42 protein-coding genes and 2 tRNA genes are annotated in these 41,806 nt (G+C 39.1%); 21 read left to right on the forward strand and 23 right to left on the reverse strand.

Annotated features, from left to right (window positions below; genetic code table 11):
- Positions 1-113 precede the first annotated feature (113 nt).
- The 11 genes from QXF67_03725 to QXF67_03775 all read right to left on the reverse strand — a co-directional run bounded on the left by QXF67_03725 (position 114) and on the right by QXF67_03775 (position 13,354).
- Complete coding sequence (locus QXF67_03725; GenBank protein ID MEM3060613.1) at positions 114-998, reverse strand: DMT family transporter; 885 nt, start codon at positions 996-998, stop codon at positions 114-116.
- Positions 999-1,014: 16 nt separating this feature from the next.
- Entirely contained in the window at positions 1,015-1,428 is a 414-nt protein-coding gene (locus QXF67_03730) for a hypothetical protein (GenBank protein MEM3060614.1), read from the reverse strand.
- Positions 1,429-1,432: 4 nt separating this feature from the next.
- A complete protein-coding gene (locus tag QXF67_03735; protein MEM3060615.1) occupies positions 1,433-2,740 on the reverse strand; it encodes a DUF530 family protein in 1,308 nt (435 codons plus the stop codon).
- A 40-nt stretch (positions 2,741-2,780) separates the two neighbouring features.
- Positions 2,781-3,905: a DNA topoisomerase IV subunit A gene (locus tag QXF67_03740; GenBank protein ID MEM3060616.1), complete on the reverse strand. Its 1,125-nt coding sequence runs from the start codon at positions 3,903-3,905 to the stop codon at positions 2,781-2,783.
- Positions 3,906-3,916: 11 nt separating this feature from the next.
- A complete protein-coding gene (gene top6B / locus QXF67_03745; GenBank protein MEM3060617.1) occupies positions 3,917-5,548 on the reverse strand; it encodes a DNA topoisomerase VI subunit B in 1,632 nt (543 codons plus the stop codon).
- A gap of 8 nt (positions 5,549-5,556) precedes the next feature.
- Positions 5,557-6,096 (reverse strand): hypothetical protein, encoded by a 540-nt coding sequence (locus QXF67_03750; GenBank protein ID MEM3060618.1) that lies wholly within the window; start codon positions 6,094-6,096, stop codon positions 5,557-5,559.
- Between the two features lie 623 nt (positions 6,097-6,719).
- Entirely contained in the window at positions 6,720-7,367 is a 648-nt protein-coding gene (locus tag QXF67_03755) for a site-specific DNA-methyltransferase (protein ID MEM3060619.1), read from the reverse strand.
- Positions 7,368-7,939: 572 nt separating this feature from the next.
- Positions 7,940-11,383: a DNA polymerase II large subunit gene (locus tag QXF67_03760; protein MEM3060620.1), complete on the reverse strand. Its 3,444-nt coding sequence runs from the start codon at positions 11,381-11,383 to the stop codon at positions 7,940-7,942.
- 2 nt (positions 11,384-11,385) lie between these two features.
- Positions 11,386-12,840: a DNA-directed DNA polymerase II small subunit gene (locus tag QXF67_03765; protein ID MEM3060621.1), complete on the reverse strand. Its 1,455-nt coding sequence runs from the start codon at positions 12,838-12,840 to the stop codon at positions 11,386-11,388.
- A 90-nt stretch (positions 12,841-12,930) separates the two neighbouring features.
- Complete coding sequence (locus tag QXF67_03770; protein ID MEM3060622.1) at positions 12,931-13,185, reverse strand: UPF0147 family protein; 255 nt, start codon at positions 13,183-13,185, stop codon at positions 12,931-12,933.
- 96 nt (positions 13,186-13,281) lie between these two features.
- A tRNA-Pro gene (locus tag QXF67_03775) sits at positions 13,282-13,354 on the reverse strand.
- A 70-nt stretch (positions 13,355-13,424) separates the two neighbouring features.
- Between QXF67_03775 and QXF67_03780 the strand changes: the two genes are divergently transcribed.
- The 4 genes from QXF67_03780 to QXF67_03795 all read left to right on the forward strand — a co-directional run bounded on the left by QXF67_03780 (position 13,425) and on the right by QXF67_03795 (position 16,264).
- Positions 13,425-13,874, forward strand: a complete 450-nt coding sequence (locus QXF67_03780) for a hypothetical protein (protein ID MEM3060623.1) — start codon at positions 13,425-13,427, stop codon at positions 13,872-13,874.
- Between the two features lie 23 nt (positions 13,875-13,897).
- On the forward strand, positions 13,898-15,736 hold the full coding sequence (locus QXF67_03785) for an arginine--tRNA ligase (protein ID MEM3060624.1): 1,839 nt from the start codon (positions 13,898-13,900) through the stop codon (positions 15,734-15,736).
- A 71-nt stretch (positions 15,737-15,807) separates the two neighbouring features.
- Positions 15,808-15,882: transfer RNA gene (locus QXF67_03790), tRNA-Arg, on the forward strand.
- 58 nt (positions 15,883-15,940) lie between these two features.
- Complete coding sequence (locus QXF67_03795; GenBank protein MEM3060625.1) at positions 15,941-16,264, forward strand: potassium channel family protein; 324 nt, start codon at positions 15,941-15,943, stop codon at positions 16,262-16,264.
- 89 nt (positions 16,265-16,353) lie between these two features.
- Here QXF67_03795 and eno read toward each other — a convergent pair whose 3' ends face one another.
- From eno to QXF67_03810, 3 genes are all read right to left on the reverse strand, one after another.
- Positions 16,354-17,592, reverse strand: a complete 1,239-nt coding sequence (gene eno / locus QXF67_03800) for a phosphopyruvate hydratase (protein MEM3060626.1) — start codon at positions 17,590-17,592, stop codon at positions 16,354-16,356.
- Positions 17,593-17,659: 67 nt separating this feature from the next.
- Entirely contained in the window at positions 17,660-18,349 is a 690-nt protein-coding gene (locus tag QXF67_03805) for a hypothetical protein (protein MEM3060627.1), read from the reverse strand.
- Between the two features lie 25 nt (positions 18,350-18,374).
- Positions 18,375-18,764, reverse strand: a complete 390-nt coding sequence (locus QXF67_03810) for a hypothetical protein (GenBank protein MEM3060628.1) — start codon at positions 18,762-18,764, stop codon at positions 18,375-18,377.
- Positions 18,765-18,829: 65 nt separating this feature from the next.
- On the opposite strand from QXF67_03810, the gene QXF67_03815 reads away from it, so the two are divergent.
- The 7 genes from QXF67_03815 (at position 18,830) to QXF67_03845 (ending at position 24,637) form a co-directional block, all read left to right on the forward strand.
- Positions 18,830-19,018 carry a MoaD/ThiS family protein gene (locus QXF67_03815; GenBank protein MEM3060629.1) on the forward strand — a complete coding sequence of 63 codons (189 nt, stop codon included), beginning with the start codon at positions 18,830-18,832 and terminating at the stop codon, positions 19,016-19,018.
- The gene (locus QXF67_03820) at positions 19,019-19,942 is read left to right on the forward strand and encodes a TIGR00269 family protein (GenBank protein ID MEM3060630.1); all 924 of its coding nucleotides are present in this window, start codon (positions 19,019-19,021) and stop codon (positions 19,940-19,942) included.
- A 143-nt stretch (positions 19,943-20,085) separates the two neighbouring features.
- Positions 20,086-22,191 (forward strand): minichromosome maintenance protein MCM, encoded by a 2,106-nt coding sequence (locus tag QXF67_03825; protein ID MEM3060631.1) that lies wholly within the window; start codon positions 20,086-20,088, stop codon positions 22,189-22,191.
- A 25-nt stretch (positions 22,192-22,216) separates the two neighbouring features.
- Positions 22,217-23,119: a presenilin family intramembrane aspartyl protease gene (locus QXF67_03830; GenBank protein ID MEM3060632.1), complete on the forward strand. Its 903-nt coding sequence runs from the start codon at positions 22,217-22,219 to the stop codon at positions 23,117-23,119.
- Between the two features lie 46 nt (positions 23,120-23,165).
- On the forward strand, positions 23,166-23,567 hold the full coding sequence (locus QXF67_03835; protein ID MEM3060633.1) for a translation initiation factor IF-2 subunit beta: 402 nt from the start codon (positions 23,166-23,168) through the stop codon (positions 23,565-23,567).
- Between the two features lie 11 nt (positions 23,568-23,578).
- On the forward strand, positions 23,579-23,863 hold the full coding sequence (gene eif1A, locus QXF67_03840; GenBank protein ID MEM3060634.1) for a translation initiation factor eIF-1A: 285 nt from the start codon (positions 23,579-23,581) through the stop codon (positions 23,861-23,863).
- A 24-nt stretch (positions 23,864-23,887) separates the two neighbouring features.
- Positions 23,888-24,637, forward strand: a complete 750-nt coding sequence (locus tag QXF67_03845; protein MEM3060635.1) for a serine protein kinase RIO — start codon at positions 23,888-23,890, stop codon at positions 24,635-24,637.
- 20 nt (positions 24,638-24,657) lie between these two features.
- Here QXF67_03845 and QXF67_03850 read toward each other — a convergent pair whose 3' ends face one another.
- The 6 genes from QXF67_03850 to QXF67_03875 are packed head-to-tail and all read right to left on the reverse strand — an operon-like array spanning position 24,658 to position 29,859.
- Positions 24,658-24,993 (reverse strand): nascent polypeptide-associated complex protein, encoded by a 336-nt coding sequence (locus QXF67_03850; GenBank protein ID MEM3060636.1) that lies wholly within the window; start codon positions 24,991-24,993, stop codon positions 24,658-24,660.
- Positions 24,994-25,011: 18 nt separating this feature from the next.
- Positions 25,012-25,614 carry a hypothetical protein gene (locus QXF67_03855; protein ID MEM3060637.1) on the reverse strand — a complete coding sequence of 201 codons (603 nt, stop codon included), beginning with the start codon at positions 25,612-25,614 and terminating at the stop codon, positions 25,012-25,014.
- Positions 25,615-25,637: 23 nt separating this feature from the next.
- Positions 25,638-26,093 carry a 30S ribosomal protein S15 gene (locus QXF67_03860; protein MEM3060638.1) on the reverse strand — a complete coding sequence of 152 codons (456 nt, stop codon included), beginning with the start codon at positions 26,091-26,093 and terminating at the stop codon, positions 25,638-25,640.
- A gap of 1 nt (position 26,094) precedes the next feature.
- Positions 26,095-26,652 carry an XTP/dITP diphosphatase gene (locus tag QXF67_03865; protein MEM3060639.1) on the reverse strand — a complete coding sequence of 186 codons (558 nt, stop codon included), beginning with the start codon at positions 26,650-26,652 and terminating at the stop codon, positions 26,095-26,097.
- Positions 26,649-29,072 (reverse strand): valine--tRNA ligase, encoded by a 2,424-nt coding sequence (locus QXF67_03870; GenBank protein ID MEM3060640.1) that lies wholly within the window; start codon positions 29,070-29,072, stop codon positions 26,649-26,651. The genes QXF67_03865 and QXF67_03870 overlap by 4 nt, the downstream gene beginning before the upstream one ends.
- Positions 29,023-29,859 carry an MBL fold metallo-hydrolase gene (locus tag QXF67_03875; protein ID MEM3060641.1) on the reverse strand — a complete coding sequence of 279 codons (837 nt, stop codon included), beginning with the start codon at positions 29,857-29,859 and terminating at the stop codon, positions 29,023-29,025. The genes QXF67_03870 and QXF67_03875 overlap by 50 nt, the downstream gene beginning before the upstream one ends.
- A 101-nt stretch (positions 29,860-29,960) precedes the next feature.
- Between QXF67_03875 and metG the strand changes: the two genes are divergently transcribed.
- Positions 29,961-31,616: a methionine--tRNA ligase gene (metG, locus tag QXF67_03880; protein ID MEM3060642.1), complete on the forward strand. Its 1,656-nt coding sequence runs from the start codon at positions 29,961-29,963 to the stop codon at positions 31,614-31,616.
- 25 nt (positions 31,617-31,641) lie between these two features.
- Here the strand turns inward: metG and QXF67_03885 are convergent, their stop codons facing one another.
- Positions 31,642-32,970 (reverse strand): glutamine synthetase beta-grasp domain-containing protein, encoded by a 1,329-nt coding sequence (locus QXF67_03885; GenBank protein MEM3060643.1) that lies wholly within the window; start codon positions 32,968-32,970, stop codon positions 31,642-31,644.
- A gap of 163 nt (positions 32,971-33,133) precedes the next feature.
- On the opposite strand from QXF67_03885, the gene QXF67_03890 reads away from it, so the two are divergent.
- The 4 genes from QXF67_03890 to QXF67_03905 are packed head-to-tail and all read left to right on the forward strand — an operon-like array spanning position 33,134 to position 36,394.
- A complete protein-coding gene (locus tag QXF67_03890) occupies positions 33,134-33,613 on the forward strand; it encodes an Lrp/AsnC family transcriptional regulator (protein ID MEM3060644.1) in 480 nt (159 codons plus the stop codon).
- 45 nt (positions 33,614-33,658) lie between these two features.
- Positions 33,659-34,426 carry a 2-amino-3,7-dideoxy-D-threo-hept-6-ulosonate synthase gene (locus QXF67_03895; protein MEM3060645.1) on the forward strand — a complete coding sequence of 256 codons (768 nt, stop codon included), beginning with the start codon at positions 33,659-33,661 and terminating at the stop codon, positions 34,424-34,426.
- Positions 34,427-34,452: 26 nt separating this feature from the next.
- Positions 34,453-35,373, forward strand: coding sequence for a class 1 fructose-bisphosphatase (locus QXF67_03900; GenBank protein ID MEM3060646.1), 921 nt, complete (start codon positions 34,453-34,455; stop codon positions 35,371-35,373).
- Positions 35,354-36,394, forward strand: a complete 1,041-nt coding sequence (locus QXF67_03905) for a Xaa-Pro peptidase family protein (GenBank protein ID MEM3060647.1) — start codon at positions 35,354-35,356, stop codon at positions 36,392-36,394. The genes QXF67_03900 and QXF67_03905 overlap by 20 nt, the downstream gene beginning before the upstream one ends.
- 36 nt (positions 36,395-36,430) lie before the next feature.
- On the opposite strand, the gene QXF67_03910 is transcribed toward QXF67_03905, so the two are convergent.
- Positions 36,431-37,171 carry a hypothetical protein gene (locus tag QXF67_03910; GenBank protein MEM3060648.1) on the reverse strand — a complete coding sequence of 247 codons (741 nt, stop codon included), beginning with the start codon at positions 37,169-37,171 and terminating at the stop codon, positions 36,431-36,433.
- A 9-nt stretch (positions 37,172-37,180) separates the two neighbouring features.
- Entirely contained in the window at positions 37,181-37,777 is a 597-nt protein-coding gene (locus QXF67_03915; protein MEM3060649.1) for an FKBP-type peptidyl-prolyl cis-trans isomerase, read from the reverse strand.
- Positions 37,778-37,850: 73 nt separating this feature from the next.
- Here QXF67_03915 and QXF67_03920 point away from each other — a divergent pair, with 73 nt between their 5' ends.
- From QXF67_03920 to QXF67_03940, 5 genes are all read left to right on the forward strand, one after another.
- On the forward strand, positions 37,851-39,044 hold the full coding sequence (locus QXF67_03920) for a hypothetical protein (protein ID MEM3060650.1): 1,194 nt from the start codon (positions 37,851-37,853) through the stop codon (positions 39,042-39,044).
- Positions 39,045-39,218: 174 nt separating this feature from the next.
- Entirely contained in the window at positions 39,219-39,734 is a 516-nt protein-coding gene (locus tag QXF67_03925) for a winged helix-turn-helix domain-containing protein (protein ID MEM3060651.1), read from the forward strand.
- 163 nt (positions 39,735-39,897) lie between these two features.
- Positions 39,898-40,446 (forward strand): hypothetical protein, encoded by a 549-nt coding sequence (locus QXF67_03930; GenBank protein MEM3060652.1) that lies wholly within the window; start codon positions 39,898-39,900, stop codon positions 40,444-40,446.
- Positions 40,443-41,150 carry a hypothetical protein gene (locus tag QXF67_03935; protein MEM3060653.1) on the forward strand — a complete coding sequence of 236 codons (708 nt, stop codon included), beginning with the start codon at positions 40,443-40,445 and terminating at the stop codon, positions 41,148-41,150. Before QXF67_03930 ends, QXF67_03935 begins: the two co-directional genes overlap by 4 nt.
- 19 nt (positions 41,151-41,169) lie before the next feature.
- Positions 41,170-41,806 (forward strand): ERCC4 domain-containing protein (locus QXF67_03940; GenBank protein ID MEM3060654.1); only part of this gene is annotated, 637 nt, incomplete at its 3' end.

Consider the following 41,806-nt stretch of genomic DNA (forward strand, 5'->3'; position numbering starts at 1 on the left):
GAAAAAGTATGGAAAAGGTTGGAATAAAGATGGAGAGGTGGGATAGTATCCCACTTATTAAGAATGTAGAAGCATAAACGTGCGTTGCATACCGATACTTCTTTGTTGGATAATCATATCCGATGCAATTTGTGGCTAGTATGGGAGTAGCGGTTTATTATAATATTTGCAGTAATTATTAGTAGAGCACCTGCAATTTTTCCTAGGGAGATGTTCTCAAAAAGAACAAGTGTTGAAAGGAGAAACGACGTCAGAAACGCGCTTGAGTTATGGATTGCTGAGCTCACATGGGGCTCGTGGTATGCAAGGGAATAATCAAACAAAATAAAAGTTATAGCTGTAAGAAATCCTATAATTCCTATTGCATAAAGAGACAAAAGGTCAACTCGAGTAGCAGCGATGCCTTCTGCGTGCAATAGAGGCGCAAGGAACATAAAACCAAAAAAGAGAGACCACAGAGTTATTTTAAAAACCGAATGCCTTCTCTCTTCAAATTTTATTTGCTCATTTGCAAATGCAGAGCAAAGTGCCCCAACTAGGCCAAATACTATGCCTAATAAATCTGAAAGTGGCTCAAGTGTGTTTTCATAAAAGAAAATACCGACTCCTATAAAAAGAAGAGCCATCCCAATTATCACTTTCTTTCCAACATGTATCTTCTCCATCAAGCTTTCGAGTATGACAGAAAAAAATGGTGTTGTAAAGATGAGAGTGACTGCTACAAAAAATGGAAGACGCGAAATCGAAAGGAAGTAGAAGTAAAATGAGAGAGCTATAGCTATCCCAATGATGGCTAAAGGCACTATCTCTTCTCTGGTAATTCTTATTTCTTTTTTTCGGTGAGTCGCAAGTAGAATGATAAGGAGGAAAACTGAAGCAAGAAAAAGCCGTGATGTGGCGATGAATGTATCTGAGAAATGATTTTGCAAAATCCTTTTTAAGAAGGAGATTATACCCAAAAATATGCCAGAGACAACAACTAGTAGATAGGACTTCATGTTTGTCTCACTCCGCTTAAATTAATAAGTATTTCTTGCGAGCGTAATTTTTTCGTCTGTATTTTCTTAAACGAACACAGAGCCATGAAGAAGAGACACCTATGCTCTGGGATGCCTCCTTTAATGTTTTTCCCATCAAAATTAGGCGTAACGCTTCTCTGAGTTTTTCTTCATTAACTTTTTCTTTTCTTCCTCTTTTGAGGTCTATCTTAATTAATTTCACACCAACTGTCGGGAATGCCTTTAGGACCTTTGCTGGAATGGTTTTAAGGATTCCATTGGAAACAAATATTCGCTTGACTCTTGTCTTTGTAAGAAGAATTGAAAAGAGAATTTTACTTGGCTTCACTTTCAGGACAAACTCCTCGGATTCCGTATTGTTTTTAATTATATCTAAAATTTTTGTTCTATTTCCTGAAAGTTCAATCATAGCATTAGTCACTGCGTTTGATTTCACTTAAGAAAGCAGCACCGCGACCTTCAAATAAGGATGAAACTTTTTGGACCGAATTCTCTATTTCTTCTCTAGATGCAGAGAATAGTTTCATGGATTCCTCTGTTTCAAGACCATATTTTGAACATATAAACCCCATTCCAAATTCCCTTGAACTGATGCCAGCGCTTTTTTCTTCTGAAGCTATTTTTTCCAGTATTGCAAGAGATGGTTTTTTGATACTGCCAATTCCTCCGCTAATATCAAGAATAGCTAGCTGGCTTTCGTCTGGCACAGAAGAAAGGCTTGGAATCGGACTGCGTGATTTTCGCTCTGAGGCATTTGTTGTTGCATAGACTCTAAAAAGGCATTCACACAACTTTTCCTTGGACCGTTTATCAACGGCTTGGTCAGAGTAAAGTTTTATAGAATTTAGTTCTTTAATGATGTCTGGATTGAGCACAAAGGTATCGCTTATAAATGTTCCGAAGCCAAAAGCACTGAGTTCTTCTTTTGTTCTTCTAAATCCTTCAACAAGGTCGATGCGAACGTTTGGTGAGATGCCATATCTTCTTAGTATGGCATTATAAATCTTAAGCTTGTCACCAGCATACCCCTCTTTTCCTTTGATTTCTTCTACCACTGCAAGCGAAATTGCACAGGAAATGGCAACCTTACTGCTTCTATTTTTTATTATTGAGCTTTTGGCTCGCATTAGCTCTGTTTTTATTAGTTTGGCGTCAGGGCCGTATATCCTTCTGATGCGCTCGGAAAGGTGAGCTTGAGAATTCAACTTGAGAGTCTCGATCTTTTTCTGTCCGCCTTGAGTATATTCAATAGTAGCTATCGTCTGCATATATGGACTGTAATGTTCGGATAATAGCTCCATTAGAAGCTTGTAAGATTTTATTGCATATTCGCCACCTTTGACAAGCATGCTTATGTGATTCCCTCCCAACGGAAGGTAGGGAAGAAGATAGCTCTCTCCTAGGCGTAAAGCGATTATGTGAGCCGCATGCGCTACTCTAACTCGATTTAGAGTAAACTTCTTTAGGTTTGAGATGTATTTTATGTATGAAAGCTGCTTTTTTTGGTCATCCTTATCTGCTTCCGCAGAGTAGTCCATCTCCTTTTGCGTTATGGCAAGAAGCACAGAGAAAGGGGCAGAGAAACCTTGAGCAAGCATCTGCGAACGAAAGTTGGATAGAGTATTGAGATTTTCAACTGATACTGTCCTTGATTCGCTTATTTCATCTAGCAAACTGTTGGCTTCTGCAATTAGATGAAATGATGAGAAAAGAGTGTCCATCAGATAGATTTGGAATCTTGCGTATAAAAGCTTTCGTTTGCTATGGCAAAAATTTCTTTTTTTCTATTTTTTCTTTTAGGTACTCACCTACAAATGAAAGGCGAGGACCCTGAAGTGCGTCTTGCTCTATTTTTTGCTTGGTCCGTAAAACTTGTTTTAACTCCTCTATCCACTCTTTATGAGCTTTAATCCAAGGGTATTCGAGCATTTCTTCAGCTCGCTTTATGTCGACTTCCTTCGCCTTTATGGTGAGCTTGGATAGAAAATCATAATCTTTTATATCGCGCATAGTCACTCCGATGAATTTTGACTCTGGAACTGCAACATCATTTGCAATGTAAGCTAAGTTCATGCTCCCTGTTTTAATTGTCCAATATATATACCACCCCCACGCATCACAGTCTGTAAAACAATATACTGGAAGTTTTTTGCTTGCAAGCTTTCTGATTAATCTGCGACAACCCCGCGAGGCTTGGCCCTTAGGGCTGATAAGAATGCAGTTTTCTTTCTTCCAGAATTTGTCCTCATTAAGTCTCTGCCACATAGCATCTTTCTCAACGACAAGAACATAATCTGCGTCAATGCTCAAAAACTCCATTCCGTTATCTACATCCGATGGAATCATCCACCCGCTTCTCCCTTGTTTTGTACAGTCAATTTCTATTTCTTCCCCTCCAAACTTATCAAGAAGGACGAGAGGACCCGCTACAACTCCTTTCCTATCCGTGCTTAGATTGAGATCCTCTCGCTTTACGTTGAGTGAAACTTCCAAGTCTTCTATGAGGGGATTGGATTCTGATTGTTCTGAAAATAGCTCTTCATCTAAATCTTCACCAAGAGAAAATTTGAGTTGATAGAAGAGACCTCTTATTGAAGTATGGGAATTTTCTTTGAGGAATTTAGCACATTTGCTTGCTATTGCAACAGTTTGCATAAATTTGCGTGCTTGACCTACATTTACAAATGTACGTTTTTCTATTTTGTTTCCAAGTCTTAAGTAACCGACTCCTTCATCATAGATAACGTTACCTTTTGACCGTAGCACAGTCTGGAATGTTGGGCTCTTACCTTCTTTTATTTCAGAAACCATTTTCTGTCCTAATGAGATAAGTTTATTTAGTGGAGTTAGTGTTTCATTCTCATTTTCTACACTCCGCTTTCCCATTGTTGAACACCTCACAGATCTTCTTCTTTCGCTTCCTCCTCTTTCACCGGTTCATCATCGTATTCTTCGGAATCTTCTTCTATTGTCAGTGAAGAGAATTTCTCTTCTATCAGTTTAATCATTCTTTTTTCAAGTTCATTGGCACTTGCTTCTCCTGAGAGCTCTGCTAAATCAAGAGCCAATTGTGAAACATAACGCATTATGGCTTTCTTTCTTCCACTCTTTTCGCTTTCTCTTATTAAGCCATGGAGGTATTTTTGGAGTTGTCGGGCAGTTTCCATTACTGCATTTTTAATTTCTGAAACTATTTCCTCCTCTTCTGCTATTGCTTGCTTACCTGCTCCTGTATAAGGAACATGAACTGAAACGAGGTTTATAAAGACTGTAAGAGGTTCTTGGTCAAAATCACGGATGCCATATCTCCTCCAGTCTATTTCTTTTACGGCTTTTGTTATTGCACAACCGGCAGAATCAAAAACCAACGGAGCTCGATTTGCGTATCTTATTATATCTCCCTCCCGTATATCACCGCTTTGCCTACCTGCATCCCCACCATAAGCAAGCGCTATCTCTACAAGAAATGGCACTCCCCCCCGGTATATCTTTGGTGAGCGTTCTGAAACTACAAGAAATTGTGGGTTTAAGATATTTTTGAGCGATTTTTCTATCTGAGCCTTGCCTATTGGAATAAGGGAGTCAGTCGCTGGAGCTATCCACTTTACTGATTTGATGGCATTTACAAGTTCTTCTGCTTCTGCCCATTCCAGCTCTGTTGGCTTCTTTTTAAAATCGACTCCTTTTGCTATTGCCTCCAACTCTTTTACTTTCGATGATGAAACTCTGGAGAATCTTGACTGGAGAAATGAACTTATTCGAGTGCTTTGTGTATCTCTGTGCGCGTAATCGATAATATCATAAGTCGAGAGCCCAAGCGGATGAGGGAGGACTTCTTTTGGCTTTGGAGGTATTTCTTCGGAACTCCGTGGAAAAGTTACTGATTGACCATCCGGACCAACGAACAAAATGTTTGCATGTGGATTTGCGAGTGCTGTTCTCTTTATATATTCAAAGACGCCATAGCTACTCTTATCATATTTGCATTCCCCGAATTCTCCTTCGATTACTAAGCCGTGAGCCTCTTCTGATAAGTCTTCTTCTACCATGTTTTCCATATTTGGTCTGTTGGTCTTGAAGTCTATTGAGATATTGCACGTTATTTTCTTTTTATCATATCTTGAAACAGCAAGAATAGGTTTTCCGGTCGTAAGTTGTGCGTACATTGTGCAACCTGATGCACCTATCCCTTGCTGACCTCTTTGTTGAGCATATCTGTGGAACTTTGTTCCTGCAAGCATCATTCCAAGGGCTTTTCCTAGGTGCTGTTTTGGGATGCCTGGGCCGTTGTCTTCAACTCTCACTTTATAAACTCCTTCTTTGTCAGAGGAAGAAAAAATCTCAACTTTGATGTCTGGAAGAATGCGAGCTTCTTCGCAAGCGTCAAGTGAATTAGTGACGTATTCGTGAACAATAGTTGTTAGTGATCGAATTTTTCCAGAGAATCCTAGCATCTGTTTGTTTTTTTTGAAAAATTCGGCTACTGAATGCTCCTTAAATTCTGAGAATATTTTTTCTGTTGATACCATAGAAGTGCCTACACCTTTATTCCAAAGACTTCTTTGAGTCTCTGCTCCTTCATTCTCTTTTTTACCTTTTCAAGATAGGTAAAAACTCCTGAATGAGATGTTCCTTCCATTATTTTGAATATTGCATTTACAGCTACCTCTATCGTTTCAAAAGGGGCAATAATTGATACTGTGTTTCCATAGACGGCAAGATCGCACTCAGCATCATGTTCTATAATGCGCTTTACTTTTCCTTCAATCCCAATTATCCTTGCTTTTTTCCTTCTTCTTTCACGTTCGTTTCGTGAAAACTCCCTCAAGTCCACTATCTTTAGAGTGTAGCCTTCTTTTGTTAGTTTCAACGCTGTAATGGGTGAGAAGCCCCTACCTATTGCCATAATTACATCTCGCGATATGTACTCTGAAAGTGGTTCTCCTTCCCATTCAATCAAACCATCAGAATTTACTCGCAAAGTTACTCCTAACCTCTCCTGAAGCATCTTTTTGGTTTGGCCATTGCGACCAACGAGGACGCTAACCCTTTTGGAAGGAATTCTTAGAAGTTCCATAAGCTCGACCTTTATCTGGGCGCAAAGAAGTTTTGGGGAGACGGCTTTAAAGGATTTATGGCTAAGTCCTGCTCTTGCATTGCTTCTCTCTGGTCCAAGCTTAAGCTTGCCAAGTATTTTAGTTATAGGGAAAGTTTTAGGAACAAAGGAAACGGTAGTATATGTCTTAATTGTTATAATTTATTCTACAATTGCAGGTTTAATTTTTGGTTTATTATAAACAGAACCAGAAATATTCCCCCTCCCCCGCTGCTTCGCAACATATAGTCTGCCTTTGGCAGTTAATTTAAAGTCAGTAAGAAAAAACTACGGTGGCAAAAAATTTAGGCGGACTCGCGACTCGAAATTTTTGCCTTAGGTATCGTTGCACTAAAATTTCGTCTTCCCTTCGCTCAGAGAGCATAACGCGATTTAACGGTTACGCTCACCTGCAGTTCACTCCACCCAAATCATGCTTCGCAGGACTTCGTCAAATCGCATATGTTAGGCGTAATTCGGAATTCGGCTTCCCCTACCCACCCTCTCTTAATTTGAGAGAGTTTGTATAGACCAAATTAAACTTGTAATTAGCCACAAAGCTAAAAATATGATTGCTTGTCTTAAAAGATTTTGACATTTTTTATTCATTTTATTATTTCTACTTCTGACTCATTTAATGTTTTTTGTGTTGGTGATAGCCTCTTTTTTATTATTTCTAAATATTTTAATTCTTTTTCTATGCCTATTGAATTTCTACCTAATTTTTTAGCTACTACTGAAGTTGTCCCAGAACCTAGAAAAGGATCTAAAATTAAATCACCTGGTTTGGTACAAGATATAATAATTCTTCTTAATAATTCTTCGGGCTTTTGTGTTGGATGTTCTCCAGCCCATTTTTCTTTTTTAGGTGTTAATGGAATACACCAAACATTTCTCTTTTGTTTTCCTTTAGGATTAAGAGCGTCATAAATTAAATTTTTTGTATCTTCATAATTAAAAGTCCATTTCTGCCCATTTCCATTTTTGGATGCCCAAATTAAATGCTCTGTACTTTCTGTAAAAAATCGGCAAGTAATATTTGGTTGGGCGTTTGGCTTAAACCAAACTATACTATTGTTTATCTTTAGATCAGACATCTGTTGAATAATGTAACCTACCTGGTAGATATTGTGGAATGAACCACAGACCCATAAACTACCTCCGTGTTTCAAAATTCTAAAGCATTCTGTGAGCCATTCAACATTAAATTTAAAGAAATCATCTTTGTTGAAAATATCCCATTCCTCTTGCATTGTTACATGGCTGCTATATTTCCACCCCAAGATTAGAAAGCTATAAAAAAGACGAACTTACTCATGTAAAAATTACAAAGACTGGAACCGTCTATTCTAAAGAAGGCTTATTTTCCCAACAATTTACAAAACGTAAATTAAGAGAAATTTTTGATAAAGGTGGGTTAAAATCTGAAATTAGGGAATTGAATCCTATTTCTTATTTGTGTATCTGTAGAAAATGAGCGGACGCAGGAGGGGAACTCAAAAATTTTCCATTCGGACGTTGCACTAAACCTCGTTTCTAACTGAAGCGTATAACAGTTATTAAACAGTTTGCTTGGTTGCACCTCGTTCTCTCTAAATTATGCTACACATGACTTTATCTAAGCCAGATGTTAATCAAATATCGTCAAATTTCTTCGATTTATTCTCTTTTTGAAGTCTCTTTTTTATCTGTTCATTAGGTTCTTTGTCAGAAACGACAGATTCAGAGCTGTTGATTCTGCATAGATATCGGTGATAAAAATTAGGATTTTTGATGTTTAGGGCATCAACATTGAGTCAACGAAGCCTGTCTAGGAAAATCGCAGTTACATAAATTCTGACAAATCGGACTGCTTTGATTTTTCATCAACGAATATACTTTCTATTTCGTCTTCAAGAAGTTCTAATCTTTGTTTTAGATAGGATGGGAGCTCATAGAGCTTAATCATTCGTTTTGACACTTCGAGGTATTTTTCTATTCCTCCTCTATTAACAGTAAGAAGAAGTTTATCCCCACATTTTGTGCATTTTCCAACAAGAGGTATTCGCCTGTATTTTTCATTACACGAAACACACCTAAATTTTTGGCGCGAAAATGCTCTTAGGTTACCGTAGAGGTCAGGTAAAAAGTGAGAGAGGATTATGCGTTCGGCAACGTCTCTTACGTCTACTGATCGTAATCGCCTCTCCAACGACAGCTGGGCATCGACCTTTTCTTCCATATCTTTAAATTTTATATAAGTGGTAGTCAATGGGCCAGCATCTATGGAACTGGTTTGGTGAGTAAATAAAAGGCCTCTATATTGGTCTTGAGTGCCAAGTGTATCTTTAACAAGCTTTATAGTCAGCTCAGAAGGAGAAAGGTATTTTTCAGAAGCTTCGTAAAAAGCGAGAGGAAGCTCATTGCATATTTCCATAGAATGCGATTCGTCATCGACTTCTAAGGGGTCAATCACAGCAGTAAGCACGCGCGTAGCATCCATGGTTCCGCCTCTGGATTCTGGTACGTAATACAGAGAGAAGTTTAAAAGTGCGTCCAAAAGAAGAATGAGCGAGTCTTCATCTCCGTCTGCATTTCTTCTTTTAGCGGTATGAAAATAAGGATGGGCAAATCCTACGCGTGCTTTAGTAAAACCAATAAGCCGGCACAAGATACCTGCGGATGTGTGCGGGGATATTCCGATAAAAAGTTTTCCGACAAGGTCAGCTGGGGATTTTATTTTATAGTAAGGTTCTAATCCGTAAAGGGAGACTAGGAGATCGTCAATGAAGGCTGCCACATGCGTGAAGTATTCGCCACCTGCTTGCGATAGTATAATATCTTGAGGCTTGAGTTCAACAAGTTGGTCCTCGCTTTTTAGATCCTCGCCTTTGTAATCATGAGTATAGCCCAGCTCTTTTAGCCTTGAAACTGGGGTGCCGATTTCTCTTGGATAGAAGTGAGTTAGAGGGACATCAGTGGAATCAAATCTGCACGTTCCATCTCTGAATATTGATAATTTGTGTTTAGCGCGCAATATTCCTTTCTCAATTCGTTCAGGAATCTTGAATGTTGATATCAGGCCTTTTACTCCTTTGACTTCGTCCGGTAGACTATTGGGCTCAGTTATACCTAGTCTTCTCTTCGCTTCCTCAAACACCTCCTCAAAGTTGATTGGGCGTTCTTCATAAAATTTACAGTTTACATTGCAAAGGCTACACCATTCCTGGTATCTTTCTTTTCCACACTTTGGGCAAATATATACAAAATCGCACAAACCTCCACAGCTACAGAGTTTGGTTACGTTTATTTTACTGCATTGTGAACACTTTAGTCTTGCAATCTCCACACTGATACCGTGTCCTTCAGCAGTAGGGCGCTCGCGAAGGCTTTTGTATGTTTTGATAATGCTTCTGTGTTTTATTGTTCGGCCTAGGGGAAATAGAACGTGAACAGGCGGTTTCATCTCTCTTCTTTTGGCCTTCTCCGGCCTGCCCATTCGCGCACCGATATAGGTCGGGGCTTTCTCTTTGACAATAACACCTGAAGTTTTGTTTAGTATGCTCATAACCCCGCTACCGCGGTTTTCTGAAAATATTTTATCAAATCGCTCAAAGCTTAGGGAATTTTCAACAAGCAGACCCAACGATTTGAGAAGTGCCAATGCGTTTTCTTTCCCTATTATAACCTCTCCCTCTGAGACAGTATGAAGAACGCAAAGTTTTTCTAAAATTTCTTTGCCTTCTCCAAGCGGAAGAGCTATGTGTTTAATTCCACCAAGCCAGTCGCGGGATATTTTGGCAGACAAAAGGTATTTTGCAAGAAGAAGAAGTTCTTCTTCAGTTATATCATGCCAGAAGTAGGTGTATAACGGATGAAGAGGTATATTATGTTCTTCTGATAGTCTAAAAGCTTCGTCTGCACTAGGATTTGGCTTTGCTCGAATGCCTTTTGAGGCGCATATTTGGGAATACCACTCAAAACACCAAGCACTTGGAATTAATGGGTGGTTAGATTTGATAAAATCGCCGACAGAAACCAATAAATCTCCAAGAAATAGGATTTTATCTATTTTGCCTAGCACAGCTGTTGCTTCTTCTGTAGAATTTAACTTGACAACTGAACCATCCAAGAGTTTTACAACTGGCCCCTCTATCGAATCGCATGGAGAAACAACGCAACCCTTTCCCGGGCGCTCAACTTTCATCTGCGTTCCAACTGCAAGAAATGAGTCCAAAATTACCATCGTAGCAGGATGCACTGCCTTTGCCATTATGCCTGTTGCTCTTGTTCTACCATATCTAAGGCGAAACCCCCCTGCCTGCATGGGATAGGCAAATATTGGCCTACCCGCAACCAGCTCATCTAAGAATGTAGTATTTGGCTTTATTTTTATTATTCCCTCTTTTTTCCCAATGCGGATAACGGCTTCAAGCCAATCCCAGTCAAGACCAAATTTCTTTGCATATTTTAAAACTTTGCTTGCTTTTTGAGCTATTCCTTCGCACACGACAAGAGCTATTCCTCCACGTATCCTATTGGTAATATCCTCACTTATGGTTCTTCCGTGGGAATCCTTAACAAGCCTTTTCAGGTCGCGCTTAACAGCAACCTCTATTTTTTCTGTTGGTTCTCCCTCTATGCACACAGGACAATTTTTTATTATGTGCCGGATATGTTCATCTGGAGGTTTATATTGGAGTCTTGCGCAGCGAGCGTTGTATATTTCGCATTCCTCGACATATCTTTCTATTTCATCATCAGTAGCCCGAAAATCTCCAATGCCAAGCTGCCTTCTTGCAACATCCCCCAGTACCACTGAAAGCGCGGCTATTGTTCCGCCAGCCGACCGAATTGGGCCTGCAAAATAAAGAGCAAGACACTCTGAATCATCTTGATTTTTTATGATGCGGATTTTAGCTATTCCTTCTGTAGGAGCAACGAGTACGCCTTCTGTAAGGATACCAACACCGGTTCTGACTGCTTGGTCTATCAGCTTTTCTTTAGGTCCTGAGATGAACTCACCCGCACATATTCTCTTTACTATCTCATATGCAATAGTGGTTCTCTCCAAACCTACTGATTCCAGCTTACGGATTTCTTGGGCAATTCCTGGTGGTCCAACTATCCCTTCAACTCTTCCAGCAACGTCTTCAGCTATCTTTATTTCGACCCCACAAGCAGGGTCAAAACCTTTTTTCCTTGCCAGTGAAGCAATTTCGTAGGCACTTTCTAGTTCGTGCCTAAGAAGCGAAAAATATTTCTGCATTTCTTCATCTGCTACAAGCATAATCATCGCCAAGAGTTAAAGTCCAGGGCAGTTATCTTGCAAGTTTTAGACTCGCATATATAAACTATTCCTGGAGAAGGCACATGTCCCATACGCACCTGAAAATCTGTCCTAGACTGAAAGGTACCGGAGTTTAAAACCAATGTTCCTCTGTAGAAAGTATAGGCATTTTTGTGCAAGTGGCCCATATGCATAACATCAGGCTCATTTTGGATAACCATATAATCATGGCGTTCAGGGATTATAAGATTCTCTCCGTAGATTGGCGATAGGTGTCGTCTTTTAAGTAGCTCTACCATGGGCTTTTCTGGGTGCATATAATCAAGACCGGATGCGTTTGAGATTATCCCGTCAAGTGAGGTCCCATGGTAAACGAGGTGTCGTAATCCTTCTATATCCACCCACCCGGGACTTCCTATACGCTTGACATCTGCTTTTATTAGATCTTTGCTTATTAGAGGCTGTGGATCCGCCCTGCGAACTGCGTCGTGATTGCCCGGCGAAACTATTATTTCTATATAATCTGGAATGCGTGATATCAACTGGTCAAAGGCTTCGTATTGCTTAAATACATCTTTTATTGCAAGTTCTCTCTCTTGGAGAGGATATACCCCAATTCCGTCTATGATATCGCCGGCAATTACTATGTACTTGACCTTTCCTGCAAGTTCTTTTCTATCACTTCCTCCGCAAAGCCACTCTATAAACTTTGAAAACTCTCTTTCGAGAAAATTCTTGCTTCCTATATGTAAGTCTGATAAGTAAGCTATTGCAACATCTATGTCTGTTTTTTTCTGTTCTCGGATAGTGGGGAGGTCAAGATACATTATATCCGTTGCAAAGACAAAGGGGTCAGAAACTCTCCCATCAATTGCAACAATATCATCAAGAAGAACTGATTTTGCAAGAGCAAATATTCTATAGTCTGATTGTTTAACAAGCACCTTTGCAGTTCCCTTGAGGTCTTCGATTTCAAAAAGCAAGTTTCCTTGTTTAGTTATTCGCTTTTCATATACAAGTCCTATTAGCCTAACCTCTTTTCTTTCAAATTCCTTAAGGCGATTTGTCTCGACAATAGGTTTATCGGTGGTTCGGCTTCTCCTGATAAGCGCTTTCATTCTTTCGAATCTATCGGTGAAGTGGTAGATAAAGTCTTCCACGCTCCCTGTGCATCTTGACTTTCCAGAGACGTCATCTTCATGAAGAATTCTAATTTTAGATGGATATTCTTTGGCCGCAGGATAAAAGTCATCTGATCTTTTTATTTCGACAGGTGTTGGAATTTTGTTCTTCTCGGCGATTATTTCCTCTATGTCTTTTCTTTCAACGAACAAGAGATTGCGATGAAGTATTTCTTTTATAACATCTTGAGGCTTATCAATTTTTTCTAAAAGTTCTTCTGCACCCTCACTAATGCGAACTCCTGCTGATAATAGTTTTTCTAGAGCCTCCCCCATAATTCTTCATATTAAAAATCGGGATAAAAGAATAAATAACATTGGATTGCCCTTGATTGCGAAATTCAATCTCTGAGAGAAACGTGCCGATTATTCTTCCTTTAATGACTCTAATTCTGACAGAATGGTCCATATCTGGGTTCGAGCATGGATGGGCATGTTTATGTCTTCGGAGATAGAATCAAGCAGATAAATAGCTGAGCTTGCTCGTATTTTTATATCCCCCTCTTCGGCTACTTTCTCTTTCGCATCTGAAACTGCTTTCCTGATATTCTTTGGAATAGATGTATCTTCTATCAACTCTTCCATCAGTCGGAGAATATAAGATATTTTCTCTGCTTGCATAGACGTCACCGATTGTGAAGAAGAGTTTGCTTATCATGCCTAAAGAAACATTAGATAAAAAAAGAATAAAAAGCCATAGGAGAGCTTGCAAATGATTGGGGTCGCTGAGATTTGAACTCAGACCGTCGGGTCCCGAACCCGAAAGCATACCAGGTTAGCACACGACCCCTTGTATTGTGCTTTATTATTGTTACGGGTATGTAGTAAATATTAAAACGTATTTTTGCTTAAAATGCATTGTGATTTCGATAATCCTTGACAGGGAAAACTACAAGCCGGGCATGGAGATAACCGCGCAGATACACATTAAACTGAAGAAGGAGATTAGGGCAAGAGGTATTTTTGCAACCCTCATATGCACAGAAAAAAGATTGGAAGAGGTAAGGAGAGTAATGGACAGCTATGACTACCTTCAAGAGCGTGATCTTGGAGTACAGAGAAGAACACATATAAAAACCGAAGTAAGAGAAATTTCAAGGATTTGTTATAGCAAAGACGTGAAATTAGCTGGGGAGGGCATATATAAAGAGGAAGAGTTTGTTGCTAAATTCTTAATTCCACGAGATGCAAAAACCACAAGCTATGAGTTCGGGCACGATAACGCGATTTATGTTTGGAGAATAAAAGTAAAGATAGATATCCCTTTTGCGTTAGACAAAAATGCTCAAAAAGAGGTAATGGTAGTCTAATGTAATTGGGATTAGAGTAAAAAATGAGGACGATTTTCTTGAAAAAAGAAGTAGAAGACAAGATTTCAAAGCTTATTTCTGAGGCAACTGGGATTTCATCACAAGACGCACTGCGCACACTAGAGACTCCAAAAAACAATTTTGGAGATGTTGCTTCAACTGTCTCCTTTCAGGTTGCAAAGCGATATGGGGGGAAAAAGCCAAGCGAAGTAGCCAAGGAAATTGAAGGAAACATTGGAAAGGATGAGTGGATTTTGAAAGTAGAAGCGGTTGGTCCTTACCTTAATTTTTTTCTTTCAGATGAGTTCTATTCTTATGCATGTGCAAGAGTCATCGAGATGGGAGAAAGGTTTGGGAAAGAAAGAAAGGATGGAGGAAAGATTCTGCTTGAATTTCCTTCCGTAAACCCAAACAAACCTTGGCACGTTGGACACTTACGAAACGCAATTCTGGGAGATTGTGTTGGAAGATTACTGGAGTTTGTTGGAAGAAAGGTAGAAAGACAAGATTATATAGATGACTTAGGATTGCAAGTTGCAGAAAGTCTGTGGGGGTATCTAAACCTTGAAAGAGAATCTGTAGGAAAGTTTGACCATTGGATTGGGAAACAGTATGTAGAAGTGGAAAAGCGAATGGATAGTGAAAAAGTGAAAGAGGAGGTTAGAGCTCTGCTAAAAAAAATGGAAACGGGGGACAAAGAAATATCTGCTTTGCATCAGGAAATGGTTGAGACGTGTGTTAGAGCTCAGTACGAAACTGCTATTGGTATGGGAGTATATCACGATGTGCTTATAAAAGAGTCAGATATTGTGAGTACTATATACAAGGAGGGGATTGAGCTACTACTAAAAAGCAAAAGCGTCGTATACGAACGCGAAGGGCAAAATGCAGGTTGCATTGTTGCACGCATACGGGGGGAAGAATTTGAGGGGATGAAAAATCCAGATGTGGTTCTTGTTAGAAGCGACGGAACGGCTACTTACACTGCAAAAGATGTCATTTTTCATCTGTGGAAGTTTGGAAAGCTAAAAGGTCGACTTAAATACAGAAAGTTTATTTCGCAACCTAACGGAAAGGACTGTTTTATTAGTGCGCAAGATGGAATTGAGATGGAATTTGGGAAAGCAGACCAGTGCATAAACGTAATAGGAATGGAACAGACATATCAGCAGAAGGTAGTTAAAGAAATTTTAAGGTCTTTGGGTTATGAGAAAGAAGCAGAGGCTTTGCGCCACTTGTCTTATGAACACGCTTATCTTCCCAGTGGAAGATTCTCAGGAAGAGAAGGAACGTGGATAGGATATACGGCAGACGAACTTATCGAAGAAGGGATAAGGAGGGCTCGAGAGAAAGTAGTTAGAAAGATGAGTGAGGAGGAGAAGGAGAAAGTGGCACGAGAAGTAGCTATCGGGGCTATTAGGTTTTCTTTAGTTTCAAAATCCCCTGAAAAAAAGATTGTCTTTGATTGGGATAAGGCTCTCTCACTGGAAGGAGATTCTGCACCGTATTTGCAGTACGCCTATGCAAGGATTTGTGGTATAATTAGCAAGGGAGGCGGACTTAAAACTGAAGTAAAAAGGAAGATTGCATATAGGTATACGCCTGAAGAGAAAAACCTTTTGAAAGTAATTTTGAAGTTTCCAGAAATACTGGAGGAAGCTGCAAGAGAACTTTGGCCTCATAGAATCTGCGAGTATGCCCTTGATATAGCCTCTGCGTTCAATAAATTTTATACGACTTCTCCAGTAATCAAAGCTACTGGTGATGAGAAGGAAGCCAGAATCAGAATATTGATTGCCTCACGAAACTGCATAAAGAATACACTTTCTTTATTGGGGATAGCGGCACTTGAGGAAATGTAGATTGATTTGGATTCTCTGTTTTTATTATCAGCTTTATAAATTATCGAGTTAAAAATCTACATTGTTACAATGGGCCCGTAGCTCAGGCTGGATAGAGCGGCAGCCTTCTAAGCTGTAGGCCGTGGGTTCAAATCCCATCGGGCCCGCTTGTTTGAAAAGACAAACAGAATGGATTTTATATTTTGTGCATGTGAATTTATTTTTATGAGAGAAGACGTGGTGTACCCCCTTCTTGCGCTCGTTATCATGGTAGTTATAGCAATAATGGCATACCACTTTTTAGAAGGGTGGGATTTCTTAACGTCAAGTCTCTATGCAACGGCGACTGTGACGACAATTGGGTATAGTGAAGTTAGCCCAAAAACGCTCTATGGAAAGGTATTCACAATAGTTTTTATGATAGGGGGAGTTGCCACAGGATTCTATGCTCTTATACGGCTGTCTCATTTCTCCAAAGAGACGTTTGAAAAAAGATTTAGAAAAATAGCAGAAAAGTTAGAAGATATGGATGAGAGAAAGCGCGTATAAAAATCCTCACTCCATTCTTTGAGTAGTAATAGATAAGTAGTAATAGATAGAAGAGAAAGCAATAGATGATAAAGTTGCAAATGAATGTTTTATCTAAAAGCTGCAAATTGGGCTTTACTTCCAAGCTCCTCTTCTATTCTTATTAGGCGGTTGTATTTAGCTGTTCTCTCTCCTCTTGCAGGCGCACCTGCTTTTATTTGGCCACTGGTTGTTCCGACTGCAAAATCGGAAATGAAAGTATCTTCGGTTTCGCCTGAGCGGTGGGAGACCATAATTTTCCAACCGGCCGATTTTGCGAGTTTGTAGGAATTGAGAGCTTCGGTCACAGTTCCTATCTGATTTATCTTTAAGAGAAGGGCGTTACAAGATTTTTTGTTTATAGCTGTTTGGATTCTGGAAGGATTGCTTACAAGTAAATCGTCTCCTACTATTTGAACCTTTTTAGTTGCTGTTATCTCTGCAAACGAGTCAAAGTCGTTTTCATGGAAGGGGTCTTCAAGACTGATTATAGGGTAGGTTCCAAGAAGCTGTGAATAGTATTCAAACATCATCTGGGTGCTTAGCTTTTTACCATCTATTAAATAAGTTCTTTTTGAATAGAATGAAGTTGCTGCAACATCTATTGCAATTTTGACTTGTTTTTGGTAGCCTGACTCATCTATGGAAAGTAGAAGTGTCTCTATGGCTTCGTTTGTTGTTTTCAATGGAGGAGCATAGCCACCTTCATCTCCTACGTTTTTTGCGCTTTTTCCATATTTCTTTTCCAATATCCTCCCAAGGCAATGATAAATCTCGCTTCCCATTCTTATTGCTTCGCGAAAGTTTTTTGCACGCACGGGGGCTATCATGAACTCCTGGATGGATAGCTCATTTCCAGCATGCATTCCTCCATTTAGGATATTCATAAAGGGAATAGGAAGAAGTCTTCCACCAAGATGTTTATATAGCGGCTCTCCTGCACATTGCGCACCGAGCCTTGCACACGCCATTGAAGTTGCAACGATTGCATTTGAACCGATAAATGATTTGTTTGGTGTGCCATCCAGTTTGATGAGTAGTCGATCTATTTCCGCCTGGTCCTCTGCGTTTTTACCTAAGAGGTTTTTTGCAATTATGGAGTTTACGTTTTTTACAGCTTTGTCAACCCCTTTGCCATTCCATCTTTTTCCTCCATCACGGATTTCGGCTGCTTCGTGTCTTCCTTTTGATGCACCTGAGGGGGCTACCCCCCTTCCCATAAGTGAACCTGAGAATACATCAACTTCTACAGTAGGATTTCCCCTTGAATCCAGAATCTGGCGGCCTATAACACGCGTTATTTTTGACATACTAACTAATCTAACAAAAATAAGAATAAAAAACAACTGGTATTCTGAGTAGGGTATACACGGCGTTTTAGAAAAGTGAGTAATGCATGTCTATGTTTACAAAGTTTACCTTCCTCAAAAACTCAACTTTAGATGCAACAGTTGTAAGGAAGTAATAACTAACGGCTATACCCCCTGCAAACACCAATCTTTCTAATATGACCCTTAGGATCCCCACCTCAACTAACCAGTAATAGGGTGTCGTATTGAATGTGTAAATCCAGATTGTTCCGCCAACTGCATGTGCGCTGAACGTTGCGCCAAGACTCCGCAAGAAAATATTGTTTGGGAGCAACATTGAAATGAGTGGGATGAACCAGAGAAGTGAAAACTGCCATGCTTCTGAGCCAACAGGATGTAGCACAAACAGCACTATGCAGACAAGGGGAACAATAGCGCCTACTTTTATCTTTCTTGAATACAGAGAAAAGTAGATAGTTGCAAATACCATGGGGAGAAAAAGCAAGGCGGATTGAAGTGTCAAAGCCTTTGAATTAAAAATAAATGAAAAGACTTCTGCAGCCAAAATAACCATCGAGCCGAGGCCAGGACCCAAGAAACCGCCTATAGTGGGACCAAAAAACTGGAAAAGTGTGAAAACTCTTTCTGACCCTACAACTTTAAAGACCGGGATATTGTCGGCAATGGCAACTAAAGCTACAAATGACAAAATAATACCTATGCTTTTTGGGTGCAGATACTTTCCAATCTCCACCATTATCTCAACCTCCAACTGTTTTTTTCTATAGCTTATATTTTTTATTTTTTATGATTTGGTCTATGTCATCCACTATGCCTTCATATTCACTCCTCTTTTCGCCCATATAATAACCCTGCATTCTCATTTTTGCCTGAAGTTTCGTAAACTGTGCTATTGTACCCATCAAAAGCACGTCTGTCTTTTCCTTTGCGCAATTTACAGTATACTGCGACACGGTTGCATCTCCTCCTTCAGCAATCATCTCCTGTTTTAGGATATTTGCTACTGCGTTGCGAACGTTGTGAAGTTTTATACACACAAAAACAGCTTTAGGAGCCATTATTTTTACACAGGCGTCCGAAACGTCTATTTCTTTTATTGCGTTGGCTGCTTCTTCTACAGTATTAAATTTAAGTTCCTTTGGGTTATACAAAAAACTCCCTTCCTAAAATAGGACAACAATAATAATAAATGTTGCGGGCAACCAAATACGGACTTATGCAAGTTATCATTGACGAAAAAAAGAAAAAAATCAAATTTTCAGGAACAATTGAACGACTTCTCAAAAAACTTAAGTTAGGGCGAGAAACTGTGGTTGTAAAAGTAAATGGGAAGCTTGCCCCAGAGAATATGAGATTAAAGGGGGAGGAAAAAGTAGAGATAATAAAAGTAGTATTTGGGGGTTGAATGAACAACGCTCTAAAGTGCCACAAGTGCGATAGGGAAGCCACCGCCTATCTTATATCTCTTAATATTAATCTTTGCAAAAACCATTTTACAGAATATTTTGAGAAAAAATTTTTTAGAACAATAAGAGAGTTCGAACTGATTAAAAAAGATGAAACGGTTGCGGTAGGCCTTTCCGGAGGTAAGGACAGCTCAGTTATGTTATATTGCCTCAAAAAGTTGCAAAATATCTTTCCGTTTAAATTGGTTGCAATCACCGTTGATGAAGGAATAAGGGGGTATAGGCCATCTTCGCTTATTCTTGCAAAAAAACTTTGCAGGAGACTTGGAATTCCACTTAAAATCGTTTCTTTTAGATCATATATAGGAAAGAGCCTGGATGAAATAGTCAAGAGAAGAAAGAGACAATCCTGCTCATTCTGTGGGGTTTTTAGAAGGTATCTGTTAAACAAAGCTGCAAAGGAAATAAGTGCAGATAAGCTTGCGATAGGACACAATTTAGATGATTTTGCTCAGACTGCGATTATGAACATAATACGAAATGAGCCTTCCAGACTTGCAAGGTTTGGCGTCAGAAGTGGAGTTTTTGAAGAGGGAGGCTTTGTAACAAGAATCAAGCCTCTTGCCAGATTGGGCGAAAAAGAGGTTGCTATTTATGCTCTTCTTCGTAAAATTCCACTACACATGAGGGAATGTCCATATGCCAGACATGCTCTCCGACAAAGAGTAAGAAAAATGATAAATGAGTTAGAGGAGAGGTACCCGGGTACCAAGCAACGAATATTTGCGAGCTTTCTTGATATCCAGAGTGCGTTGAAAAAAAAGTATGCTTTAAGAAAAAGCGCAATAAAACTCTGTAGATCTTGCGGCGAACCGAGTGGAGGAAGTATATGTATGAGTTGTAAAATGATTGAAAAAATCTGATGAAGTCTTATTTTTTATTTTATCTAGTCCTGCTTTCTGTCTACACAAAGTAATAATAGATTTAACCTGTATGTAATTAAATGTAATTAGAAGATCGGTCAGGACATGGAGCGAAGTTTCAAGGAGATTTAGATGGGATAGTTATGGCTGAATACGAAGAGACGGTGGTTGAAGAATTCAGACAGTTTTTTTCATCTGTCATGGAAAAGGAAATAAGTAATCTTGCACTGGTCTATCCGTCAGTTAGGAGTCTTGTTGTGTCGTATCCTCTCCTGGAGAAGTTTAATGCAGACCTTGCTGATGCGCTTATCCTAAAACCTGATGAAGTGATTGAAGCTGCTGAAGAAGGGATAAGACAGATGGGCGTTGGGATGCCGGGGATAGATTTTAAACCCCACGTTCGCTTCTGCGACCTGCCGGATAAAAACTTGCTGGTGCAGGATATAAGCTCAAAGCATATAGAACGACTTATCGCTGTAAAAGGGGTTGTGACAAAAAGAACAGAGGTTATGCATAAGGTTCAGATTGCAGTATATAGGTGCCGAAATTGTAATAAAGAGGAAAAAATCCCGATGCTCAAAAAAGCCGCACCTCCGCAAAAGTGCAAGGGTTGCGGTGGTAAGGAACTCCTCTTTCAGGAGGAAGAATCGTATTTCGTTGATATCCAAAAGGCTGAGATGCAGGACCTCTTAGAAAGAATTAGAGGAGGAGCGCCGGCTGCAAGAATAATGCTTTTTCTTGAAGACGACTATGTAAATTCAATAACTCCCGGCGACAACATTGAAGTTACCGGAATTATGAGAATAATGCCGCTTATTCCGAACCGAGGAAGAGGCGGAGGTCCAAAGGTCCAAACTTATAGTCGCTATCTTGATGTGATGCATATAAAAAAGATGCAGAAAGAGTTTGAAGAACTTGAAATCAATGAGGAGGATATTAAAAAAATAAAAGAACTTGCCGCAGACCCAAGGATTTATACTCGAATGGTGAAGTCTCTTGCTCCTTCAATATATGGGCACGAGGAAGTAAAGGAGGGAATATTATTACAGTTATTTGGAGGAACAAGAGACAAAAAGCTTGAAGGTACAGGCGGAGTTGTAAGAGATGACATGCATATCTTGTTGATAGGTGATCCTGGAGCTGCAAAAACAAGATTCTTATTGAACGTTACAGCACTTGCACCTAAAAGCATTTATGTATCTGGAAAGACGGCAACAGGAGTAGGTCTCACGGCTTCGGCTGAAAGAGATGAAATGGGGGAAGGGGGATGGACGCTTAAGGCAGGCGCTCTTGTCATTGCATCTGGAGGGATAGGTGCCATCGATGAATTTGACAAGATAGAAGAAAGCGAAAGAGCAATAATGCATGAAGTAATGGAAAGCCAAACAATAAGTATTGCAAAAGCAGGAATAGTAGCAAAATTCAGAGCAAAGACAGCTATTCTTGCGGCAGCAAACCCAAAAATGGGAAGATTCGACCCTGGCAAACCTCCTGGAGAACAGTTCGACATTCCAACAACGTTGCTATCAAGATTTGATTTGATTTTTCCAATAATAGATATAATGGACGAAGAAAAGGACACAAAGCTTGCTCAACATATATTAAAGATACACCGAAAAGCTGCAGAAAGAAGTGCATTGGAAGAAGGTGATGAAAAAGAGAGGGAAGGTGAGTTTAAGGAGGAGGTATCTGACCCTGACCAGATAAGCCAAGAACTTCTTAGAAAGTACATTTCTTATGCAAGAAAGGAAATAAGACCCGTGCTTACTCCTGAAGCTGAGAATAGACTGCAAGACTATTATGTCCAACTTCGCAGTCAGGCAAAAAGAAGTGGGGGGGGTGTTCCGATTACTCCCAGGCAGATAGAAGGACTTATTAGGATGAGTGAGGCTTCTGCAAAGATAAGATTATCTGAAAAGGTTGAGTTGCAGGACGCTGAGAGGGCGATTAGGCTTATGGATTGGATTTTGCATAAGGTTTATACTGACAGAGAAACTGGTAGGATAGACATAGATATAGTAACCACCGGGATTCCAAAATCAAAAAGAGATAAAATAGAAACCATAATCGGAATTATAAGGGAATTGCAAAGAGAGTATGATTCAGTTGAGATAGCAAAAGTGGTTGAGCGGGCAAAGGAATATAAGGATATTGACGAAGTTTTTGTAAGAAGAACGATAGAGGAACTGATTGACAGAGGTGAACTATACAGAAGAGAACCTGGTTTTGTGCGTCTGGTCAATCCTTAAAAAGAAAGAATCCAAAGTTTTATCTATGAGTAAAGTGACATTTTCAATAATTTTGATGTTTGCTCTTGCACAGGTTATAGGGATTTTTACAGGAATAGGTCTTATAGGGCTGGCACGTGTAGAACCTCAACTGATGGAGTTTAATATTTCTCCAACAGAAGATGTAAACAGTATAAGCAATGCTTTTTTTATTTTTATTTATATGATGGTGGGAGCGGCTGCATTATTCGTTGTGTTAAAGGTTTATAAAGGAATTATTTTATTTAACATTATTAATTTTTTAGTTGTCTTCTTGGGTTCAAATGTAGTCTTTTTAGTAATGTTTAATCATTTTGATATTCCGTTTAACTTGAGCATCTTATATTCTATTTTAGTTTCGCTGTTATTAGCTGGATTAAATATTTTGCGGTCAGAAATAAACAACTTTGCTGCCATAATATCAAGCAGTGGTGTGGGGGCACTTTTTGGATTTTCGATTGGTTTTTATCCTGCAATTGTCCTCGTGGTTCTTCTTGCCATTTATGATTATTGGGCAGTCTTCAAAACTAAGCATATGATAAAATTTGCAACTGAATTTGGGAAGAGAAAACTTCCGTTTTTTGTATCCTCAAAAGAAACAAGGAGGATCAAGGAAAAATTAGAAAGCAGCAAAGGCGTTGTAGAGGTTGAGAAGGAAGTTGAGGGAGGAAGCATTTCACTTGGAACGGGAGATATAGCTATACCCGTAATGTTGGCTGTTTCTAGTTATGACGCATTTGGGTTTGAAGGAGTGATAGCAGTTTTTATTGGATGTGTTTTTGGACTGAGTGCAATTGTGAGTATGGTATATAAAAATAGAATCTTTTTACCTGCGATACCTCCAATTTGCTTGGGAGGATTACTTTCTTTATTAGTCTTGGAAATTGTGAGGTCAGTCATACTTTTTTAAATAGAAACGAAGTAAAAAGTATGAAACGTCAAAATCAGTGGTAGCTATGAAGAATTATGAAAAGTTGCTTGATAATGCTTATGCTGGGATTCCGGCACGCTCCCGTGAAGAGAGCCGGTTTGAGATACCAGTTCTAGAGGTTTTTTTTCAAGGGACTAAGACTATTGTAAAAAATTTTGACGATGCAGTGGATAAGATTAGGCGAGAAAGGCGGGAGATAATAAAATACCTGACAAAAGAACTTGCACTTCCAGTAACGTATGAAAATGGAAGGATGGTTTTTAGTGGGAAGGTAAATGAGCGTCTTTTGAATGAAAAATTCTCAGATTATGTAAACAAAAACGTGATTTGCAAAGAATGCAAAAGGCCAGATACCACTATAATTGAGGAACATGGCATAAAGATGCTTAAATGTGAAGCGTGTGGAGCTAAATGCTCACTTAGATAAGGAGGGTAAAAATGGAAGAACAGGAATCGATAGGACGCGTGAGGCTTGCAAAGGAAGACGAAATTTATGGGGTTATAGTATCAAACGTAGGCTCCTCTCATCTTATTGTGCAATGCAAGGATGGGCGTGAGCGTATGTGTAGGATTCCGGGAAAGATAAAAAGAGATATATGGGTTAAGGAAGGGGATGTAGTTTTAGTAAAACCATGGCAGCTTGAATCAGACAAAAAATGCGACTTGGTTTGGAGGTACAATCGACTACAAGCTGAGTGGCTAAGGAAGAAAGGAATTATTTAAGCACTTCTTTTAGATATTATATATATGGCACTTCTACTTTCAAAGAAAAAGCGTCCTAAGAAAGAGGAGAAGCAAATTAAGAAAGAGAATAAGATAGAAGGGGAGGTGTTTGATAGAAACACGTTAATTTGCTTAAGCTCGCTTATAGGGAGAGGGGTTATAGAATCTGTTGAAGGAGTTATTTGCCGCGGAAAGGAAGCAAATATTTTTCTTGCAAAGAAAGGAGAAGAATTTTTTGCTGTGAAGATATTTAGAATTGAGACTAGAACTTTTTGGCGCCTTTTACCTTATGTAAATGGAGACCCGCGCTTTGAAGGAGCGCTCAAAAAAAGAAGAGCGCTTGCTTTTGTCCTTGCAAGAAAGGAATTTTCAAATCTAAAAGTAGCATGGGAGGCTAATGTGCGATGCCCAAAGCCTATAAAGTTTCTACGCAACATTTTAATCTCAACGTTTTTGGGAGAGAACGGAATCAGATATCCAAGATTAGCAGAGGCTGGAAGTGAAAATCCAGAAACAGACCTTAATAGAATTTTGGAGGAGATTAAGAGGCTCTATTCTGCAGGACTGGTGCATTCTGACATTTCAGAGTATAATGTGGTTATGTGTTCTGATGGCCCATATCTGATAGATTTTGCGCAGGCAGTTTCAATAAAGCACCCGCGAGCAAATGAATTTTTAGAAAGGGACGTATCAAATATTATAAGATATTTTGAAAAAAAGTATGGAATAAGGAGAAACAAAGAAGCAGAAATTGCAAAAATCATATCGGTATAGATTTTTGTTTTGATATCTCTTTAATAGCCCCTTAGTTTAATTATTGCTTTGGCGATATCCCCATCTGATTCTTTGAGTGCTATTCTTGCTTGTTCCTCTGAGACCCCTACTGCCTGGATAACTAGCTTAATGTCCTCTGATGAGGGCTCTTGCTCTTGCAGTTTTTCCTCTCCCGAAATTTGATAGGTAGAGCCTGATAAGCCGGGCAGTGTTATTTTTATTATTTTAGGATTTTCTAGGAGTATATTTTGCTCTTCTGTCTCTATCAGTACCTTTTTTGCATGCAATTCTTGACTTTTTATTCCCATTTGCTGCAGCATTTTTTTCATTTGAAATGGGTCTAGGCCTGGCAACATAACAGAGAACAACACCCTTTATGAAAAGGTTTCTTCAACCTCACTTTTTCTTATTTCTATTCTCTTAATTGGACCAAATAATTTTATTGGCGGATAAAGTCTCTTTTGGAGTCTACTGAAAAGTAGTTCCTGCATAAGAGTAGAGAAGTCAGAGTGTGAAGCTATATCTAAAAGCTGTTTTTTTGTTTCGTGTCTTATGATGGTTTTGACTCTGCTCGATACTTTAGCCCCAGTAACAATCAAGTACTTTAGACGAACTTTTTGATTATCTTGAGTAGTAACGTCAACTACGCCTGTGATTAGAGATTTGCGTCGACGGATGATTGTTTTTATGTATGCAGGTATGAGCTCATGGCCTATGAGTTTAGTGTGGGTGGTTTTTCCTTTTACATCATATATTCTTAGGTCGACTCGGGTGTAGACGCTTGTGGGAGCTGACCCTCCACTAAGTTCGTCTAAACTAACACGAATTACTCGATTCTTGAGATTTTCCTCATTTCCAGATACTACCTTTCCTATTTCTTTTTGTTCAAAGGGAGGGGGGGCTATTACTGAATACCAACTTTTTGTCTTCCATGTGTCAACGCCTCTTGACTTTTTCACTGGATTTTTGCTAACCATCTGTTAAGACACCTCTTAGAAGCTTATCTTACAAGCAGTGAAGCGGTTTTTGGGTCATATGTCCAGTCAAACGGCAAACGTTTCGTAGAGCGATAGTATTTTACGAGTCGCCTTATTTTTGATTCAATGTGTCTGAGTTTTGTTCGGTTGTGTATGTCTGATTTATTTTGTTCAAGATGTTTTCTCATTCTTACTGCGCGCTTTATGAGATAAACAAGATCTTCAGGATAATCTATTTTTATCCCTCTCTCTTCCATTATCTTTGTTATTGACTTCCCACAGAGGTTTTTTACTGATGGGACACCGTAGGTATCACGTAAAAGCATTCCGATTGCGGTTGCACCCATTCCACTCCTTCCAAACTTTTCTATCATATCCTCCACTTCGTATGCTGAATATTCGACCCATTCTGGACTTATGCGAGTTGATGGCTTTTTTGAGCCAGATTTGCCTCGTTTTCGCGTATGCATTCTTGCCATATCAAAACCCAAACCTCTTTTTTAAGAAAATTGCCAACTTTTCAAGTGCAAGCCTCCGGTGTGAAATAACATCTTTGAGATTTTTATCCTCTCCAAATGTACTTTTCTTTCCCTTTGGAATGAATATTGGGTCGTAACCAAATCCTTCTGATCCAGAAATGCGTTTGGCAATATTACCGACGCATTTTCCTGAGAAGATTTTTATTATGTCTTTATCGGCATATCCTATGCATGAAACAAATTCTGCACTCCTATCTTTTTTATTTTCCAAAAGCTTGAGTATGCCGTCCAGCCCAATTTTTCTGTAAACATAGGCTGAATAGGCTCCAGGAAATCCCTCCAACGACTTTATAAATATACCGCTATCTTCAACAAAAAGCGGTTTTCTGTATTTTTCATATGCATAACGGGCTGCTTCTTTTGCAACTACTGCACAATCTTCTGCTCTTACTTCTTGGATTAAATCATGCTTGTGGGCTATATTTATTCCACGTTCTTTTAAAATCTTTTTGGCTTCTATAAACTTTCCTGCGTTTGAGGTTACAAAGAGGATGTTCATTTTATTTCAACTCGCAATTCGTTGCCGGTTTTTATTTCTACCTTTCGTGCCTTAGATGTTCCTTTTATCTCGTCTAAGATACAACTAAGGTCATGAGGGCTTGATATTGTTATTTGGTTTAACTCCGCGTTGAGGGCGAGGCCGTGAGCGGATTTATATTGGCGTATTTGAGAAATGATGGTATTTAGTTCGGTACATATCTGCTCTGCTTTCTCATCGTGTATTCCCATTTTGGTGGGCCAGGAGGAAAGATGGACGCTTTCCTTTTCATCATTCTTAAAAATTTGGTAAATTTCTTCAGAAAGGTGTGGGGCAAAGGGAGCAAGCAATTTAGTGCAGCAGAGAAGAATATGCCAAAGGCTGTATTGGGCTGATTTTTTTGATTTTTCCCCATAAACTGAAGGCTGGTAGATGCGATGTTTCACGTACTCCAGATAATAGTCACAAAAATCATGCCAAAAGAAAGAGTGTATTCGAGAAATAGCAGAATGGTATTCAAAGTTTTCAAAATCCTGAGTAACCGTCTCTATCAGCCTATCAAGCCTTGAGAGAATCCACTTGTCTACGCAGCGCAGGTTAGCTTTATCAGTATCTGAATAGATGTAATCGGAATTGGCTTTCTGGACCATCCTTGCAGCATTCCAGAATTTTATTATAAAGCTTTTTGCGAACTTCAAATCTTGATATGAAAAGGGGCGATCAGTAGCTTTTGCTCCGCTCATTGCTGCCCATTGGCGAACAGAATCAGCATAGTATTCGGCTATTAGTTTGTCTGGAGGAATAACATTTCCAAGTGATTTGCTCATTTTCTTGCCATCTGGGGCAAGGACGTTCCCATTCAAAAGCAACTCTTTAAAAGGTGGTGTCCCTGTTAGTTCAGAGCATCTATATATCGTATAATATGCCCATGTGCGGATTATCTCAACTCCCTGTGGGCGGAGGGATATAGGGTAGATTCTTTTGAAGAATTTTTCATCTTCTTCCCATTTTGATATTATTAGGGGAGTTATGCTGGAATCAATCCAACAGTCGCATGTTGAAGTTTCTGGGGTGAGAGGGGAGGAACATTTTGGACACCGGCGAACTGGGTCTGTAGGAGGATTTACGGGTAGTTCTTTTTCGCTTGCAGTAAAGATTTCATTGCAGGTAGTGCAGAGCCAAAATGGGAGGGGAGTTCCGAAGACTCGCTGACGAGAGATAACCCAATCCCATTCAACGAAATTTGCCCAGTCCTCAAGGTATCGTATTGTAAATGATGGGGTCCATTTCATTTTTTTGGCAGCGGAAATTATTTTCTCGCGCTTGTCTTTTATTTTAGCAAACCATTGCTGGGATTGGATGAGCTCTACCAGCGATTTACACCTATCGTGGATTTTTGGATGTTGGATTATTTTCTCTTTCTTTACAATTTTTCCTTCATTTTCTAATTTTTCAACAATTTTTATTCTTGCCTCTTCGCATTTTAGTCCAGAATACTCTCCCGCATTTATGAGTCGTCCAAATCTGTCAATGGCATCTATGACAGGTAGTTTGTAGCGATACATCCAGACAACATCTTGTTTATCTCCAAATGTGCAAACCATGACAAGGCCGCTTCCGAACTCAAAATCAACTTCTTCATCAGAATATATTGGAATCTCCTTTCCAAGTGGAGTTATTGCTTTCTTTCCTTTAAGGCTTTTGGAATATCTTTCGTCAGATGGATGGTAAAGCACTGCTACGCACGCATGCAAGAGTTCGGGACGCGTCGTAGCGATGAGGATATCTTTTCCTTCACAATCGAATTTTAGGTAATACAATTCTCCGCTAAGCTCAATTTCTTCGGTATCTGTCTTCGCTATTGCGCTTTGGCACTTTGGACACCAAAAAACAGGGTGTGTTGCACGGTATATCTCTCCTTGTGAATACATTTTCAATATGGAAAGTTGGACTTTCTTCCAATATTCCGGCGACATTGTTTTGTATTCGTATCTCCAGTCTGGTGATAAACCTAAAGAGATCATTTGAGACTTCATTTTTTTTATGCATTCCTCAGTCCAGGAGATGCAGAGTTTTCTGAATTCTTCCGGATTCCTTTTCCCATATTTCTTTTCAACTATTGATTCTGTAGGAAAACCTTGGCAGTCCCATCCTTGGGGATAATAAACATTAAATCCACGCATCCGTTTGTATCTTGCTGCAAAATCAAAATAACAGTAGGAGAGAACATGACCCATATGAAGTTCACCACTTGTAAATGGAGGTGGAGTGTCAATTGAGTAGATCTCTTTTGATGAATCTGATGAATCAAAGATATAGATACCGTTTTTTTCCCAAAACTCCTGCCATTTTTTTTCTATTTCGAGAGAATAATCTTTTGATGAATCCCATTTAGTCATTGAAATCACTAAGTCTCTTCGTGGACTTTGGCTTGCTTTCACTTTTGAATAGGTCACCATCCAACTCGTATTTTCCTCCATCTTTTGCAGCAATTGTTTTTACACCTGTGGCATCAGTTATCTTCTGAGCTTCCAACCAAGCTGGATTTTTGAAAAATTTCATTCCAAGATGAGTCAGTATACATAAATTAGGCTTTGCAACTTTTAAAATTTCTATCGTATCCTCACTAGAAAGATGGTCTGGAATCCCGGACCCCTTGGGCTTAAGATTATTTATTACAAGGCAATCGCACTCTTTAAAGAGAAGGCCTAGGTCGGAGAAGTATTCTGTATCCGAAATATAGCCAAGCGTTTCACCTTCATGATGTAGTTTGAAGCCGAAATTTGAAGGTTCATCGTGCCTGAGGCCTATTATTTCCATCATAAAGGATTTTGAGTTCATTTTTTCTTCTATTTTTGTTCCGTTGGTGGCTACTATTCTTTTTAATGGGAGGTTCTGATGATAAAGCGAAAGAGCCTTGTCTCCTTTTTCGTCTCCCTCCAGAGCATTCTTGCTTCCTATTAATATCCCTCTTTTCTTTAGACCGTAATAGGTCATTGCTTCACATAAAACAGCTGCATCCGAACAGTGGTCTATGTGATTATGAGTAACAACAATAACGTCTGTTTTTAGAGGATTTTCTTTTAAGCGGACCATGTTTGAGAGTGCTCCCGGTCCTGGGTCTATGTGAAATACAAGGCTACCTTTTATTAAGAAACCTCCAGTGCCGCGCCACTGCTTTATTAGATTCACCCTCCCCCCGCCAGTTCCAATAAAAACAAGTTTCATAAGCATAATTAGCAAGTTAAGTGTTTTATAGATGTATGCGGGATTTTGAATAGTTTGGAGTAAGAAAGATTTTTATTGTGGTCAAAAGAAAAACAACGACTATGCGAGTTCTTATAACTGCAGCTTTACCTTATGCCAATGGTCCAATTCATTTAGGACATATTAGAAGTACATATCTCCCTGCCGATATTTACGCGCGATTCAACCGGCTAATCGGAAACGACACGCTTTATATATGCGCCATGGATGAGCACGGCACACCAATTGTAGTGGCTGCAGAAAAAGAAGGAAAAAATCCAAAGGAGTTTGTGGATTATTATTATAAAAAAGATAAAGAAGAGTTTAGCAAACTTGGTTTTTCTTTTGACATATTCCATCGAACTAGCAGCGAAGAGAATAGGGAGTTTACACAGATGTTTTTTGAGAAGCTTAAGGAGAACGGTTATATATACGAAAAAGAGGTCTCTTCTCCATATTGTGAGAGATGTAGGAGATACCTGCCTGATAGATTTGTAATAGGAACTTGTCCCAGCTGTAGTGCAGATGAGCAATATTCTGATTATTGCGAGGTATGCGGAAAGGCATTGCAGGGTGGGGAGATAATAAATCCTCGATGCATAGTCTGTAAGGAGAAACCTGTTGGAAGGGTGGCTAATCACTATTTTTTTAGTCTATCTTCATTTTCCGATAAGCTTGAAAAGTGGTTAGCTGAGAATACCAACTTGCAGAAAGAAGTTGTAAATTATTTATTGGGTTGGATTGAGAAGGGCCTATCGGATTGGGATATAACTAGAGATTTGGAATGGGGAGTGCCTATTCCAGGAAAAGATAACTGCGTCTTTTATGTTTGGTTTGATGCTCCGATTGGATATGTCTCAAGCACTAAGGCATGCACCAACGAATGGGAAAAATACTGGAAGGAAGAAGGATCGGAGATAGTACACTTTATAGGAAAGGACATAGCTTATCATCATTTTCTCTTTTGGGTAGCAATGTTGATGGGAATAAATGATGGATTCAGGCTACCGGACAAGATTCCCGTAAGAGGTTATCTTAATCTGGAAGGAAAGAAATTCTCAAAAAGCAAGGGATGGTTCGTTTCTCTTGGATGCTATTTGGAAAATTTTGAACCGGATTATCTTAGATATTATGAAACTGCAATTACCCCTCATTCTGTTGTAGATGCTGACTTTGTTTGGAAAGAGTTTCAATCGAAGATAAATAATGAACTTGTTGCCTCTTTGGGAAATTTCGTGCATCGAACTTTGTCATTGATCAAGAAATTGAATGGATGTGAAGTTCCGCAACCAATTGACCTTGATGAGAAAGATAAGGATATGCTAATGAAAATAACTAAAGCAAAGGAAAACATCAGAAAACTTATTTCTGAATTCAACTTTAAGGAGGGCCAGGAAATGATGATGGCACTCTCTGATAATTTTAACCGTTATCTCTCTGAAAGAGAACCGTGGAAAGATAGGGATGAGAGAAGAAGAAAAAATTGTCTTTATGTATGCATGCGTGGAATTTCTGCTCTTGCAATACTTATGCAACCCTTTCTGCCTTTTTCTTCTCAAAAGCTTTGCCAAATGTGCGGAATTGAAAAAAAAGAGGTTAGATGGGAAAACATTGATGCTGAGCTAATAAAACCTCATACGAGAATAGAGAATTTTGAACCGCTATTCAAAAAAATAGAAGATGAAAAAATAAAAAAAATGGAGAGCATGCTCTATGGCGGTGGGGAGGGCGCTGATTAGTGGTTGGTTCTGATTAAATAGTAGATTATATTTTTGGAAGATATGTATTTAGTTCCCAAGGCGTGACTTCAAGCCTATAATCGTTCCACTGCTGCTTTTGAGCTTCAAGGAGCTTTTCAAAGATGTGGTCTCCAAGTGTCTTTTTTACAAGAGTGCTCTTTTCCATCTCCATTATTGCTTCACCGAGGCTTCCAGGAAGGGTATGGACGTATAACTTTTTGAGCTTCTCATCATCAAAGTGATAGAGATTCTCTTCAACCGGTTGTGGGGGGGTCATTTTCTTCTCCATCCCATCCAATCCTGCATTAAGCATGCAAGCAAAAGCAAGATAGGGATTGGCAGAAGGATCCGGATATCTAAGTTCACAACGAGCAGAAGATGTCTTTCCGGCAGCGTATTTGGGTATTCTGATGAGTGCCGACCTATTAGTTTTTGCCCAACAGATGTAAACTGGAGCTTCATAACCCGGTACTAAGCGTTTATATGAATTCACTGTTGGAGCAACTACGCCACACATCTCTCTTGCATGATGAAGCTGGCCGGCAACAAAGAAAAGAGCTTCTTCTGATAGGTCATATACTTTATCCCCAAAAAAAGCATTTTTTCCGTTTTTCCATAGAGATTGGTGAGTATGCATTCCTGAACCATTTATGCGGGCGATAGGTTTTGGCATAAAGGAAGCATGAAGGCCGTTCATCTTTGCCACTGTTTTTATTACTGTTTTGAAAGTGCAGACGCTGTCAGCTATATAGAGTGCATCTCCATATTTGAAGTCTATTTCATGCTGGCCAGGTGCTACTTCGTGGTGGAGAGCCTCAACCTCAAGTCCCATTCCCTCCAAGAAAGGCATGGCCTGTCTCCTTATCGTCGCTGCCATGTCATATGGGGCCAGGTCAAAATACCCTGCTGAATCGTGAGGCTTTGGATAAGCGTCACAATTGTTGTTATGAAACAAAAAGAATTCAAGTTCAGGGCCTATTTTGTAGTCATAACCCATCTCCTTTGCGCGTGCCAATGCTTTTTTTAGAGCATAACGCGGATCTCCATCAAAAGGTTTGTTTTCAGTTGTATAAACGTCACAGATGATACGTGCAACCTCTGGAGACCAAGGCAGAATAGCGAAGGTAGATGGATCTGGTTTTAGTAGCATATCTGATTCATAGATACGGACAAATCCTTCTATAGAGGAACCATCAAACCAGACCCCTTCAGAAAACGCGGCATCAAGGAGACGGGCGTTTATTTCTACGTTCTTGACGATTCCGAATATATCAACAAACTGCATCTGAATAAATTTTACTCCCTTTTTTGAAACTTCTTCTAAGATTTCCTCTGCACCTCTTTCTCTAGTCATCTAGCACAGCACCTCCACACAGTTTTTTTGATTTGGGTTTTTATTGAACCATAATTTATATTTTTTGTAAAAAAAATGAAATAAAAGATAAGATTTTTATAAAAAACGAAACAAATATACAAAGAAATAAGTTAAAAAAGCTCATAATCGAACATTTGAACCGGTGTCAAGGAGTGTCAGGGAGGCAGAGTCTATGAAGCTTAGCAAAAATGAACAAAAGATATTGGAGGTAATTGCAAAAGATGCTTCATTGTCGTATCGGCAGATAGCAAAAAGATGCAAAGTCTCTCCTTCAACGGTACTAAAAAACGTTGAGCGACTCAAAGAAATGGGCATAATAAAGAGGCAGATTTCTATCGTTGACTTTGAAAAACTGGGCTATGATGTCTACGTCATAATTCAGCTTAGAGTTGCTAAAGGAAAGTTGTTTGAGGTTGAAGAAAAAATTGCTTCTGACTCACGAGTTTTTGGGGTGTATGACCAGACCGGTCAGTTTGATGCCACGGTCCTTGCAAGGTTCAAGAATAGAAAGGAACTTGATGAATTCTTAAAGAAGATTCAGACTTATCCCTTTATAGAAGATACTGAGACTTCACTAATTTTGAATGTGGTTAAAGAGAATCCAATTAGCATATTTGACTAAACTTTTAAAATATGGCAGAGAATAAAAAATGGGAGGGTGATTAATATGCAGATAGGTGAAGCTGTAAGATTGTCAAGGATTGTACGCAGAAACAGAGTTCTTTTACTTGCAATGGATCAAGGGATGGAACATGGCCCTTCTGACTTCAACGAAAAAAATATTGATCCCTATTATGTGCTTGATATTGCAAGAAAAGGAGGGTTTACGGGAGTAGTTTTGCAAAAGGGGGTAGCAAAGCATTATTTTGAAAGCTACGCAGGCGAAGTACCCCTCGTTCTTAAATTAAACGGGAGGACTAATATAGTCCCAAAAGATGAAGTTTATTCTCCTCCTGTTGCAACTGTAAAAGATGCTGTTAACTTTGGGGCAGATGCGATAGGATATACTATATATGTAGGTTCACCAAACGAATCCAGAATGTTTACAGAATTCGCTCAAATAGAGAAGGAAGCAAGAGAGTACGGAATGCCGACGATAATATGGGCTTATCCAAGAGGTAAATTTGTTCCAAACGAAAAGGATCCAGGAGTAGTTGCATACGCAGCGAGGGTTGCGCTTGAACTGGGAGCAAACGTAGTAAAGGTAAACTATACCGGTTCCACAGAGTCATTTAAAAGAGTAGTTCAGGCGGCTCAAAAAACACTCGTGATTTCGGCTGGTGGTAGTAAACAAAGTGATGAGGAGTTCCTCGAAAAGGCCAGGGAAGTTATGAATGCAGGTGCAGCTGGCTTCGCAGTTGGAAGGAATGTCTGGCAAAATGAAAATCCGATGAAAATTACGGAAGCATTAAAGAAGATAGTCTTTGGAGATTAGCAGTTAGGTGGAATTGGGGGAGACAAATGCTTCAGATAAGTCTCAAGGAGCACTTAGAAGGTCTTAGAGACAGTAAGCTTGCAGAATTGATTTATGCGTTTTCTCAGCTATCAATAGATATTCGCCAAGAGCTCCCTGAGAAATTGAAGGGAGAAACACTTAACAGGAACAAGTATGGAGAAATTAAAAAGGAGTTAGATGAATGGACGAATAAATTTTTGATTGAGCAACTTGGGAGCACGGGATTAGTAAATAAAATTTATTCTGAAGAGCTTGAGGAGGCAGTCGCTCTAGACTACCAAGCTCCGTTTTTCGTATCGATTGACCCATTAGACGGATCATCAAATATAGAATCCAATAACCCTTTTGGGACAATTTTGGGAGTTTACAAAAACGATCTTCCTACTATTGGAACAAAGATAGTGGGTGCTGCATATATTTTATATGGTCCAATAACTACACTGGTGTATAGGACCGAAGACGCGACTCATGAGTTTGTTAAACAGAGAAAAGGTAAATCCGAATATTTTTTGGTAAATGAAGGTTTAAGACTTCCAGAACCTGGAAAGGTGTTTGGGATTGGTGGAGACCCTTTGGAGTGGGATAAGCGATTCTTAAAATTTGCAAAGAATCTTTTTAGAAGACACAAGTTAAAGGTTAGATACTGTGGGGCATTCGTTGGTGACTTTTCTCAGATACTTCATCACGGAGGATTCTTTGCTTATCCAGCTTCACTAAAAAATCCTTCTGGAAAACTACGGCTTTTTTTTGAGGTACAGCCAATGAGCTATTTGATTGAAGGAGCTGGTGGGGCAGCATCAAATGGGCGTGAGAGGATACTTGAAATAGAATCCATGTCTGTAGATGCAACTGTTCCTGTTTTTATGGGTAACCGATATCTCGTATCAGAACTTGAGGAAGTATTAAATGAACCTGAACAAGTTTGAAATAAGAAGGCAAGAAGCTGTAGAGGGAAAATCGTATTCAGCTGTACTTGTTTTTTCTGGGGATTTCAAACAGTGGTGCGAGGATTTTTTTTATTTGACTGGAAAGCGAATTGACGGTTCGATACTTATTTTAAGGAAAGGAAAACCGAGTATTTTGCTTACTTCGCGAATGAATGTCGCAGAAGGAAAAAAGGCAGGGATGAAAACACTCATTTATGATAAAAAAAATCCTCTGGAAAGAGTTGGACGGTATCTAAAAGGGATAAAGAATATCGGCATAAATTACTCGTTTGTATCATATGCCCAGTATAGGAAGATTAGATTAAAACTGAGAAAAAAGAAAATTTTGGATTGCGGGAGAAACATTCTTTTGCAGAGGATGATAAAAGATAGGGAAGAGATCCAAAAAATACGCAAAGCACAGAGGATTACGAGGGATATAATTAACTGGGTGGGTAGGTTAATATACAGCGGGATGAGAGAGGACGAAGTAAAACAACGAATTCTGAAAAGGACAATTGAATTTGGGTGTACGCCTGCATTTTTGCCAATAGTCGCTTCTGGAACTTCTAGCGCAAGTCCTCATTATAGTGGTGGAAAAAAAAGGCTTTCAGGAGTAGTTCTTATAGATTATGGAGTAAGATATGAGGGATATTGTGGGGATATGACGCGATGCTTTTTTTTAGATGAATGCAAAAAAGAAAGGGAGGTTTATTCGAAGCTTCAGAAAATATCTAATGAAGTCATAGTGAATATAAAAGAAGGGATGGAGGTCAGAAAACTGGATTTATTACACACCAAACTCATGAAAAAATATAATTTACCGGAACCTATACATTTACTTGGTCATGGTATAGGATTGGACGTCCATGAACTTCCGTCAATTCATGTGAGAGCAAAGGAGAAGATATATGCAGGTGAGGTTTTCACTATTGAACCCGGGGCTTATTTTCCTGGAAAGTTTGGAGTAAGGTATGAGGATGTTATTTACTTTGATGGAAAAAAAGCTAATGTATTGTGATTGCTTGTTCTCTTTTTTGTTTTAGTTTGTGTGTTCTTATTTTAATAAATATTCCCAGCTCTTTATTTGCATCTCTCTTCTTGACTTGAATCCAAGTTCAGAGTAGCAGTCGAGAAGGTAGGGATGGGGGTTAAAGTGTGGAACAGAGATTAGATAGTTTTCGAGGTCGTTAAGAAGTGGGTATACCTTTTTTTCGTAAACTTCCTTTACTTTTGTACTTAAACCTCCCTTTTTATTTATTATTGCGTGTGAGATGTCTTTGTGCACAAATGCAAATGAAACTGTCCTTTCCTCCTCTTCTTTTGTGATTATATTTTTTAGTATTTTTTTGCAATTTGCAGAGATAGTAAGAGAGGTTTGGGTCTTTGTTATATTAAACTCTGACGGAGAGAATTTTATAAGAAAATATGATTGGAAGTGTTCCTTCCCTTCTTTTGTTTCAACAAATTTTGAAAGTAGGATTAGATTACCTTCATAAATGGAAAGTGCTCGTGTGGAATCGCCAGCAAACCTGATTGGTTGCTTTTGTCCATCAACATACATTGGCTGGAAGTAATTTGAAGAGGAGGTGTAAGGTGCACGGGGTTCGAAAAGAGGGTAAGAGACCTTTATTGGAAAGGGGAGATTTGAGCAAATGTCTTTTGAGAAGGAAGGATCAGCATTTGAGAGGTTAGTTGTAATCTCCATCCGCTCAATATCCCTTAAAAAATACCCATTGATTTTGGTTATGTATGAGTTCGGGAGATTATCAAAGCCCAGACAAATCCCCTTTTCCATTCTTTTACATTATTCATGAAATTCAATTTCATTGATGTTGTTAAAAAACGATTTAATAACTGATTTAAGAACTTCCTTTTTTTGACTATAAACGTTTTGAGAAGGAGGATTTTTTACTTTTATTACGACTTTTTGCTCTTCTTCTTTGACATCTGCATCTATGCCAATGTCTTTTGCAAGTGCTTCTATTTTTTCTTTATCTGTGGTTAATATTTTTTCTAACTTTAAGTGATAAGTTAAGTGCTCTCCTGCAAGTGGATGATTGAAATCTGCCATAACACGACCAGAGTTTACGGATCTTATCTTTGCAAAAAGACCATTGATAGATACAGCTTTACCTGGGGTAGGGGTTATGTTTTCTTTGATGAATGTAGATTGCGGGACTATTCGAATGAGGGAGGGGTCTCGTTCGCCGAACCCTTCTCTTGGAGAGACAGAAACTTCTACTTCTTCTCCTTCATTTAAAGTTCCGAGAGCCTTTTCAAGCTTCGGTATCATTTGACCTGTGTTTAAGATTATCAGTTTATTTTTTGCCTCTTCAAAGGTTGTATTGGTGTCAGATATCTTGCCAAGATACGAAACAAGTAAGAATGCTTTTTCTTCCAATTCACTCACCCATTCACTAATACTTTAAATAGTTAAGATATATAGATATTTGAAATTGTTATTGGTTGGTTTTATGGATAAAAACAGCCTAATAAAGCTTTTTGTTATTGCGATTGTAGTTGTGTTCGTATTTGAGCTAATAGCAATCTATGGGCTAAACAGAAGTACAAATAATGAAACTGGTGATTCTAGATATGTAGAGAAAAATTATGAGGGGATAATAAGAGGACGACTTATACTAAATTCCTATGAACCGGTTTTGAGGGTATTGCATAGGGGGGGCAATGAAATAGAGTTGCTTGCAAAAAAACTAAAGGAGGAAGGAATAGTTACTTATTACCTAAATCCGAAGGAGGGAGTTTTGCTTCTTAACTTAAAAGACGCCAACGATATTGGAGCAGTTGCAAAACGGTTTAAGGAACTAAACGCAAGCTCGTATAGTCGAGCCTTTTTCTCCCTGTTAAAAACGAATTTGACTGTGGAAGGTGTGGGAGATATACCTGTTGCATCTTCAACCATAAGAGATGAGATAGAGCCACGATTTGAAGTAGGGGAAGAAGTTCTGGGACAGTTTCCTGCACGAATAAGTGGAACTGAGGGAAAGGAATTTTTCATTGTAGCTTGGGGTTCAATTACGTTCTTGCCCAAAACATTTGAAAATCAAAGCGCAAGGATACGTATACTTGAAACAAGCCAGAAGAGAATTGAACTTATTATTCCGTGGGAGAAAAGGGATTTAGATATAGAAAAGATTAAAGCAAAATTTGATAGAGGGGTTGAATACTCAGCAAGATCCTTTGTGATATTTGAAAATGAGATTGGTCCAGAAGTACAAGGCAGGATAGTAGAGAAAAAGTTGGATTACATAACTGCTGTGTATGCTGACACGCTTTCCGTCTATGAAAATTTTACTGATAAGAGAAGGATAGTCGAAGATCTTGACGGTATTGCGCTATCTTTTCCAAATTCTACCGTTACGCTAACTTTAAATGGAACTGAAAATGTGAATTTGACGGATATAAAAAAGAAGTTTGAGGATGTTGCCGGCATTGATAGTGTTAATAGTGTTAAGGAGTATTCGCTTGTCAAGATTAAGTTGCCCGCATCAATAGAAGTAGAAGGTAGGAATTATTCAGTTAGTGAGACGGAAGGGGCTTTATTTCTTGAAGGGGAATATTCTGCTGGAGAAGAAATGGACATTTTTATTGATGGGAGTACTCTGGGAAGTTATGTCTATTCTTTAGGTTATCTAAGAAAGAAACGTTAGAGGTTTAGAGGAGAAAAGCTGAAAACGTATTTTTTATTATAAAGCTTAGTCGATAGCTGATATGTTATGTGTCTAATTTTCAAATACAGTGGGACTAAAATAAGAAAGATTTAAAAATATATCATGATTATATCACGAAAGATCATGATTCGATTGTGATTTGGTTGTGATTGAATGGAAAAGAAAGAAAAAGACATTTATAATACTTTTCATTCGCAAGGCGACCGCTCCCTATCTTCTGGTGGGGAGATAGAACATGAGCGATTAGAAAGAGAGGTGGAAGAAGCAAAAAATATTGCAAGAGATCCCTTCCTCCTTTCTTCTCTAATGCTCAGAATACTCCGAGAAAAAGAAGAGATGAAAACGTTGCTGAGGGAAATTCTTGAAAAATTAGAAGATATTGAGAAAAAGCTTTCATATGAGGAAGAAGGCGAACTTGTTGAGCCGCTTTTGCTCTCTAAACAAGATGAGGAGATTGTAGATTTGATAATAGAAAAGGGAGCCGTCTGCGCACTTGATATACAAAAAAGACTAAACTACAAGGGAAAAAACGCGGCATGTGCAAGGCTTTCGCGCCTTGCTGATGCTGGCATCTTAGTAAAAAGACAAGTAGGAAAGACAGTGTATTATCAGCTTTCTCAAGCTGCAAAATCTCGCACTAATTTTGGGGGAAGTGGGCCGATGGTTTAAGCATAAGAATTATTCACCTCCCACTATTTTGCCATCCGCCCTTCCCCGACTGCTTGAAGAGGAAAAGGGCGGCCGAATTAAGCCGCCCCGCCTCCCACTCGGCAAAAAAAGAGAATACAAAGAATATATAAAGTTATATATCTGTTATTAGTACTATTTAGCCATGCAAGAGATTGCGGAATGTGTTGAGGAAATGTACGAAGGACTTTCAAAGTCCGATTCACGTCTTATGAGAAAGGCAAATGACAGGTGCATTGCATTTCTTGCAGTCAGTCCAAGTCCGCTATTTCTTTCTCTCTCGGTTATTTCTTATGTTCTTTCAAAGATTCTTTCAAAACCAAGATACATGGAAAGAAAAGCAAACCAAGATTATTTGAAAGCAATAAAAGACGAACTTCTCACGTGCAGGGGGTATATCCGCTCAGAAAAAGAAGTGGAGGTTGGGGAGTCAATAAAAAAGATGTTAAAAGTTGTTGAACAATTAAATGCAAGTGATAGAAGATTCTTTCTGGGTCTTGAGGAGAAGGCCAAATTAAAAATTGCAGTTACACTGTACGCACAGGGATTCTCTTTGGGTAGAGCATCTGAGATTACTGGCGTTGATGAAAGGGAAATCCTCAAGTATGCGGGAGGTACTATGATGTTTGACAGATTGCCAGAAAGAAGAGGAATCGGCGAACGCGTAAGTATTGCAAGGAGGATATTTGGATGAGAGCAAGAGAATCCCTCGATATAGTATGTGATTCTTCTTCTATTATTTCTCTCACAGACTCTTGCCTTGTAAATGTCCTTTATTTTCTTGCTGACATGTTTGATGGGAAATTTATAATTTCAAAGGGCGTTGAAAATGAATGCGTACGCCGACCAATGGGGATGAAGAGTCACGCGTTAGGGGCTCTTATAATTAGAAAGGCAATTTCAGATGGGATCCTATTTGTTTATGAAGAAAGCGTAAAAGAATCTGGAAAGGAGATTATGGATTTAGCAAATCACTCGTTTTTTATAGATGGGAGACCACTTCATTTAGTAGATGAAGGGGAAGCGGAGACCCTTGCATTGGCGCAAAGAATAGGTTCTAGCACGCTTTTAATGGATGAGAGGACAACTCGGATTCTATATGAAGAACCCATGAGACTTGCAAGGCATCTTGAAGATGAGTTCAGAAAAAAGGTTAGGGTTGATTATAGACGCCTTTATAAATTTTTACGAAGAGTTGGAAAAATTAACTTTATTAGAAGCACCGAACTTGTAGCTGTAGCTTATGAAAAGGGTTTTTTCAGCTCTTTTGGAAAAATGGAGAAAGTTGCACTTGAATCATCACTTTACGCGCTGAAATTTTCAGGGGCTTCAACTGGTTTTGAGGAGATAAAGAGTTATGTAGAGAAACTTGGATTCAAAAGGTCTGAGTACAAATGAAAGATGTGGAGGGAGAGGGATGGTTTTTATTGTCGCGGATAGACGGGAAGATCATTCTATTTTTGAGGTTCTTAGAGAGCTTGGGGCAGATGTAAAAGAAGAACAGCTTGAAATTGGCGATTTTGTTCTCTCAAGCCGTGTTGTCTGTGAAAGAAAGACGCGGACGGATTTTGAAGACTCTATAGTTGATGGAAGAGTCTTCAGACAAATAAAGGCTTTAAAAGAAGCTTACCCATGTGTTCTTGTTATCGTGGAAGGAAAAAGAAACGAAGAGGGCGAAAATCGCATCTCGCGCAAAGCTCTTCTTGGAGCGTATGCGAGTTTGGCAGTTGATTTTGGAATCTCGCTCTTCTTTACAAAGGACCAACAATCCACTGCTGAATTTTTGTATGCTGTTGCAAAGTATGAGCAAGAAGGAAAGAAGGCACCTCTTCCCGTATGTGCAAAGAAGAAGATGCTTACACTTGAGGAATATCAAAGAGCGGTAATTGAAAGTTTACCGAAAATAGGGCCAAAGCTTGCACGGTCAATTCTAGACCAATTTGGAAGCATAAAGAGTGTAGTAAATGCAAGTGAAAAAGAACTCTGGGCCGTAAAGGGATTGGGTAAAAAAAGAGCAAGAATGATTATGGAAGTACTTACGTGGGAAAGGAAGG

Source organism: Candidatus Anstonellales archaeon, assembly GCA_038869735.1.
In the GTDB taxonomy this organism is placed as follows: Archaea; Micrarchaeota; Micrarchaeia; order Anstonellales; family CG1-02-47-40; genus JAWCQO01.

Bases quoted from the DNA above. Each gene is read 5' to 3' on its own strand.
- QXF67_03770 (MEM3060622.1), bottom strand. From the start codon at position 13,185: ATGCAAGCAGAGAAAATATCTTATATTCTCCGACTGATGGAAGAGTTG.
- metG (MEM3060642.1), top strand. From the start codon at position 29,961: ATGCGAGTTCTTATAACTGCAGCTTTACCTTATGCCAATGGTCCAATT.
- QXF67_03740 (MEM3060616.1), bottom strand. From the start codon at position 3,905: ATGGGAAAGCGGAGTGTAGAAAATGAGAATGAAACACTAACTCCACTA.
- QXF67_03820 (MEM3060630.1), top strand. From the start codon at position 19,019: ATGAACAACGCTCTAAAGTGCCACAAGTGCGATAGGGAAGCCACCGCC.
- QXF67_03885 (MEM3060643.1), bottom strand. From the start codon at position 32,970: ATGACTAGAGAAAGAGGTGCAGAGGAAATCTTAGAAGAAGTTTCAAAA.
- QXF67_03900 (MEM3060646.1), top strand. From the start codon at position 34,453: ATGCTTCAGATAAGTCTCAAGGAGCACTTAGAAGGTCTTAGAGACAGT.
- QXF67_03735 (MEM3060615.1), bottom strand. From the start codon at position 2,740: ATGGACACTCTTTTCTCATCATTTCATCTAATTGCAGAAGCCAACAGT.
- QXF67_03835 (MEM3060633.1), top strand. From the start codon at position 23,166: ATGAAGAATTATGAAAAGTTGCTTGATAATGCTTATGCTGGGATTCCG.
- QXF67_03895 (MEM3060645.1), top strand. From the start codon at position 33,659: ATGCAGATAGGTGAAGCTGTAAGATTGTCAAGGATTGTACGCAGAAAC.
- QXF67_03910 (MEM3060648.1), bottom strand. From the start codon at position 37,171: ATGGAAAAGGGGATTTGTCTGGGCTTTGATAATCTCCCGAACTCATAC.
- QXF67_03930 (MEM3060652.1), top strand. From the start codon at position 39,898: ATGCAAGAGATTGCGGAATGTGTTGAGGAAATGTACGAAGGACTTTCA.
- QXF67_03805 (MEM3060627.1), bottom strand. From the start codon at position 18,349: ATGGTGGAGATTGGAAAGTATCTGCACCCAAAAAGCATAGGTATTATT.
- QXF67_03725 (MEM3060613.1), bottom strand. From the start codon at position 998: ATGAAGTCCTATCTACTAGTTGTTGTCTCTGGCATATTTTTGGGTATA.
- QXF67_03860 (MEM3060638.1), bottom strand. From the start codon at position 26,093: ATGGCAAGAATGCATACGCGAAAACGAGGCAAATCTGGCTCAAAAAAG.
- QXF67_03935 (MEM3060653.1), top strand. From the start codon at position 40,443: ATGAGAGCAAGAGAATCCCTCGATATAGTATGTGATTCTTCTTCTATT.
- QXF67_03920 (MEM3060650.1), top strand. From the start codon at position 37,851: ATGGATAAAAACAGCCTAATAAAGCTTTTTGTTATTGCGATTGTAGTT.
- QXF67_03815 (MEM3060629.1), top strand. From the start codon at position 18,830: ATGCAAGTTATCATTGACGAAAAAAAGAAAAAAATCAAATTTTCAGGA.
- QXF67_03855 (MEM3060637.1), bottom strand. From the start codon at position 25,614: ATGGTTAGCAAAAATCCAGTGAAAAAGTCAAGAGGCGTTGACACATGG.
- QXF67_03760 (MEM3060620.1), bottom strand. From the start codon at position 11,383: ATGCTTGTAGCAGATGAAGAAATGCAGAAATATTTTTCGCTTCTTAGG.
- QXF67_03925 (MEM3060651.1), top strand. From the start codon at position 39,219: ATGGAAAAGAAAGAAAAAGACATTTATAATACTTTTCATTCGCAAGGC.
- QXF67_03845 (MEM3060635.1), top strand. From the start codon at position 23,888: ATGGCACTTCTACTTTCAAAGAAAAAGCGTCCTAAGAAAGAGGAGAAG.
- QXF67_03765 (MEM3060621.1), bottom strand. From the start codon at position 12,840: ATGGGGGAGGCTCTAGAAAAACTATTATCAGCAGGAGTTCGCATTAGT.
- eno (MEM3060626.1), bottom strand. From the start codon at position 17,592: ATGTCAAAAATAACGCGTGTTATAGGCCGCCAGATTCTGGATTCAAGG.
- QXF67_03750 (MEM3060618.1), bottom strand. From the start codon at position 6,096: ATGGAACTTCTAAGAATTCCTTCCAAAAGGGTTAGCGTCCTCGTTGGT.
- QXF67_03865 (MEM3060639.1), bottom strand. From the start codon at position 26,652: ATGAACATCCTCTTTGTAACCTCAAACGCAGGAAAGTTTATAGAAGCC.
- QXF67_03785 (MEM3060624.1), top strand. From the start codon at position 13,898: ATGAGGACGATTTTCTTGAAAAAAGAAGTAGAAGACAAGATTTCAAAG.
- QXF67_03730 (MEM3060614.1), bottom strand. From the start codon at position 1,428: ATGATTGAACTTTCAGGAAATAGAACAAAAATTTTAGATATAATTAAA.
- eif1A (MEM3060634.1), top strand. From the start codon at position 23,579: ATGGAAGAACAGGAATCGATAGGACGCGTGAGGCTTGCAAAGGAAGAC.
- QXF67_03825 (MEM3060631.1), top strand. From the start codon at position 20,086: ATGGCTGAATACGAAGAGACGGTGGTTGAAGAATTCAGACAGTTTTTT.
- QXF67_03875 (MEM3060641.1), bottom strand. From the start codon at position 29,859: ATGAAACTTGTTTTTATTGGAACTGGCGGGGGGAGGGTGAATCTAATA.
- QXF67_03830 (MEM3060632.1), top strand. From the start codon at position 22,217: ATGAGTAAAGTGACATTTTCAATAATTTTGATGTTTGCTCTTGCACAG.
- QXF67_03850 (MEM3060636.1), bottom strand. From the start codon at position 24,993: ATGTTGCCAGGCCTAGACCCATTTCAAATGAAAAAAATGCTGCAGCAA.
- QXF67_03795 (MEM3060625.1), top strand. From the start codon at position 15,941: ATGAGAGAAGACGTGGTGTACCCCCTTCTTGCGCTCGTTATCATGGTA.
- QXF67_03905 (MEM3060647.1), top strand. From the start codon at position 35,354: ATGAACCTGAACAAGTTTGAAATAAGAAGGCAAGAAGCTGTAGAGGGA.
- QXF67_03755 (MEM3060619.1), bottom strand. From the start codon at position 7,367: ATGCAAGAGGAATGGGATATTTTCAACAAAGATGATTTCTTTAAATTT.
- top6B (MEM3060617.1), bottom strand. From the start codon at position 5,548: ATGGTATCAACAGAAAAAATATTCTCAGAATTTAAGGAGCATTCAGTA.